The sequence below is a fragment of the Cohnella sp. genome (genome assembly GCF_041641335.1).
Classification (GTDB): Bacteria; Bacillota; Bacilli; order Paenibacillales; family Paenibacillaceae; genus Cohnella.
Window position 1 is genome coordinate 1 of sequence record NZ_JBEPYQ010000035.1, and the last position, 57,671, is coordinate 57,671.

At 56.5% G+C, this 57,671-nt stretch carries 51 protein-coding genes and 1 pseudogene (1 of these 52 running past the window's edge); 9 read left to right on the forward strand and 43 right to left on the reverse strand.

Annotation, left to right across the window (positions count from 1 at the left end; translation table 11 throughout):
* Positions 1 to 1,946: DNA polymerase III subunit alpha (gene dnaE, locus ACESLM_RS13450; RefSeq protein WP_372632079.1), on the reverse strand; the 1,946-nt coding region annotated here is incomplete at its 3' end.
* 160 nt (positions 1,947 to 2,106) lie between these two features.
* Here dnaE and ACESLM_RS13455 point away from each other — a divergent pair.
* The 3 genes from ACESLM_RS13455 (at position 2,107) to ACESLM_RS13465 (ending at position 3,410) form a co-directional block, all read left to right on the forward strand.
* Positions 2,107 to 2,433 (forward strand): YtrH family sporulation protein, encoded by a 327-nt coding sequence (locus tag ACESLM_RS13455; RefSeq protein WP_094050316.1) that lies wholly within the window; start codon positions 2,107 to 2,109, stop codon positions 2,431 to 2,433.
* Between the two features lie 9 nt (positions 2,434 to 2,442).
* Positions 2,443 to 2,943, forward strand: coding sequence for a sporulation membrane protein YtrI (locus ACESLM_RS13460; RefSeq protein WP_372632080.1), 501 nt, complete (start codon positions 2,443 to 2,445; stop codon positions 2,941 to 2,943).
* Positions 2,944 to 3,110: 167 nt separating this feature from the next.
* Complete coding sequence (locus tag ACESLM_RS13465; protein ID WP_372632081.1) at positions 3,111 to 3,410, forward strand: YtpI family protein; 300 nt, start codon at positions 3,111 to 3,113, stop codon at positions 3,408 to 3,410.
* 9 nt (positions 3,411 to 3,419) lie between these two features.
* Here the strand turns inward: ACESLM_RS13465 and ACESLM_RS13470 are convergent, their stop codons facing one another.
* On the reverse strand, positions 3,420 to 4,763 hold the full coding sequence (locus tag ACESLM_RS13470; protein ID WP_372632082.1) for a DRTGG domain-containing protein: 1,344 nt from the start codon (positions 4,761 to 4,763) through the stop codon (positions 3,420 to 3,422).
* 161 nt (positions 4,764 to 4,924) lie between these two features.
* Here ACESLM_RS13470 and ACESLM_RS13475 point away from each other — a divergent pair, with 161 nt between their 5' ends.
* Together ACESLM_RS13475 and ACESLM_RS13480 are read left to right on the forward strand one after the other, a co-directional pair.
* Positions 4,925 to 5,101, forward strand: a complete 177-nt coding sequence (locus tag ACESLM_RS13475) for a hypothetical protein (protein ID WP_372632083.1) — start codon at positions 4,925 to 4,927, stop codon at positions 5,099 to 5,101.
* Positions 5,102 to 5,163: 62 nt separating this feature from the next.
* Positions 5,164 to 6,249: a sensor histidine kinase gene (locus ACESLM_RS13480; protein ID WP_372632084.1), complete on the forward strand. Its 1,086-nt coding sequence runs from the start codon at positions 5,164 to 5,166 to the stop codon at positions 6,247 to 6,249.
* Between the two features lie 61 nt (positions 6,250 to 6,310).
* Here ACESLM_RS13480 and ACESLM_RS13485 read toward each other — a convergent pair whose 3' ends face one another.
* The 14 genes and pseudogenes from ACESLM_RS13485 to ACESLM_RS13550 form a co-directional block, all read right to left on the reverse strand.
* Positions 6,311 to 7,018, reverse strand: a complete 708-nt coding sequence (locus tag ACESLM_RS13485; RefSeq protein WP_372632085.1) for a hypothetical protein — start codon at positions 7,016 to 7,018, stop codon at positions 6,311 to 6,313.
* Positions 7,019 to 7,095: 77 nt separating this feature from the next.
* The gene (locus tag ACESLM_RS13490; protein ID WP_372632086.1) at positions 7,096 to 7,671 is read right to left on the reverse strand and encodes a hypothetical protein; all 576 of its coding nucleotides are present in this window, start codon (positions 7,669 to 7,671) and stop codon (positions 7,096 to 7,098) included.
* Between the two features lie 150 nt (positions 7,672 to 7,821).
* A complete protein-coding gene (locus ACESLM_RS13495; RefSeq protein ID WP_372632087.1) occupies positions 7,822 to 9,474 on the reverse strand; it encodes a b(o/a)3-type cytochrome-c oxidase subunit 1 in 1,653 nt (550 codons plus the stop codon).
* Between the two features lie 13 nt (positions 9,475 to 9,487).
* Entirely contained in the window at positions 9,488 to 9,958 is a 471-nt protein-coding gene (locus ACESLM_RS13500; protein WP_372632088.1) for a cytochrome c oxidase subunit II, read from the reverse strand.
* Between the two features lie 18 nt (positions 9,959 to 9,976).
* Positions 9,977 to 10,138, reverse strand: a complete 162-nt coding sequence (locus tag ACESLM_RS13505; RefSeq protein ID WP_106359418.1) for a cytochrome c oxidase subunit 2A — start codon at positions 10,136 to 10,138, stop codon at positions 9,977 to 9,979.
* Between the two features lie 191 nt (positions 10,139 to 10,329).
* The gene (locus tag ACESLM_RS13510; RefSeq protein WP_372632089.1) at positions 10,330 to 10,722 is read right to left on the reverse strand and encodes a cupredoxin domain-containing protein; all 393 of its coding nucleotides are present in this window, start codon (positions 10,720 to 10,722) and stop codon (positions 10,330 to 10,332) included.
* A 143-nt stretch (positions 10,723 to 10,865) separates the two neighbouring features.
* Positions 10,866 to 10,952 (reverse strand): annotated as a pseudogene (locus ACESLM_RS13515) (LuxR C-terminal-related transcriptional regulator); the annotation flags it as partial.
* 8 nt (positions 10,953 to 10,960) lie between these two features.
* Positions 10,961 to 12,688: a glycoside hydrolase family 2 protein gene (locus tag ACESLM_RS13520; RefSeq protein WP_372632090.1), complete on the reverse strand. Its 1,728-nt coding sequence runs from the start codon at positions 12,686 to 12,688 to the stop codon at positions 10,961 to 10,963.
* A gap of 26 nt (positions 12,689 to 12,714) precedes the next feature.
* Complete coding sequence (locus tag ACESLM_RS13525) at positions 12,715 to 15,057, reverse strand: helix-turn-helix domain-containing protein (protein ID WP_372632091.1); 2,343 nt, start codon at positions 15,055 to 15,057, stop codon at positions 12,715 to 12,717.
* Between the two features lie 89 nt (positions 15,058 to 15,146).
* On the reverse strand, positions 15,147 to 16,712 hold the full coding sequence (locus tag ACESLM_RS13530; RefSeq protein ID WP_372632092.1) for an extracellular solute-binding protein: 1,566 nt from the start codon (positions 16,710 to 16,712) through the stop codon (positions 15,147 to 15,149).
* Positions 16,713 to 16,751: 39 nt separating this feature from the next.
* The gene (locus ACESLM_RS13535) at positions 16,752 to 17,633 is read right to left on the reverse strand and encodes a carbohydrate ABC transporter permease (RefSeq protein ID WP_372632093.1); all 882 of its coding nucleotides are present in this window, start codon (positions 17,631 to 17,633) and stop codon (positions 16,752 to 16,754) included.
* Positions 17,633 to 18,535, reverse strand: a complete 903-nt coding sequence (locus ACESLM_RS13540; protein WP_372632094.1) for an ABC transporter permease — start codon at positions 18,533 to 18,535, stop codon at positions 17,633 to 17,635. Before ACESLM_RS13540 ends, ACESLM_RS13535 begins: the two co-directional genes overlap by 1 nt.
* A 274-nt stretch (positions 18,536 to 18,809) precedes the next feature.
* Positions 18,810 to 19,034, reverse strand: coding sequence for a helix-turn-helix domain-containing protein (locus ACESLM_RS13545; protein WP_019422432.1), 225 nt, complete (start codon positions 19,032 to 19,034; stop codon positions 18,810 to 18,812).
* A 205-nt stretch (positions 19,035 to 19,239) separates the two neighbouring features.
* A complete protein-coding gene (locus tag ACESLM_RS13550) occupies positions 19,240 to 19,866 on the reverse strand; it encodes a YhcN/YlaJ family sporulation lipoprotein (RefSeq protein ID WP_372632095.1) in 627 nt (208 codons plus the stop codon).
* Positions 19,867 to 20,056: 190 nt separating this feature from the next.
* Between ACESLM_RS13550 and ACESLM_RS13555 the strand changes: the two genes are divergently transcribed.
* Positions 20,057 to 21,025, forward strand: a complete 969-nt coding sequence (locus ACESLM_RS13555; protein WP_372632096.1) for a ketoacyl-ACP synthase III — start codon at positions 20,057 to 20,059, stop codon at positions 21,023 to 21,025.
* Positions 21,026 to 21,057: 32 nt separating this feature from the next.
* Here the strand turns inward: ACESLM_RS13555 and ACESLM_RS13560 are convergent, their stop codons facing one another.
* Positions 21,058 to 21,963, reverse strand: a complete 906-nt coding sequence (locus ACESLM_RS13560; RefSeq protein ID WP_372632097.1) for an NAD-dependent epimerase/dehydratase family protein — start codon at positions 21,961 to 21,963, stop codon at positions 21,058 to 21,060.
* Between the two features lie 184 nt (positions 21,964 to 22,147).
* Between ACESLM_RS13560 and ACESLM_RS13565 the strand changes: the two genes are divergently transcribed.
* Genes ACESLM_RS13565 through ACESLM_RS13575 form a run of 3 tightly spaced genes read left to right on the forward strand, consistent with a single transcriptional unit; the run spans position 22,148 to position 25,383 of the window.
* Positions 22,148 to 22,870, forward strand: coding sequence for a glycosyltransferase family 2 protein (locus ACESLM_RS13565; protein WP_372632098.1), 723 nt, complete (start codon positions 22,148 to 22,150; stop codon positions 22,868 to 22,870).
* A 39-nt stretch (positions 22,871 to 22,909) separates the two neighbouring features.
* Positions 22,910 to 24,004: a glycosyltransferase family 4 protein gene (locus tag ACESLM_RS13570; protein WP_372632099.1), complete on the forward strand. Its 1,095-nt coding sequence runs from the start codon at positions 22,910 to 22,912 to the stop codon at positions 24,002 to 24,004.
* On the forward strand, positions 23,998 to 25,383 hold the full coding sequence (locus ACESLM_RS13575) for a glycosyltransferase family 2 protein (protein ID WP_372632100.1): 1,386 nt from the start codon (positions 23,998 to 24,000) through the stop codon (positions 25,381 to 25,383). The genes ACESLM_RS13570 and ACESLM_RS13575 overlap by 7 nt, the downstream gene beginning before the upstream one ends.
* Before the next feature lie 103 nt (positions 25,384 to 25,486).
* Here the strand turns inward: ACESLM_RS13575 and ACESLM_RS13580 are convergent, their stop codons facing one another.
* The 26 genes from ACESLM_RS13580 to ACESLM_RS13705 all read right to left on the reverse strand — a co-directional run.
* On the reverse strand, positions 25,487 to 25,951 hold the full coding sequence (locus tag ACESLM_RS13580; protein WP_372632101.1) for a DUF421 domain-containing protein: 465 nt from the start codon (positions 25,949 to 25,951) through the stop codon (positions 25,487 to 25,489).
* A 13-nt stretch (positions 25,952 to 25,964) separates the two neighbouring features.
* A complete protein-coding gene (locus tag ACESLM_RS13585; RefSeq protein WP_372632102.1) occupies positions 25,965 to 26,144 on the reverse strand; it encodes an H-type small acid-soluble spore protein in 180 nt (59 codons plus the stop codon).
* Between the two features lie 66 nt (positions 26,145 to 26,210).
* Positions 26,211 to 26,951 carry a glycosyltransferase family 2 protein gene (locus tag ACESLM_RS13590; protein WP_372632133.1) on the reverse strand — a complete coding sequence of 247 codons (741 nt, stop codon included), beginning with the start codon at positions 26,949 to 26,951 and terminating at the stop codon, positions 26,211 to 26,213.
* Positions 26,936 to 27,898 (reverse strand): NAD-dependent epimerase/dehydratase family protein, encoded by a 963-nt coding sequence (locus tag ACESLM_RS13595; RefSeq protein ID WP_372632103.1) that lies wholly within the window; start codon positions 27,896 to 27,898, stop codon positions 26,936 to 26,938. The genes ACESLM_RS13590 and ACESLM_RS13595 overlap by 16 nt, the downstream gene beginning before the upstream one ends.
* Complete coding sequence (locus ACESLM_RS13600; RefSeq protein ID WP_372632104.1) at positions 27,880 to 28,740, reverse strand: dTDP-4-dehydrorhamnose reductase family protein; 861 nt, start codon at positions 28,738 to 28,740, stop codon at positions 27,880 to 27,882. The genes ACESLM_RS13595 and ACESLM_RS13600 overlap by 19 nt, the downstream gene beginning before the upstream one ends.
* On the reverse strand, positions 28,737 to 29,720 hold the full coding sequence (locus tag ACESLM_RS13605; RefSeq protein ID WP_372632105.1) for a polysaccharide biosynthesis protein: 984 nt from the start codon (positions 29,718 to 29,720) through the stop codon (positions 28,737 to 28,739). Before ACESLM_RS13605 ends, ACESLM_RS13600 begins: the two co-directional genes overlap by 4 nt.
* Positions 29,713 to 30,804 (reverse strand): non-hydrolyzing UDP-N-acetylglucosamine 2-epimerase, encoded by a 1,092-nt coding sequence (gene wecB / locus ACESLM_RS13610; RefSeq protein WP_372632106.1) that lies wholly within the window; start codon positions 30,802 to 30,804, stop codon positions 29,713 to 29,715. Before wecB ends, ACESLM_RS13605 begins: the two co-directional genes overlap by 8 nt.
* Before the next feature lie 4 nt (positions 30,805 to 30,808).
* Positions 30,809 to 32,314 (reverse strand): glycosyltransferase family 4 protein, encoded by a 1,506-nt coding sequence (locus ACESLM_RS13615; RefSeq protein ID WP_372632107.1) that lies wholly within the window; start codon positions 32,312 to 32,314, stop codon positions 30,809 to 30,811.
* Between the two features lie 111 nt (positions 32,315 to 32,425).
* Complete coding sequence (locus ACESLM_RS13620; protein WP_372632108.1) at positions 32,426 to 33,550, reverse strand: CgeB family protein; 1,125 nt, start codon at positions 33,548 to 33,550, stop codon at positions 32,426 to 32,428.
* Between the two features lie 46 nt (positions 33,551 to 33,596).
* Positions 33,597 to 34,679, reverse strand: coding sequence for a CgeB family protein (locus ACESLM_RS13625; RefSeq protein ID WP_372632109.1), 1,083 nt, complete (start codon positions 34,677 to 34,679; stop codon positions 33,597 to 33,599).
* A gap of 168 nt (positions 34,680 to 34,847) precedes the next feature.
* A complete protein-coding gene (locus ACESLM_RS13630; RefSeq protein WP_372632110.1) occupies positions 34,848 to 40,175 on the reverse strand; it encodes a hypothetical protein in 5,328 nt (1,775 codons plus the stop codon).
* A 1,041-nt stretch (positions 40,176 to 41,216) separates the two neighbouring features.
* Entirely contained in the window at positions 41,217 to 42,143 is a 927-nt protein-coding gene (locus ACESLM_RS13635; protein ID WP_372632111.1) for a copper amine oxidase N-terminal domain-containing protein, read from the reverse strand.
* Complete coding sequence (locus tag ACESLM_RS13640) at positions 42,140 to 42,856, reverse strand: S-layer homology domain-containing protein (protein WP_372632112.1); 717 nt, start codon at positions 42,854 to 42,856, stop codon at positions 42,140 to 42,142. The genes ACESLM_RS13635 and ACESLM_RS13640 overlap by 4 nt, the downstream gene beginning before the upstream one ends.
* 199 nt (positions 42,857 to 43,055) lie before the next feature.
* Positions 43,056 to 43,361, reverse strand: a complete 306-nt coding sequence (locus ACESLM_RS13645) for a hypothetical protein (RefSeq protein ID WP_372632114.1) — start codon at positions 43,359 to 43,361, stop codon at positions 43,056 to 43,058.
* A 29-nt stretch (positions 43,362 to 43,390) separates the two neighbouring features.
* Entirely contained in the window at positions 43,391 to 43,660 is a 270-nt protein-coding gene (locus tag ACESLM_RS13650) for a hypothetical protein (protein WP_094050286.1), read from the reverse strand.
* On the reverse strand, positions 43,657 to 43,992 hold the full coding sequence (locus ACESLM_RS13655; protein WP_372632115.1) for an alpha-helical endospore appendage domain-containing protein: 336 nt from the start codon (positions 43,990 to 43,992) through the stop codon (positions 43,657 to 43,659). Before ACESLM_RS13655 ends, ACESLM_RS13650 begins: the two co-directional genes overlap by 4 nt.
* A 30-nt stretch (positions 43,993 to 44,022) precedes the next feature.
* The gene (locus ACESLM_RS13660; protein ID WP_094050284.1) at positions 44,023 to 44,313 is read right to left on the reverse strand and encodes a nucleoside-diphosphate sugar epimerase; all 291 of its coding nucleotides are present in this window, start codon (positions 44,311 to 44,313) and stop codon (positions 44,023 to 44,025) included.
* Between the two features lie 234 nt (positions 44,314 to 44,547).
* Positions 44,548 to 45,930 carry a glycosyltransferase family 2 protein gene (locus ACESLM_RS13665; protein ID WP_372632117.1) on the reverse strand — a complete coding sequence of 461 codons (1,383 nt, stop codon included), beginning with the start codon at positions 45,928 to 45,930 and terminating at the stop codon, positions 44,548 to 44,550.
* A gap of 18 nt (positions 45,931 to 45,948) precedes the next feature.
* Positions 45,949 to 47,061, reverse strand: coding sequence for a GT-D fold domain-containing protein (locus ACESLM_RS13670; protein ID WP_372632119.1), 1,113 nt, complete (start codon positions 47,059 to 47,061; stop codon positions 45,949 to 45,951).
* Positions 47,058 to 47,783 (reverse strand): sugar phosphate nucleotidyltransferase, encoded by a 726-nt coding sequence (locus ACESLM_RS13675; protein ID WP_372632120.1) that lies wholly within the window; start codon positions 47,781 to 47,783, stop codon positions 47,058 to 47,060. The genes ACESLM_RS13670 and ACESLM_RS13675 overlap by 4 nt, the downstream gene beginning before the upstream one ends.
* A 42-nt stretch (positions 47,784 to 47,825) precedes the next feature.
* The gene (locus ACESLM_RS13680; protein WP_372632122.1) at positions 47,826 to 48,563 is read right to left on the reverse strand and encodes a glycosyltransferase family 2 protein; all 738 of its coding nucleotides are present in this window, start codon (positions 48,561 to 48,563) and stop codon (positions 47,826 to 47,828) included.
* Complete coding sequence (locus tag ACESLM_RS13685) at positions 48,560 to 49,657, reverse strand: hypothetical protein (protein ID WP_372632123.1); 1,098 nt, start codon at positions 49,655 to 49,657, stop codon at positions 48,560 to 48,562. The genes ACESLM_RS13680 and ACESLM_RS13685 overlap by 4 nt, the downstream gene beginning before the upstream one ends.
* A gap of 4 nt (positions 49,658 to 49,661) precedes the next feature.
* Positions 49,662 to 50,507, reverse strand: a complete 846-nt coding sequence (locus tag ACESLM_RS13690; protein WP_372632124.1) for a glycosyltransferase family 2 protein — start codon at positions 50,505 to 50,507, stop codon at positions 49,662 to 49,664.
* A 366-nt stretch (positions 50,508 to 50,873) separates the two neighbouring features.
* Entirely contained in the window at positions 50,874 to 52,550 is a 1,677-nt protein-coding gene (locus ACESLM_RS13695; RefSeq protein WP_372632126.1) for a M56 family metallopeptidase, read from the reverse strand.
* Between the two features lie 9 nt (positions 52,551 to 52,559).
* Positions 52,560 to 52,913 (reverse strand): BlaI/MecI/CopY family transcriptional regulator, encoded by a 354-nt coding sequence (locus ACESLM_RS13700; RefSeq protein WP_372632127.1) that lies wholly within the window; start codon positions 52,911 to 52,913, stop codon positions 52,560 to 52,562.
* Positions 52,914 to 53,166: 253 nt separating this feature from the next.
* Positions 53,167 to 57,671, reverse strand: the 3' portion of a protein-coding gene (locus ACESLM_RS13705; RefSeq protein WP_372632128.1) for a WIAG-tail domain. It continues 1,750 nt past the right edge of the window; the window shows 4,505 of its 6,255 coding nt (coding positions 1,751–6,255); its start codon lies off the right edge, out of view; the stop codon is at positions 53,167 to 53,169.

Here is a 57,671-nt window from a genome sequence, read left to right on the forward strand (position 1 = left end):
ATGAACTGCGGAATGAACTCCATCGGACCGGGCCGGTACAGCGCGACCGCGGAGACGATGTCCTCGAACGAGGACGGCTTCATCTCCTTGAGCACGCGGCGCATTCCCGTGGACTCGAGCTGGAAGATGCCCGTCGTCTCCCCGCGGCCCATCAGCTCGTAGGTCGCCGGATCGTCGTAAGGCACGTCCTGCCAGCGCAGCTCCCGTCCGGTCTGCTCGCGGATCGACGCGAGCGACCTCTCGATGATCGACAGCGTCCGCAGCCCGAGGAAGTCCATCTTCAGCAAGCCGACCGCTTCGAGGTGCTCCATCGAATACTGCGTCAGCGGCACGCCTCCCGTGCCCTCCTGCAGCGGCACGTAGTCCGTCAGCGGGTCGGAGGAGATGACGACGCCGGCCGCGTGCGTGGAAGCGTGACGGGGCATTCCCTCCACCCTGCGAGCCATCGCGATCAAGCGGCTCGCTTCGCCGGCTCCTTCCGCCAGCGCCTTGAACTCCGGGCTCTCGCGCATCGCCCGCTCGATCGACATTCCCGGCATGCCGGGAATAAGCTTCGCCGCCTTGTCGACGTCCCCATACGGCAAGTTCATGACGCGGCCGACGTCCCGGACCGCCGCCCGCGCCGCCAGCGTTCCGAACGTGATGATCTGCGCGACGTGCTCCGCCCCATACTTCTCGACGACGTAGCGGATGACCTCGTCTCTTCGCTCGTCGCTGAAGTCGATGTCGATGTCGGGCATCGTCACGCGCTCCGGGTTCAGAAACCGCTCGAACAGCAGCTTGTGCTTCAGCGGGTCGACGTCGGTAATGTTCAGGGCGTACGCGACGAGGCTGCCCGCCGCCGAACCGCGCCCCGGCCCGGTGACGATGCCGTTCTCGTGCGCGAACCGGATGAAGTCCCATACGACCAGGAAGTAATCGTCGAACCCCATCTCCCCGATAACGCGCAGCTCGTAGCCGAGCCTCTCCGCCGCCGCGGCGCGGAAAGCCGCGTCCGCCCATTCGGACGTCCCCTCGTAACGCGCCCGCAGGCCGCGATCGCACAGCTCGGCCAAATACCGCCCGGCCGTCCTGCCTTCCGGCAGCGGAGAGAACTCCGGCAAAATATGCCGCCCGAACTCCAGCTCCAGCGTGCAGCTCTCGGCGATTCTGACCGTATTCGCGACCGCTTCCGGCACGTGACGGAACAGCGCCGCCATCTCTTCGCCGCTTTTCATGTACAGCTGGCTCGTGCCGATCTGGAACCTGTCGGGATCGTCCATCGTCTTGCCTGTGCCGATGCACAGCAACACGTCCTGCAAGGAATGATCCTCTTCGCAAATATAGTGCGAGTCGTTGGTCGCGACGAGCGGAATGCCCAACTCCTCCGACAGCCGGATGACCCCCGCGGTAATCTTCTTCTGCTCGAGAATGCCGTGGTCCTGGATCTCCAGGTAATAGTTTTCCCCGAACAACGCGCGGTAGCGCAGCGCCAGCTCCTTCGCCGCGACGTAGTCGTCCGCCTCCAGCCGCTTGGACAGCTCGCTGCTCATGCAGCCGCTCAGGCAGATAATGCCCTCGGCATGGGTCGACAGCGCTTCGAAATCGATGCGCGGCCGATAATAAAATCCTTCCAGATGGCCGATCGTCGTCAGCTTCATCAGGTTGCGGTAGCCCGTCTCGTTCTTCGCCAGCAGCGTCAGATGATAGGTCGGCTGCTCCTTGCGCGATTGCTTGTCGTGCCTGGACCCGGCCGTGATGTAAGCCTCCATGCCGATGATCGGCTTGATGCCGCGCTCCAGGCACGCCTTATAGAAAGGAACGGCGCCGTACATTACGCCATGGTCCGTCAAAGCCAGCGAGGTCATGCCGAGCTCCGCCGCCTTGACCGCCATCTCCTTGATCCGGGCGGCGCCGTCCAGCAGGCTGTACTCGCTGTGAACGTGAAGGTGGACGAAATCGCACATGTTGATCCCCCTCTTTTATCCGAAGTCGGTTCTCTCCCAAACACACGTTCGAACCTTCACGATTATTATTGTATCATAAGCGGCCGGGCCAGTCCCATAGATATGATAGAGAAGAATCAACCGCGAATCGCCGCGGGCGGACGCGCATAGGGGGATGGACATGGACGAGTTTTTCACGAAAGCGGCTTTCAGCTTCTTCATCGCGTTCGGGGTCGTGCTCGGAGGGGCGCTGCTGGCGGGAATGGGGTCGGTATTCCTGTTCACTCCGCCCAAGGAAAAGATGCTGCAGGTAGCCAGCAATCTGAAAATATGGGCGCTCGTCGCCGCCGTGGGCGGCACGATCGATCCGATCCGGGTCATCGAGTCCCACGTGCTGGTCGGCTACCTCTCCCCCGCCATGCAGCAGATCGGGTACATCCTGTTCGCTTTCCTCGGCGCGCACATGGGCGTCGAGCTCATTCAATGGCTGCACAACAACGGGGGGTGACGAGCGACCATGAGGGTCCCCTCGTTCGACCGGTTCCAGAAGTTCATGCAGGTTACGGCGTTCTTCGTGTGCGGCATGATCGTGGGCAGCGCCGTCTACAGCGCCCTCAAGAGCAATATCGTCGACGAGATCATTCTGCAAAACTACGAGCTCAAAGACCAGGTGGACTCTTTGCGAAAAGATTTGGAGATGGCCCATCAGGTGCGAAAGGAAAACGTCATACGCAGCATCGTGACGATCTTCGTTCACGAGCCGGGCGATGCGGAAGCGATCGACATTTTGACGGAAAAGGAGCTTAAGAAGCGGCTGAAGGAGGATCTGGACATCTTCATCGGCCGGAGCATCTACATGATCAACACCGACTCCACCTTCGCCAGGAAGCTGCTCAACACGAAGGTGTACGACCAGATCGAAGGCCAGGATTACGACGTGACGATCCGCACGATGCTCGTCGTCGACGGCGTGCTCCAGGTGTGGGTCGAAGCGAAGAAACATTTGATCGGAAAATAGCCGCTCCCCGTCCGGTCGTATCGGAAGCTGCGCCTATTTTATGGTACAATACATGGATAAACGGCTTACGCTGTCCGCGGGGCCGGCGGGGTGACGTTTACGCGGGTGATTCCGACTCGCTTACTCATGCCCGCATCGCAACGTTCAAAAGGAGCTGCTTCTTCGACATGGTCAACGTGCTTCAATGGTTATTCGGAATACTGGTCGTCGTTACGGTCCTGTTCTCCGCGCTGTACAGCGTCCGTTCCCGCCGCACGCGCGACGGGCGCCTTCGCGGCCTGTACGCTTCGCGAATGAACATCAGCATGGGGCTGATGCTGATCTTCATCGCCATCATTCAGATGTTCATGTTCCCCGGCTCTTCCGTAAGAGTCGTGGTCGGCGCCGTCTTCCTCCTGCTCGGCCTGTTCAATCTGTTCGCGGGCCTGCGCAACCATTCCCACTTCTCCCGGCTGATGCGCCAGTAAACCTGCGGATCAAGAAGGATCGATCGTCTGGGCGGTCAGCATCGCTTTGGCGACGACCTCTCCGTCCAGCATCGCCTCTACCTCCACCTTCACGTACCTTCTGCTCGCCTCGATGATCCGGGGAACGATCGAGATGCTCGCGTCCACCGGCACGGTGCGCAGGAAGTACGTCGTCATATTATCCAACACGTGTTCCCTTCTTCTCAGCTCCTCGACGGCCCGGCTGGCCGCCTGCTGCATGAGCGACGTCAGCACGCCTTCGGAGATCGTGCCGATCGGCCCCGACATTTGCGGCGTGGCCAGTCCCGTATACTGGAGCCTGTTCTCCGCGTCCCGCTGCTCCGCGAAGCCTCCCCACATGAGCGCGTCGAACGTCTCGCCCAGATGGGCCGGGCGGTTCGCGAACTGCATCGCGCGCAGCACCTCGCCCCGATTAATCGCGCCGACCAGCTTCCTCTGCCGATCCACGACGGGCAGCAGTTCAATGCCTTCCGACACCATCCGATGGGCGGCGGACGCGACCGGCGTGTTCAGCGTAACCGTCATCGGCCGTCTCGTCATCAGCTTGTCTAGCGTCTGGTTCGTCGGAGAGCCGGAGACGTCTTTGAACGTAATCATGCCGACGACGCGGTTCCACTCGTCCGTGACGGGAAAACGGCTGCTTCCCGTCTGCTCGCTCAGCTTCACGAAGTCGGCGACGGTGGAAGACATCTTCAGCGCCCCGCTCCGGGCCGAGGGCTCCATCAAGTCGGCGATGATCATGATTTTGCGCTTGATAAGCTGGTCGTACATCGCCCGGTTGATCATCGAGGCGACGGTAAACGTGTCGTGCCGGCAAGTGAGAATCGGCAGCTTCCTCTCGTTGGCCAGCTTCCTCACTTCCTCGCTCGTCCCGAACCCCCCCGTCACGAGAACGCCCGCTCCCTGCTGGAGCGCGATCCGATGCGCGTTCTCCCGGTTGCCGACGATCAGCAGGCTGCCCGCGTCGATATAGCCGGCCATCTCCCCGATCTCCATCGCGCCGATGACGAACTTGTGCAGCGTCTTGTCCAAGCCCGCCTCTCCGCCGAGCAGACTGCCCTGCACGATCTCCAGCACTTCGGCGAACGTGAGCTGCTCGGGGTTCCCGCGCCTCTTCTTGTCCACTCGGACGGTGCCGATCCGCTCCTTCGTGCTGACGAGCCCGAGCTGCTCGGCTTCCTTCAGCGCCCGGTAGGCCGTTCCTTCGGATACTTCCTTGTCTCTGGCCATCTGGCGCACCGGTATTTTCGTTCCGATCGGCAGATCGCGAATGTATTGCAGAAGCAGCTCGTGCTTCGTCGGCTCGTTCGGATGATTGTCGTTTCTGGACATTCCCCCGGCTCCTTCCGATCCAATGTTAACCGCATATAAAATCTGAGCAGAGATCGCTTCCATCGCTTGCCAACGAACGGCAAAGTAGTACAATAGGCATATCGACATAGATCGACCAGAATCGACGTTATTCGACAGTCTTAAGGAGGATTTCTGCCGGTATGCTGCTCACCTACCTACAGCTCGTCATCGGCCTGTCCATCCCTCAGGCTCTCGTTCGCATTTGGCTCGTCTTCGCGGCGGCCGGCCTCGGGCCGAGCCGCCATGCCCGCAAGCTCGTCCTGTTCGCCGTCGCGAGCTCGATCCTCGGCGATCTCGACTACTGGTTCACGCCCTGACTTCGACCTGCGTCGCGCTTGCCGTTCTGTACGCCGTCTTCAGGAAGCTCGGCGCCAGAAGCGTGCTGCTGCTTTTCGTCACCTATACCGCCGTCAGCTTCCTGACGGACATCGTCGGAGGAGCGCTGGTCCAGGTTCTGCACGGGATGACCGACCGCAAGGACGTCATCGCCCGTTACCCGGCCGTTCTTCATTCGGTATACGTTCCGCTCGGAGTCGCTCTCGGTCTGTTCGCGTTCTACTTGGAGAAGCGCAGCTTCCCCTTCCTTCATCGATTATACCAGTATTTGCTGGATATCCAACAATCCCGAATGAAGGAAGTGCTGCTGCTGACGATCGTGCAGCTCTTCGTGCTCGGCCTGCTGTTCTCCATCGGCATGGAGAAGGGCAAACGCGGCTTCTCCGAAGCCCCGTACAACTGGACCGTCTATGCGCTCGTGCTGCTGACCTTCTGCTCGATCTTCTACATGCTGCGCCTGTTCGTCCGCATCCGGGAGGAAGCGATCGTGCAAACCCGCGACGTCTACGCGGAGGAGATCGGGCAGATGTTCACCGTCATTCGCGGCCATCGGCACGATTTCCTGAACCATATGCAGGTGATGTCGTCCATGCTGCAGATGAACAAAATCCGACAGCTCAAAAGCTACATGGACGAGTTGGCCAAAGAAGCCCACGCCGTCGCCCCGGTGTTCGATCATTCCTCCCCGGCGCTGGCCGCGTTCGTCATCGGCAAGACCGGGCAGGCGAAGGCGAGGGATATCCCGTTCGCTTGCGATATTCCGGCCCGTCTGGAGATCGAAGCTTTCGTCAAAATGATCGACCTCGTGAAAATTATGGGCAACCTCGTCGACAACGCGTTCGAGGAAAGCGAACGGCTTCCTTCGGGCAGCCGGGACGTTCGCCTGACGATCGGCAGCGAAGGCGACGCGCTCGCGCTGGAGGTCAGCAACCGGGGACGAGCTTTGACCGACGAGGAGCTGCGCATGATGACGATGCCCGGTTATACGACGAAGAAGAGCGGCCATTCCGGCCTTGGGCTGGCCATCGTGCAGGAACGGGTTCAATTCTACCAGGGCGCGTTAAGCATCCGCTACTGCCCGGAGAACGAAACGACGACCATTCGAGTCGGGCTGCCCCGAAAAAAATGAAGAAGCTGTCTCATCAAGCGAACACCCCCGCTTGTGAGACAGCCCCACCCTCTTAACCTCGTTACGCCAGAATAGAAAAGACGAGATACAGCAGCAGCAAGTAAGCGGCCAGCGAATAAACGATGTACAGGAATCTGCGCTCCCGTCCTACTTCGTGCGCATGCTCCGCTTGACCGACGAGCAGCACGAGATTGACTAGCAGCAAGAAGGCGCCGACCAACGTCGACAACTGCAGGGAAACGAACGCCAGCAGCCCGGAGACGAGCCAGCCCGCCCCGAACGCCAATTGCGTGCCGCCCAGATCGGCGACGGCTTCCCGCCAATCGCGCTTGCGGGCGCCCTGCCAGTTGCCGACCAGCGTAAGCGAACCGATCAACAGCGCGATGGAGAACAGCCCGAGCAGCAGAAATTTGCCGGGCGAGGCAATGCCGAGCACCCCGGTTATGAACAAGCTGCCAAACGCTTGGAAAAGGCCCAGCTTGGCTTTGACCGCTTCCAGGAACAGCCAGTTCCAGAGCACGAACCCGATGACGCCCGCAGCGGCGCCTATCGCCCCGTAGATCCATTCCGTCTGCGGCTTCAGCTTCTGCGCCGCGGACGGATTTCGGAGCAGCGCCAGCAGCTTCTGCCCATCCACCGCCGCAAGCGGGGACGCGGGACCGGCGGCAGCTGCAGGAGTCGGACTCGCCGCGGCGGCCGTCTGGCTCTCCGCCTCTTCGTTCGCTTCTTTCTTATGCAGATCGGGCTGATTCGAATGCGTGTCGGACATGTCGAATTTTCCTCCTCGGAACAACTTAGGAATATTTTACCTCCCCTTGTTGTTCGACGAAAACTCCGAAAATCCTCTTACTCCACGTCGATGCGGATTTTTTCCGTGCGAATCCCGTAATCCACTTCTTTCGTGCCGGGCGCGTCCGGCGCTCCTTCGTAAAGCTCGAACCCGGCGCTCGCGGCAATCTCGTAACGGCCTTCCGGGAACCCTTCCCCCGACAGAAACTGCTTCATGAAATCTTTGTCGGGGTCCTGATCTCCGTAACCGCCCGCCTTGGAATACGCTTCTTCGAACCACTCTCCCTGCTTAAGCGTCGTCCGGATCAAGGGCATCGGCATCGGGTAAGCGATTTCGATGCCGCGGGTCGTCTCCCGGATCGGGAAAGAAATCGGAGAAAAGGCATGGCCGATCGTCACTTCGGGCAGCGGACCGTCGTATTTCAATCGCGCCTTGAGCTTCACGGGCTCGCCCTTCCGGTAACGCGCCTTCTCCGTCTCCAACTGAAGCACGAAATCCCCTTCCCTCGCTTCCGCCAGCAGCGTCCCCTCCGCTAAGGGAGCTTCGGGCGGGGCGCTCTCTCCGCCTTCTCGCGAACCGCAGCCGCCGATCAGCAGCGCAACCGCCCCTACTATCGCGATGATTTTCTTCATTCCGGCAAATCCCCCTTCGAATTCCTGTTTTTCCTTCTAACGAGGCCGAGGGCGAATTTGTTTCAGCGAATGGTTGCATAGGGCAATAAGCCCGCCCCGAGCGCCTCTTAAGGCTCCCGGAGACGGGCCGCTTGCCGATCCGATGCCGAATTACCAGGTCACGTATCCCGGAGAGCCCGGAGTCGGATTGTTGATCTGATCGATAACCGGAATCGTATAGGCGATCACGATCAGGATGACGGTCAGCGCGATCCACAGCTTCCAGTTTTCCAGGAAGCGAGGAGTCGGCTCGGAAGCGTCGGACACTTCGCCGATCGGATACTCGGTCTCCCCTTTGGGGGCGCGCATCAAGGCGATAAGGTTGTATATGATGAGCAGCACGCCAGCGAACAGGATGATGCCTCCGATAGCCATCGCCACGTGGTAAGGGATCCACATGATGGCGTCCGGATGATCGTCGTACGTGCTGTACGCGGTACGTCTCGGCGAGCCGAGAAGCCCTACGGTGTGCATCGAACCCGACATGAAGAACATGCCGACGCACCAGATGATCGTCTGGATCATGCCCAGCTTGTTCAGGCGCGGCGTAAGCACGCGTCCCGTCACGACCGGGATGAGCCAGTAGACGATGCCGAAGAACGTAAGCGCGACGCTCGTCGCCACGGTCAGATGGAAGTGTCCGGTTACCCACAGCGTGTTATGGACGACGGCGTTCATCTGGTTGCTCGCGTTGATCAAACCGCCCGCTCCGGCCGGAATGAAGATCAGCATGCCCATGAACGGCGCGAAGAAGCGAACGTCTTTCCAAGGCAGCACCTTCACCCAGCCGAACAGCCCTTTCGTGCCTTTGGAGCGTCCGTTCAGCTCGAACGTGGCGAACAGCGAGAACGCGGTCATAAGCGACGGAATGACAACCATGAACGTCAGCACGACCTGGAGATATTTCCAGAAGTGGCTGATCCCCGGTTCCATGAGCTGATGGTGGAAGCCGACCGGAATCGAGAACAGCAGGAACAGCACGAACGACATCCGGGCCAGCGCGTCGCTGAATATTTTCCCGCCGATGATCTTCGGAATGATGACGTACCAGCACATGTAGGCCGGCAGCAGCCAGAAGTAGACGAGCGGATGGCCGAAGAACCAGAACAGCGTTCTGCTCAGCACGACGTTGACCGTCTCCACCCATCCGAACGACCACGGAATGAGCTGCACGACGACTTCGATCGCCACGCCGATCGTCGCAATCTGCCAGAGCAGCATCGTAATGACGGACATGAACGCGAACAGAGGAGACAGCTTGCCTTTGTTCGTTTTTCTCCATTGGACGTACTGGTAGAAAATTCCGAATCCGCTCAGCCAGCTGCCGATGACGACGAGCGCGAGCGCAACGTAGAACCACGGAGAAGCTTTCATCGGCGCATAGAACGTATACAGTACGCTCGCTTTGCCGAGCAGAATGACGACGACGCCGATCAGCGTGCCGATGGACATAAGCCAGTAGCCGATCCAGCCGAGCTTCTTCGTCAGCGGCAATAGCCGTCCGCCAAGCGTCTGCGAGACGCCGGAATATAGGAATCCTACGATAAAATAGGTCGTGAAAATAAGCGCCATCAGCACCCCGTGAGCCGTCAGCAGCTCGTAATAACCGATGTTGGCCGGCAAGGAGATCGTGCCGCCCTTCACCATCCCTTGCAGCATGCCCGCAATGCCGCCGAGCAGCAGCGCCGCGAACGCGAACAAGACGTGGGCGATGACCAACTGCCCGTCCTTGCGGTCGAATGTCGATAGTTTGGAATCAGTCATGGGACGCGTCCTCCTATTTCACCACGAGGGTGGTTTTCATCATTTCGTGGGCGATCCCGCAATACTCGTTGCAGAGAATCAAGTACTCGCCGGGCTTGTCGAACGTATGGGACACGTGGCTGACTTCTCCGGGCGTCACCATGACGTTGACGTTCGTTCCCGGAATCTCGAAGCCGTGGACGACGTCGGACGACGTAATTTCGAAGTGGACCGTCGCTCCGGTGGGAACCTCCATCGGAATCGGGTCATAGCCGAAGGCGTAGGCGACCATTACCGCCTTGTACACGTTGTCCCCGATCTTCGTGATCTGAGGCTTGTCGAACGGCGGCGTCTCGCTTACCTTCGTCGGATCAATGCGGTGAATATGCTCGTTGGGCGGGGCGATGCCCCTTCCGAACGTCATAATTCCCAGCACGAGCAGAAATACGACCAGCATGGACACGCCCGCGGTCAACCATATTTTCTCGAGTCGATGCATATGCATATTGATTTCTTCCCCCTTCTAGTCGCGTGCGACGAACAGAATGAATACCCCGATCCAGGTAATGGCCAAGAACGCCCCAAGGATCATGACGGAGGCGAAAGCTCCTTTGAGCGATTGCTCTTTCTTCTCCGGCTCCGAATGGCCTTCATGCGGCTTCGACACCGATCGATCATCGCGCATTCCGATTCCTCCTGATTTCAAGTTGTCTTCATTGTAAGGACTTCCGGCCTAGCGGACTGTGATAATTGTCACTGGAAAGCCGACTATTGTGGACGATTTGTTACACCGTTTTCACGCATTGAAAAAGGACCGGTCCGCAAGCGATCAGCGTCTATCCGACGGATTGCTTAGGATCGGTCCTTCGAAAGGCATTATTGCACGATCAGCTTGCTGATCATATCGTCATGGCCTTTGCCGCAGAAGATCGAACACACTATCTTGAATTCGCCCGTCTTGTCGGCGACGAATTTCACTGTGGCGTTGCCCTTGACTTCTTTGTCGTAACCTTCGATTTTCAAAGCGTGATTGCCTTGGCTGTTCTTCAGCGTGATGCTGACTTCGTCGCCTTGCTTCACGGTGATTTCGCCCGGATCGAACTTGAAGTTCGTGGCGTCGATCGTGATCGCCTTCGCCTCGCCGCCGGATGTTCCGGCTTGCGCAGCGGCCGGGGACGAACTCGATTCCTTCTTGTCTCCTCCGCCGCAGCCGGATGCGACCAACATCGCAGCCAACAGCAATGCGCTTAAAGATACCCATTTTTTCATTGTTTATTGCTCCCTTCGACGGTATCGTCTCGTTTACAAGCTCATCATAATACCAGAAGGGAGGGGGCGAATGTGATTTGTATCACAGCGTAACAATATTGACACAACCTGCCATTAGAGCCTTCTGTAACCTTGGGGCAGGTTTCCCCGAGCTTAATTAGCTCGACAACCGCTTGCGAACGACCTTTGACATTCAGCTTCTGCATAACATTCGTAGTGTGTTTTGAAACACACATGGTCAGCGAACCTCCCCGCTCGAGACCTTACTACCTCCATCATCTTTAAAATATCGCTTCACAACCTCATAAGCCAGCTTAGGGCGGCGATATTTGTCGACGATACCTTTGCTGTTCTGCGTTCCGGCGCGGTTGAGCAGCCATCCGGTTCCCTCCGTTACGCGGCAATCGGCGAACTGCCAGATGAGCATCCCCGACAAGTAGGGACGGGCGGTGTATGCAGCCAGATTCGCCTCAATGATATCGGCCTGCCGTTCTTCAGTTCCGCGAACCCGGTTCGGATCTCGCAAGCCGTAATACCCGTCGCCTCCGAACTCGCTCATCATCATCGGCTTCCCTGCTCCGCCCGCTGCATCGGCCCAGCCACGCGCCAGATCGCATAACTCCCCGGGATCTTCGTCGGTGTACCAGCCCGGATATAGATTAAAAGAGACGATATCCGCAAGATCGAAACAGATTTCGTTCGCGCGATGATGCGAAGCAAAAGTAAGCGGCCGGCTGTCGTCCAGTGCGCGGATTTGCCCAAGCTGCCGTACGTAGTGAACTCGCCCTTCCTCGCAATCGCTCGCGCACTCGTTCAAGATCCCCCAGACGATAATCGACGGATGATTGATATGCTGTTCCACCATCTCGCGGTTCACTTGCTCGCACTGCCAGACGAAGTTCGGGTTGCGCATCTGCTCAAGACTAAGTCCCCTAGCGTGGTTTTCCTCCCATACGAACAACCCCTTCTCGTCGCAAAGATCGAGAAACCGTTCGTCGTTTGGGTAGTGACTGGTACGTACCATATTCGCACCCATATCGAGCATCAGGTCGATGTCTTGCAGCATCAGCGCAGGGGTCAGCGCGGCTCCCGCCATCGGATGATCCTCATGCCGGTTAAAGCCCTGAAGCACGATGTCTTGCCCGTTCAGTTGAATCCGCTCGCCGTTCGTCGTAACGGAGCGGAATCCGATTCGCTCTATAAGATCGTCCGATGGCTCTTTAGCCCCGTCGACATACAGGTTAACCGCCAACTCGTATAGTCGGGGCTGCTCCGGCGACCATTCCAACGCTCCAGGAAACTCGTATTCTCCGCCGACGGTCAACGATTGTCCCGGCTCGATTCGAACCGTCTCCCATTCGATCTCGGGCCCGACAATCGAAGCCTTAAGCCTAACATCATGCGCCCTTTCAATCGAAGGATTCGTGACCTTTACCTCCAGCTTGCCTCGCCATGCTCCAATCCCCCCGTAAGGCTTAAAAGCAATCCGCTCGACGAACGGCCCGTTCAGTTCCTCGATGACGACCGGCCGGATCATCCCTCCGTAGGTGTAATAATCATTGGGCACATGCAGAGCAGACGATTCCCCGAACGAATTGTCCACCCTTACGACAAGCTCGTGCCCCCCTGCTTCCACGGAAGGCACGACGACGCTAAACGCCGTGTATGCATTGTAGTGGCGGGCGATTTCACGCCCATCCCAGTATACGCGACCGGTGTGGCTGACTCCCTTGAAAGTCAATCGCACCGCTCCCGACTGGGACGTGCGAACCCATCTGCGGTATACCCCCTCTCCCCTGTAGTTCGCCAACTTCGGATGCGACTCCCAACACCCGGGCACGATAAGCCGATAGTCATAGTCCAATCTCGATAGATCGCCGATCTCTCTGTCAGCGACCGCGAACTCCCATAGACCGTCGAGCACTTCGCTAACGCGGACGCGGTGCGTGCGAAACATTCTCTCCATCCCGTTGCCACCTTCCTATTTGCCGTCTATTTCTCCCCATATTGCTCCCTGTATTGCGTCGGCGTCATGCCGGTCTCACCTTTAAACAGCTTGTTGAAATACGAATGCTGGTAGCCTACGCTTTCCGCCACTTCGTTTATCCTAAGCGTCGTAGAAGTCAACAATTCTTTTGCCTTAGCCATTCGCAGGTTCAGAATGTGCTCCACATAGTTGACCCCGAGTACCTGCTTGAACGACCGGCTAAGCGTATACGGGCTCGTATGAAGCGCATCCGCGCAAGCTTCCAGCGGCAAATCTTCCTCGAACCGCTCGCCGATCCATTCCACCGCGCGTTCGACCAACCGACGAGCCCCGATGTTCTGCACCTTGCCGAACTCTTCGAGATACGGCTGAACGATACGCAGCCAAAGCCTGCTCCTGATCGCGCGCGAATCGGGCAATACGAACATTTCCTCGAATACGTTGCCTTCCAAGAATAGCGGGTGCTGCGTAAATCCGAGCTCGATCAGCATGCCTCTCACACTCCCGAGCAATTGCAAACAGGTTTGGCGGAAGACAGACTCCCTGTCGCTCATTCGTTCCGCTTCGTCCATGAACTCGCCGAATTTCTCTTTCGACTCGTCGGGCAACCCGAGCCGCATGACATGAAGCAGCTCCTTCTCCTGATCCGCAGGATATCCGGGAGACGCTAGCGAGGATACGCGTTCGAATTCTTCCAGGTCGATGACTTGATGAACTTCCTGCAAGTCCCGATAGCTAACCGCTTTGCGAGCTTGCTCCAGAAGCTCCGGAACGGATCCAATCCGGTCCGTCCAACTGCAGACGATGATCGTCACGTGGATATTCAGCATGTTACCAAGAACACCGATCAAGGCCCCGGAAAATTCAAGCAGCCTGTTTCTCGCCGCTTCCGGATCTATCGTTCGTTCCACCGAATGGAGCATCCCTACGGACAAGTTCTGGAAATTAATCGGATCCATGTGCAAGCCATGCTGCTCCGCCAGCTCGCCGGAAATATTGGCCGCAGCGAAGGATACGAGCTGCCGATCGTTCTCCCGGAATCTGGCCTGCGTCCCGGACAAGCCGGACAATTGGATGAGCAGCATGGAGAATCTGCTATCCCGCGCGTTCCAGCCAAGATGCTCCATGCGCTCTAGCAGATCTGCCTCGCTCAGCGCGTAGAGATGACCTTGTACAAGCTGAAGCAGGAATCCTTCCCGCAGCGAAGGCTCAGCTTGGTTCAGCCTATCTTTGAGCGTCCGGCTCTCTCGGCCCAGCCGCGACCATTGATGCTCGAGGTAATCGATCTCGTGCAGCGGACTCGCGATTCCTTCGCTTTCTCCTTCGTTTCCGTGCTCGCGGTCCCCAAACAGACTGACTAACCGTCCGATCGGACGATATAGTCGTTTCGTCGCCAGCCAGGATAGTACCAGCCCAGCCAGCAATCCGACGAGTCCGACCGCAGCAAGCAGGCGAGTGGTCATGAGCATCGGCTTCATCAGCTCGGAGACGGGACTCGCTGTCACGTATATCCATTCCGCTTGCGTCACTTTACTGAAAGAGACTTGATACTTCTCCCCCTTCCATTTATACGAGAAGAAGGGGGTACTCCCCTCCCGCTGCAACACGACTTGCCGAAGCTCTTCGGATAGTTCAGACGACCATTCGTCCGGCTTCGCTATCCATTCTCCGTTCTTCTGCATCAGGAACGAGGCCCTGCGATCGCCGGTTTGCACGTAACCGACAGCGTGCTCGATTTCGGGTCGGCTCAAGTTCAACACGAATGCCCCGAATGGCTTCTCAGCGTACCAAGGCAATTTGAACGTCATCGATACCGGCGAGGTCGCTCCTTTGTCGTTCAACGGCAGATCGTAGGACAAGAACAATCCTTCGTGCTGATCAAGCAGCCGCTCATAGGCTGCCAAACGGTCGCCTGACAACTTCTCAATCCCGCTTGCGGACACAAGCGATTGCTGACGCCCCAAGAACAAATGCGCCTCCTCGACGTACAGGTTAGACCCGCCGACGACTAGCAGCGCATTCATGAGCTCATGCGACTTATCGATATTATCGATAAACGAGAACTGATCAAGATAGATTCCGAACAGCGGGTTCGTCGACCAACGGTTCATGACCATAGCGATTTGGTCGAATTGCTTATTTAGCAGCTCCGATACTTGTTCCGTGCGAAGTTGATGGGATCTGAACGCTTCCTGCTCGGCATTGCGAACGCCGATCCAGTAGTTGCTGACCGCGATGAATAGCGAAGGAATGCTCGCGATCATCAATAGAAGAGCCAAGCTCTTGCGAAAATAACTCCCTTTTCCTTGACTGACTTGCTTCCGCCGATTCTCTAGCCATCTTCGCAACTATGCCACCCCCGGATCGCCGTTATTCATAACAAGGACGCTCGCGCCCCGGCTTGCCGGCCGTGCGGGAACGTCCCTGCTTTTGCTTATTATTTCGCGTTAGCGCGAGCTTGATAAGCTGCGTCGAATTCTTCCAGTATCTTCAAGTAGGTCTTGTCGGCCTTCAATTGCTCCACAAACTTATCCCAATCCTCAAGCTTTTTGTCGCCCATGATGACCTTCGTTTTCATATCTTGAATTTTCTTGCTATAATCGCTGCCCGAAGTCGTCGCCGTTTCCGATATGAGGCCGTTCGTCGGACTCGTCACGCTCACCTCGGCCGCCTCATCGATCAACTTCCGCTCCTTCGCTAGCTTATCGGCGGGCAATCCGGTACCGAGATTGGCGTATTTATCGAATTTCATAAAAATATTTTGCATGAATTGAAAGCTCGGATCGTTCTTGGCCTTCTCCGTAAGCTCGTAGCTGTTGTCCTTCAGATTGTGTTCTACGCCGGGACGGCCGTAGCTGGCTAATTCGTGCCCTTCGTCGGAAGCTCCGTAATCGAGGAATGCAAGCAGCTTCTTTACTTTATCTTCGGGTACGTTGCGCGGAATAACGAACATGCCGAAATGCCCGTTACCCTTGGAAGCGAATTTGCCGTTCGGGCCTTCCAAATAGGAAACCCATTCCAGATCAGCTTGCGCTTGCCCCGATTTCTTCAGCTCCTGCAGCATGCCCGGGATTTGGTTAGGCTTGTCCGGGAATATTCCCGCTTTGCCCGAGAAGATCAGGTCCTTCGCTTGATCATGCTTCAGCAATGCGAAATCCTGCGGGATCAGCTTGTCCGCGTAAGCATTGCGCAGCCATTCCAGCGCCTGCCGTTCGCTCGGTTCGAAGGTGACGTCTGCGAGCTTGCCGTCTACAACCTTGTATTTGCCGGCGGTTCCGTTAAACGCATCCTCGATGAACCCTAATTGACCCATGTTATCCTGGTTAACGTAGCCCGAAAGCCCGACCGTATTTTCCTTGCCATCGGGTGCATTGTCCTTGAACGCTTTCATAACCGCGTACAATTCGTCCATCGTTCGCGGCATTGAGAGTCCGAGCTTTTCCAGCCAATCGGTGCGAATGAGCGGCTGCGCATTGCCTTCCGTCGGACGCACGCGCGGCACTCCGTATAGTCTACCTTCGATTAAATTGTTTGTAAACGTAACGTCAGGAAACTTCATCAGGTTCGGATAGTCCTTAATCAGCTCTGTTAAGTCCCAGAACGCGCCTTGCTTGGCCATCGAGCGAAACGCCGCGTTCGCCGTGTCGGTTACGAGCGTGAGATCGGGCAGCTTGCCCGAAGCGAGCGTGACGTTGACTTTCTCGTTGAAGTTATTCGGAGTCACCCATGTAATGTTCAGCTTCGTATTCGTCCGCTTCTCAACTTCCTTCAAAATTTCGTTGCCCGCAGCCGGAGGTTCCTTCTGATAAAAAATCGAAAGAATGCTAATTTCCGTAGCCGGCTGCTCCGATTGAGCGGATGCCGAAGCTTGAGCGGTCGAGCTCGGTTCGGGCGTACCCGTCCCCTCGCTCGTCTTGTTCTCGTTCCCGCCGCATGCGCTGAGCAGTGCCGTTGACGCCAACATAGCCGCGAGCAGCCCCATTCCCTTTTTCTTCATGCTCATTTCTTTGCTGCCTCCCTTAACTATAATTATATATTGTCATCATTCCTTCACGGAGCCAACCATGGCACCTTTTGCAAAATGCTTTTGAAGGAACGGATAGACCAGTAGAATAGGTACCGTCGACACGATGATCGCGGCCATTTTTTTCGATTGCGAAGGTACGTCCTGGAGCGAGGAATCACTTACCGCGCCCATTGCGGTGGAAGAATCGATCAGCAAGTTTTGCAGCAAAATCTGCAGCGGCCACTTGTCCGGCGTATTGATATAAAGGACGGCCGTGAAGAACGTGTTCCAATAACCTACCGCGTAGAAAAGCCCGAAAGCGGCGAGGGACGGAAGCGATAGCGGCAGGATAATACGAAGCCAGACGCCGATCTCGTTGGAGCCGTCGATAAGTGCCGCTTCTTCCAAGCTTGCGGGAATCGAATCGAAGAATCCTTTCATCAACAGCACGTACCACCCGCTTGTGAGCACCGGAATGATGAGCGACCAGATGCTGTTGATCATGCCCAGGTCTCTAACGACGAGGTAACCGGGAATGATCCCGGGATTGAACAGTGTCGTCAGGAGAATCATCAGCATCATCGGACGGCGGCCCTTCAACCTCTTGCGAGAAAGCCCGTATGACAGCATCGAGGTAATGAGCAGACTGCAGAAGGTGCCGACGACGGCAAGAAAAGCACTGACCCCCGTTGCCTTAAGGAACGTATTCGTCGACAGAAGGTATCGGTACGCATCTAGAGTCCACGTCTTCGGAAACAAGAGCAAGCCTCCTTGCCGCACCTCTTCCGGCGATGCGAAGGAAACGACGAACACATAATAGAAGGGAAATAAGCAAATGAGCGCAACTACGATCAAGATCACAGCATTCGCCGCATAGAACCAGCGCTCGAAGGTACTCTCTGATAGGTTGGATTTCATTAATACATCCCCTCCTCTCCGAACTTCTTGGACAACCTGTTCGCCAGGATGACGAGGACGAGTCCGACGACCGATTTGAATAGCCCTACGGCCGTGCTGAAGCTAAACTGGCCTTGCAGGATACCCGTGCGGTACACGTACGTATCGAACACTTCAGCGACCTCAGACACTGCGCCGTTCATCATCAAATACACTTGCTCGAATCCGACATCCATAATATGGCCGATACGCAAGATCAGTAGAATGATAATAACGTTGCGAATGGCTGGGAGCGTTACGTGCCAGATCTGTCGCAGCTTGCCTGCCCCATCCAGCTTGGCTGCCTCGAACAATTGAACGTCCACGCCCGCGATCGCCGCCAGGAATATAACCGTCCCCCAGCCGACTTCCTTCCAGATCGATTGCAGTGTCAGCAGCCCCCAGAAATAATCAGGGTTCGTCAGAAAATCGATACGACCGTATCCGGCGGCGGCTAGCAGATGATTAATAATTCCTTCAGACTCCGACAGCATAATCAAACTGATCCCCGCGATCACGACCCAAGACAGGAAGTGCGGCAAATAAATAATGGACTGTACCGAGCCTTTGAACCACTTATTGCGCAGCTCGTTCATCATGAGAGACAGCACGATCGGCAGCGGAAAGAAGAACAAGAGGCTTAGCACGTTGATTGCCAGCGTGTTCCTAAGAATAATGATAAAGTCCGGGTTCGAAAAAAGCCGGTCGAAATGGGCAAATCCCACCCAATCGCTCTTCCAAAGTCCCAAGTACGGGGAGTAGTCCTTAAAAGAAATGACGATTCCCCACATTGGGATAATCTTGAACACCAGAAAAAAGAGGAGTCCCGGAAGGACGAGCAGGTATAAGAATAGATCTCGTTTCAGCGTTCTTAATGTTGTCATGATGATAGGCCTCTCCTTAGCCCCCGGCTTTCGGTTAATTGTCGCAATCTGCCGGGTCGCAACTCGAACTATAGGCCCGCTATCGTTTGCCTGCATTAAAAACATCTTGCGATCAGCCTTGAAACGGTTGCAACGATTTTGCCAAGCCTTGAAGGACGCGGGTTAAAGGCCACTAACGCAATCAAAAAAGCCTCCTCCCGCCTCCCATCTACTGGGCGGCGTTGAAGAAGGCTCGCGCTACATCGACGAGCGGCGGAAGACGTGCATATTGTCTTTAAATCTTTAGCTCCCCGAGCTTAATTAGCTCGACAACCGCTTGCGAACGACCTTTGACATTCAGCTTCTGCATAACATTCGAGATATGGTTTCTGACCGTTTTCTCGCTGATAAACAACTGCTGCGCAATGTCGCGGGTCGTCTTGTCCTGTACCAGCAGTTCGAAGACTTCGCGTTCCCGATTGGTGAGTAGGAATTTGCTTTTATGGTCGCTGCCCTTCAACGTTTGTCACCCCTCCTTGCCCGGGAATGTTGTGAATACAAGGTATAGGGATACAGTCAACTTTATCATATGAAAGGGGTTTTCCTGTGGTGCGGAGGTCGGGCAAAATGGGCTCTGGAAAATGATGCGGACGTTCTGACAAGCAAAAAACAGCCTGAAACTCCGGATACTGCGGAGCCTCAGGCTGCTGGCGTTTGCGGGCGGGTTAGCGAGTTCGAGCGCCGGACCGTTCCGGGAAAATCCGCTCGACGAGAGCGTTGAACTCGGTCAAGAAGCCTTGAATCGGATGGCCGGCCCTGACGTCGTTGGCATAGCCTTCCATGCGGCCGATGAAATCGGGGTTCGCGGAGACGTATACGTTCTCCACCGAAGGAGAGAGCGACATGACCTGATCCGCGATCTTGTCCTTCACGGCGTCGTTAAGCGCCGTATGCCCGGTGTTCGCCCGGTCGTCTTCCATCACGGCCACGTATGCATTGCGGTCGGTCAGCATCACGTAAGCCGACTCGATGCCGGGCATCGCCGCGATTTTGTTGGCGATCCGGTCGCTCGCCTCCATCCGCGTATTGCCGTGCATGCCGACGACGTTGTTGTTGATGCGCTGGTTGCCGTTGATGCGGTTCTGCTCGTTGGCCGCGTCGTCGGCGAAACGTCTCACCGGGGGACGCAAGCCGAATTCGTCGACGCCGTATCCTCTGGCGGCGTTGTTCTGGCGAACCGTGTTGTTGCGAATGTTTTTATTGCCCAGATCCCCCGTTTTGTTCATGCATCCCGACAGCGCGATTGCGGATGATAATAACACGGTCGTTGAAATCATAATGCCTTTGCGCACGACAGCATGGCCTCCTTCTTGATCGTATGCTTGGGAATGCCCTTCGTTGCTTTTCCGCCCGATCATAGGATGCTTCCGGACATGGACGTTTATTCGACCGTTTCCCTTGACAACGACGTCGAAGAAAAGTAAGATGGCAATATTAATACCTGGTGCTAATACTTAATACTAAAATGCGGAGGAATGTCTGATGCTCCCCACAGCGACGCAATCGTTTCAATCGAAAGCCCGTCTCGCCGCTATTGGAAGTTACTTGCCGGACGGAGTCATCACGAACGCGGATCTGGAACGAATGGTGGATACCGACAACGATTGGATCGTCAGAAGAACGGGGATCGAGCGGCGCCATCGGGCCTCGGAGGAGCAATCGACGAGCGATCTGGCCATCGCCGCCGCTGGCGATCTGCTCGCCCGTTATCCGTCGGTGGACGCCTCGCGAATCGACGGCATCATCGTAGCGACGACGACTCCCGATATGCCGTTCCCGTCGGTCGCTTCCAAAGTTCAGCAAGCGATCGGCGCCGCCCGCTGCATGGCCGTCGATATTAGTGCCGCCTGCGCCGGCTTCGTATCCGCACTGCAGATGGCGAACGGTCTGATCCTGAGCGGATCGTATCGTTCCGTGCTCGTCATCGGCGCCGAAACCTTGACGAAGATTACCGACTATGCGGATCGTTCCACCTGCATTCTGTTCGGAGACGGCGCGGGAGCCGTGTTGGTGGAAGCCGATGAATCGGGCGCTTTCCTTGCCTCCAACGCGGTGACGGACGGCAGCGGAGGCATGCAGGTGTACTGCTATCCGCATGAAAAAATCGTCCAGAACGGACGCGAAGTGTACAAATGGGCGCTGTCGACCGTCCCTGACGGAGTGCGCGATCTCCTCGACCAGGCCGGCCTGAAAGTTGGGGATATCGACTGGTTCGTGCCGCACAGCGCCAATCTGCGCATGATCGAAGCCATCTGCGAAAGGCTGGAAATTTCCTCCGATAAAGCGCTGCAAAGCGTCGTAAGCAACGGCAATACGTCGGCTGCAACTATTCCCCTCGCGCTCGACGCGGCAAGCAAAGAAGGCCGGCTGCGCCCCGGACAGCTCGTGGCGCTGTACGGCTTCGGCTCCGGCCTGACCCAATCGGGCCTGCTGCTCAGATGGACGATCTGATTCCGCGAAGGCGGGGGCGCAAGACCCCGCCTTCACTTTCTCCCGAATAGACGCGACAGTCCTTCCTCCAGCGATAGGGCAGGCTTCCATCCCAGGACGTCTGACGCCTTGCGCGACGACAGCCTGCTGCTTCTGGCGTCGCCGCTTCGTCCCGGTTCGTAAAGACGACCGTACGAGGCGGCGGCCAATCGCTCGCAGCGATCCGCCAGCCCGTTAATCGAAGTGGCGATTCCCGTCCCGATGTTGAACGTCTCCCCGTCGCCCTGGGCGATCGCGGCGATATTCGCCCTCACGACGTCGTCCACGTGAACGAAATCCCGGCTCTGCTCTCCGTCGCCATGAATGACCAGCGGCTGCCCGCTGGCGATTCTCTCCATGAAACACGCCACCACTCCGCCCTCGCCCCGGGCTGCTTGTCCCGGGCCGTATACGTTGGCGTACCGTAAAATCGTGTACGGAATTCCCCACCATTTTCCCGCGTACCCGATGTATTGCTCGGCCATCCACTTCGACAGCCCGTAAGGCGCGCTTGGTCTCTTCGGGCTCGTTTCCCTGAGCGGACGGCTTCCGACCGAATCCCCGTACACCCCCGACGTCGAAGAAAACACCAGCTTGCTGCCCGCTTTCCTGCACCCCTCCAGCACCCTCAGCGTGCCGATCATATTGCTCCTGCCGTCCTCGGCCGGACATTTGACCGAAATGCCCATCCCTACCTGCGCCGCTAGATGAAAGACAACCCGAGGACGGATTTCCGCAATCAGATTCGCCGTTGCCGCTTCTTCCGCATGAAGACAGAAGATGTCGACGCCCGCGGGCAGTCTTCTCGCGTTTCCCGTACTCAGATCGTCGATGACGATTGCTTCATCTCCCCGTTCCGCCAGCGCACGGACCAGACGACTCCCGATAAATCCCGCTCCCCCAGTCACGACGACACGCATTGGCTTTTCAGTCCTTTGCCTTTTTCCTCCATTTTATGGAGACAACCCGTCCCCCGCTTGGACAGACGGAGGAAAATAGGCGGCCGGACACGGTCCATGCGTCGTGGCGGCGGACGCCCTGTCCACATACGATAGAGCATCCGCTTTGCTTATCCCGACTGAAGGATGGAGGTTGCCCCGATTCATGACTTACGATCCTTTTCCGCTCGTGAGCGTCATTATCCCGTTTTACAATTGCCCCTACATCGATCAATCGGTCGCAAGCGTGCTGAACCAGACCTATCCCAACATCGAAATCATCGTCATCGACGACGGCTCGACGCTTCATCAGCATAAGCTCGACCCGTTCCGTTCCCGTATCCGTTACATCGGCAAAGCCAACGGAGGCACGGGAAGCGCGCTGAACTACGGCCTTCGCATCGCAAGCGGCAAATATTTCGCCTGGCTCAGCTCGGACGATCTCATGTACCCGCACAAGATCGCCCGCCAGGTTGCTTTCATGGAAGAGCATCAGGCTCCGATCAGCTGCACCGACTTCCATTTGATCGACGCCGGCAACGAAATTACGATGAGCGCGCTCGCCGTCAAATTTCCCAGTCTGAAGAAGCTGATCGAGGCGTTGTTCACGTTCTGTCCGATCAACGGTTCCACCGTCATGATGCACCGCTCCGTTCCCGAACGAATCGGATACTTCAACGAAGCTCTATCGTGCACGCAGGACTACGAATATTGGCTTAGAGTTCATCTGGCCAGAATCGATTTTTATTTTATTAACGAGGTGCTTACTTTGTATCGCTGGCATGACGGGATGGGCTCCGTGCAGAAAAAGGCGGCCGTCGACTTCGAATTCAACCTCGTGCGCGACCGGTACGCTCCCCAGCTGCATGCCCTGCTGAACGTGCTGTAGCGGCTTCCGCCGTCATCCAACTACGGGGAGGGAACGCGCTTGAAGGTTCTGTTCGTATTTATCGTGCCGAGCGGCGGGGTAAATACCTTGAATCGGCTAAGGCACCAGGCGCTGCTTCCCGCGGGAATCTACAGCCATTTTCTGTATTTCCGGGAGGGCAGCGGCTCCACTGATTTCGCTCCCGACACTCCGGTGTTTTACGCTTCGGAACCTCCCGCCGTCCGGCATATTTTGGACTACTACGCGTTCGATTGCATCGTCGTCACGTCTTTTTTCTTGCAGCTGGCGCTCTTCCGCCAGATCGGCTTCGACAAGCCCATCGTTTACGAAATCCAAGGCTTCGGAACTCAGGAGCACGCCCGGCGCAACTTGACGGAAGCGCGCCCTTTCGTGAACGAGTTCGCCAACGCGATCGTCTATCCGGGCACCAAGGTCATCGGTTCGTTGCTGGAGGAGCTCTACCCCTTTACGCCCAAATATTCGTTCCCGAATCCGTTCGATCCTCGTCCCTACGACAGAAGCTCGTTCGCTTATCCTCCGGCCGCTCCGCTGAATTATCCCCCGCTGGCTTGGATCGGAAGGCTGGAGGACAACAAGAACTGGCGCGACTTTCTGCTGATCGGAGCCGAAGCGATCCGGCGGATTCCGGACGTCCGGTTATGGATGTTCAGCGACCCGGACTTGGCCGAACCCGGCGAAGCCGATCACCTGGCGCTGTGGACGGCGGGACTCGGACTCGGCCATCATATCCTTCACCATCACAAAGTTCCGAACGCGCAGATGCCCTATTACTACGATCTGATCGCCTCCTCGGGAGGCGTCGTCTGCATGACGTCCAAATCCGAAGGAGCGCCCTACGTGGCGCTGGAGGCTCTAGGCTCCGGTTGCCCGGTCGTCACCTCCAATTCGGACGGCGTAAGTTCGGCGATTCTCGACGAAAAGACGGGACTTTATTATGCTCACGGAGACATTCTGGGAGCGGCGGATCGGGTCGTGCAGCTGATGACGGAGCGCAAGCTTAGAAAATCTCTCGTCGAAGCAGGAAAAAAACATGTTCGGAGTGAATTTTCGATGGAAAAATACGCGCAGCGGTTCTCCGGTATGCTCATGGGCGTTGGTGCAAGACCATGTTGACGAGCATCGTGATCCTTACGCTGAACAACCTCGACCAGACGATGCGCTGCCTGCACAGCATCCGGGTTTTTACGAACAGCCCTTACGAGCTGATCTTCGTCGATAACGGCTCGACCGACGGAACGACGGCCTGGCTGGCTCAGCAGCCCGACGTCAAGCTGATCGCCAACGGCGCCAACCGCGGTTTTGCCGCCGCTTGCAATCAGGGAGCGGCTGCGGCGGCCGGAGACCATATCTTGCTGCTGAACAACGATACGATCGTGTCCCACAACTGGTTAACCGTTCTGCTCCAGTGCCTGCATGCCGACGAACGGGTCGGCATCGTCGGCCCGAAATCGAACTTTGTCATCCCCCTGCAGAAAATTCCCGCGGACGTCGGGAACGAGGGTCAGTACCATCTGTTCGCGCAAAGTTTTAACCGGCACAATCCCGCATTGTGGCAAGATCTGGCCGCGCTCAGCGGCTTCTGCATGCTGCTGAGACGGAGCACGTGGGAGCGGCTCGGGGGCTTCGACGAGGCGTTCGGCGTCGGAGGCTACGAGGATATCGATCTCGGCTATCGGGCGCTTAAAGCGGGGCTGTTTCTGCGGCTGGCCGGCGACGCCTTCGTCTACCATGAAGGCAACCGAAGCTTTAACTCCAACGCCATCGACATGTACGGCGTGGCCGCGATCAATCGCCGCCTGTTCATTCGCAAGTGGGGATTTAATCCCGAGAGGCTCATTCTAGTCCACGATCCCGCTTTTTTGCCCGATCGCTACGCGTCGCCCCACCCCCATCACGCCCCGCAAGCGCCCGAACTGCCGAGCGGCTGGTACGGCATGGGCGAGGACGGCTGCGTCTATCGCATCGAACGCGGGCATAAGCGGCCGATTCACTCCTTCGATACGTTCTGTCGGCTCAACCTGAGCTACGACCGCGTCGGCCGCTGCGGCTCCGCTCTGCTAAACAGCTTGCCGACCGGGCATCCGATCGATGCCGGCAGCTTTCCCTACGGCTATCCCGACGTATTTATAGCGCGGGATCCGGGAGGCGGACTCTACAGCGTCTGCCAGGGCATCCGCTATCCGATCGAGAGCGAAGCGACGATGATTGCTATCGGCCTGCGGCCGGAAGACGCGATTCCGCTTGGCTACGAGCTGATCTGGAGCTTCGGGGACGGCTGGCCTATGCGGGGCAACGTCTGGGAGAACTTCGAGCTGCACGACTACGCCCTGTACCGGGGACCGAACGGAGGTCTGTACTACAGCGAGGGCCAGCGGCTCCGGCCGCTCGTCTGGGAGGAGACGCTGACCCGCTTCGGCTGGAACCAGGACCGGGCCGCGTTTATCCCTCCCGAACGGTTTCATCGGACCCCGGTCGGGTATCCGATTCATTAAAAAAGGGAGCTGTCCCGCAACGCAATCCTAGAGCAACGCTTGCAAGCTCTTGTCTGCACTGAACGGGACAGCTCCCTCTTGCCTCGCCATTAAGCGTCGTCTTCTAGCCGTTGCGGGCTTCGCTCTCGATTACGCTCAGCTTGCCGCTGGGTTCCATGTAGGCCGTCTCCACGTCTTTAGAATCGGTTAATCCTTTTACGCGGAGCTCCTGTATCAGATTGTTGCGCGTTATGCGTGCCTTGCGCAGCCCGTTAGCCAGAATTCGACCCTTGTCTATCAGCTTGATCGGACTACCCATGACGAGCTTTTCGACGAACGGGCTTTTCATGGCCAATAGGCTTGCGGAAATCTGCAGCGCGACGAGACCGGCTATCGCGGCGGAGAGAAGCCAGAAATTAAGTTCCGGATCGGCCAAGCCGTCTCCGATAATCGCTCCGATCGCAATGACGACCACGAGATCGAAGTCCGTCAATCTGCCCACCGATTGGCTTCCCATCATGCGAAAAGCAGACAAGCCGATCAGGAAGAGCCCCAAAGTCCTGGTCAACGTCGTAAGAACTTCCATCATCCGTGTTCCTGCACTAGTATTCCGTCAATGCGTCGACCGAAACTTCCATTTCATCTTCCTTGTTCAGAAGCGAATAGATTCTCGCCGTCTCGCGCTCAGGGTCGACATGCTGGATATAGACCTGAATTCCCTGATACGTTACATTCGCCATGACCGGCGATTCCGAAATTTCCTGCGCTCTTTGCTTGTTCATTTTTAAACCTCCGCCTTTGAAGAAAAGTTGGGAATCACGACCTATTTTGCATAAATTGATCCCAACCTATACTTCCCCCTCCAAGGTCGCTATCAGCCTCTGCAAACGCGGAATATAAGTTTTGTGGACGCTGTGGAGTTCTTTCTGGATCTCCTCTCGGTGCATGGCCGTTCCCATGGCGGAATGCACGCGGTAATCTGTCAAGGGCTCGCGCAGGTAGCCGATCGGATAGCCCGATAACACGATTCTGAGCCATAGCTCATAGTCATGCGTGTAAGGAAGCTTCTCGCTGAAGCCCCCCATCCGGTTGAACAGCGTCCGTTCCATCATGACCGTGCAGCCGTTTACCGTATTGCTGAGCAGCATCGACCGGTAGAACTGCAGCATACTCCCCTCCGGTAGCAGAACGGGATCGCTTTCCGCGATTCCCTCCCCGTTCATCAGCCGGAAGGCCGTATGGCTGATCGCCCAGCCGCCTCCTTGCATGAAGCGGACCTGTCTTTCGATTTTGTCGGGACGAAACCGGTCGTCCGAGCTAAGCCATGCGGCGTAGTGTCCCGCGGCCAGGCGAAAGCCGGCGTTCAGCGCGCTCGCCGTCCCCCGGTTCGGCTGGTGGACGACCTTGATTCTTCCCGCCCCTTCCAGCCGGTACAATATATCCGTCTCCCGTTCCGAACCGTCGTTCACGACGATAATTTCAAGAGGCTTATAGGTTTGCGCAAGCGCGCTCTCCAAAGCCTCTCGGACGTACGGGTCGTTATAAAATGGAATGACGATCGATACGAGCGGATTTATGGACTGTCGAATGGGGCGTCTCCCCTTTCCCTGCTCCTTCTCTCCCTCTCGTCCTGCAGCGCGTCGAAGATCGATTGGCGAAACGTCAGCTCCGGCTTCCACCCAAGCTCCCTGATTGGCGAACAATCCCTCGGCTGCGGAATCGGGGCCAGAGCCGCCGTCCCCTCCCCGATCTCCCAGGGAAGCTCCAACCGCGCCAAATCGTCGAATGCGCTTTTGACCTCGGCGAGCGTACGGAACCGACCCGACTCGATCGCGTAGCTCCGGCCCGACTCGCCTTCGTTCAGCACCAGCTCGTAAGCCGCCACCGCATCCCGGACGTCCATGAAGTCCCGCGATTCGTGAAGAGAGCTGAGCCGAAACGGAGGCGTCTTCCCTTCGGACTCTTCCGCGGAGACGGCCCAACGGACGATTTTCCCGCATAATCCGCCGCTGCTGCCGGGCCCTATCAAGTTGGATGGCTCGGCGATCATGACCGGCAGCCCGTACCAGCGGTGCCAGGCTTTCGCGGCCGCGGTCTGAAGCGTCTTGCTAAAGCCGTACGGATGCGGAGCTTCCGACAGAGCCGATTCATTCGCCCGAAGCATTGATCCGGCCACCAGCACCCTGCATCCCCCGATCGCGCGCGCGCCTTCCAGCAGGTACGCGGTCGACATCAAGTTCGCGGCCAGCGTTGACGCCGGCGACGTCCAGGAGACGTCGACGGCGTTGCGTCCGGCCAAGTGCAGCACCGCGTCCGGCTCCAGCCTCTTCATCATCTCCGCTACGGCTTCCGCGTCCGTCAGCTCGCAGCGTTCCATAAGCTCGGCGTCCCGGTCGGCGGCATTCGCGCCGCGGGGAGACACCGCGGCGACAACCTCCCATCCCGACGCGGCGAATTTGCGGCAGGCGTGAAGACCGGTAAACCCCGCCGCTCCCGTAATAAGTATTCTGCGGGCCGTCATGGCGACGATGTCCACCCGCAAAGCTCCCCCAGCATCTGCTCATAACGGGGCGGACGGTAACCGAAATCGATTCTGGTCGCAACTAAAGTCCGATCGATTACCGGTTCGTCGGCGGGAACGACCGCGACGTTACTTTTGTCGAACTGTTCCTGCATCTGAAGCAGCAGCTCGTGCTTGGACACGATCTCCGGCGCCGTCAGATGCACGAGCCCCCCTACCTCGGGGTGCCGGATCAGCCATTCGACCGCCTTGGCCAGCTCCAGCGTCGTGACGCCGTTCCACAGCACGTTGCGATACCCTTGGACTTCTCCTTCGCGCGAAAGGAACCACTTCATTAGCCCGATTCCCGTCGGTTTATCGTCCGGCCCGATGATGGACGTGCGAATCGTGACGTGCTTCCCGTCGCGGACTTCCCCGAGCGCCTTGCTTCTCGCGTAGACGGTCTTCCCGTCCGGTTCGTCCGTCTCCGCATACCGTCCCCGTTCTCCCGAAAATACGCAATCCGAGCTAATATGAACGAGCCTGGCGCCAAGACGATCCCCCAGATGACGCAGCCAGTGGGGAAGCAGCCCATTGACCCTGTACGCCTCCAGCGGGCTGTCCTCCGCATGGTGATTCAGTATGCCGACGGCGTTGACGATTACGTCGGGAGAGATTTCATAGACGAGCTCCTGTACCGCTTCGAAGGATCGGACATCGAGCTCACGAACCTGAAGGCCGTCCAGCGCCTTCAAGGTTCGATGCGAGACCGCCCGAGACCGGACCGTAACGACCAATTCAGCTTCCGGTCTGGTCCTCAGGTAGGATGCGACCATATGACCCGCCATTCCGTATCCGCCCAGAAGCAGGATTTTCACGAGAGAAAACCTCCCCGTTGCAGCATGGCTCGAATTTCCTGCTTATCCATGAGGGATTGGCTGGAAGAGAAGCTGTCGAAATCGACGGGATCGTAGGCTTCGTAATGCTCCTTAAGCCTTGGAATGTCCAGCGTCGGCAAAATGACGAGATACTGATCGTCGTAGACGATCGTGTTCAGGCTTTCGTATTCGGTCAGCAAAATTTCGTGGATTTTCTCGCCGGGCCGAATGCCGCTCTCCACCATCTCTACCCGCTTGCCGAGCGCGTCCATCAGCACTTCCGCCAGGTCGACGATCCGGCAGGTCGGCATCGTCATGACGAAGATTTCCCCGCCGATGCTCTGAGCCGTCGCTTTGAACAACAGCCGAATAGCGTCCTCCAGCGTCATGAAAAACCGCGTCATCTTGCGGTCCGTCAAGCTGATCTGCTCCTTGTACTTGATCTGGTTCATGAATAGATGAACGACGCTGCCGTTCGTCCCGAGCACGTTGCCCCCGCGGACGCAGACGAATTTCGTATCGCTGTGCAGCAGGTTCGCGTAGACGATCAGCTTCTCTCCGATCGCCTTCGTCATGCCGTAGAAGTTCGACGGATTGGCCGCCTTGTCGGTAGAAATGTTGATGACCCGCTCCACTTTGTTCTCAATAGCCGCTTCGATCACGTTCTGCGTGCCGATCACGTTCGTTTTCAGCGCTTCGTAGGGTTGGTCTTCGCATACCGGCACATGCTTGAGCGCCGCCAAATGGAACAGAATATCTACGCCTTTGCAAGCTTTGGATAACGCCTCCCTGTCCCGAACGTCGCCGATGCGGAACGTCAGCCGCGGATCCTCGAACGCCCGGCTCATCGCCACTTGGCTCGATTCGTTGCGGGAGAACACGATCACCTCCGCCGGATTCATCGGCAGCAATTGTCTTATTAATTCGTACCCCCAGGAACCGGTTCCCCCGGTGACCAGGATACGTCGATCTTTAAACATCCCTTTTCCCTCCAAGCACAAATTTCGCCACTTTGTCCGAGACGTTCGTATCCAGGTAACCTTCGGGGCACTGCCAGGAATCGCGCAGATGGACCATGACCCGGGCCGCATTCCGGATCGCTTCCGGCCGCAAGCCCGCAACGACGTTGCTTCCGCAGTCCACCGTCTCCGGCCTTTCGGTCGTCTGGCGGACCGTCACCGTCGGCACTCCGAAGATGCAGCACTCTTCCTGAACGGTACCGCTGTCCGTAAGGGCGAGAAGCGCGTTTTTCTCCAAATGGACGAAATCGAAAAAGCCGAACGGCTCGTGAAAAGTCACCAGCGGATGCACGGAAGCGCGAAGCTCCTCGGACAGTCTGGATCTCGTCCGGGGATGAAGGCTGCACACAAGGGGAAGTCCGTGCTCTTCCGCCGTAAGGCTCAGTCCTTGCATGATTCCGCGCAGCGTCGCCGGGGAATCGACGTTTTCCGCCCGGTGGATCGTCGCGAGCAGGTATTGTCCCGCGGTCAACCCGAGCCTGCCCAAGATGGAACTGGCGTCGATCTGCTCCTCGTAATGGCGCAGCACCTCGTAAATCGGATTGCCCGAACGGAAAATCCGGTTGACGGGAAAACCTTCCCTCAGCAAATTGTGCTTGCTGTTCTCCGTATAAGGCAGGTTGTAGGTGGAGACCGCGTCGATGACCCGCCGGTTTTTCTCTTCCGGCACGTTCAGATCGAAGCAGCGGTTGCCCGCTTCCATGTGAACGACCGGAATGCCCATCCTCTCCGCGACGAGCGCGCACAAGGCGCTGTTCGTATCGCCGAGCACGAGCACCCGGTCGGGCCGCTCCTTCCTAAGCAGCTGCTCCACGGCGCCGAACATCGACGCGAGCTGCCCGCCGACTGTTTCTTTGCGGTCGTCGAGCAGCAGGTCGGGCGCGCGCAGCCCCATCTGTTCGAAGAAAACCCCGCTTAAGCTGGACGTGAAATTTTGTCCCGTATGAACGAGGACGTGGCGCTCCGCCAAGCGGTCCAGCTTGCCGATCAGCACGCTTAAGCGAATAATTTCCGGACGGGTTCCCAATATGGTCACGATTCGCATCGGTTCACCTTCTTCCGCGGCGGACTCTGCGGCCCGCTCGCTTCCTTCCGCTCGCGCGGGAGCGCCGTCTGCCCGAAATACGCTTTCTTCGTCTTACGCCCCGTCCTTTGCCTCTGCGCGCCCGCTTGGCTCGCCGCTTCTGCTCGAATAGCGTCGATCCCGTTGGAAGTCTCTGCAAGTCCTCGTCAGGCACTTCCGTCACGTCTTCGAAGCGGAAACCTCTTTGCAGGAAAGCCGCCTCGGAGGCGAACGGACGCTTCACGCCGTTCTCGACGAGAAACACCGTGTGCGCGCTGCCGCGCCAGAGCGAGCCGCGGGCGAGCACGGGCGTCTGCGGCAGCTGGACGATCAGATCCGCCAGCCGTTGCCGGAAAGCTTCGACGCCGAACACCTGCTGCGACGTTTGCATATTTCGTTCTCCGACGGCGCGAAGCAGTGCCGCGTTGCCGAACAGCGTGTTCACCCGCTCCGTCAGCTTGCCGACGTCGCCGGGCGGTACGAGGTAATCCTGGTTGCCCGTCGCGTTCAGAATCTCCGTCAGCCCCCCGGAGGCGGAGGCGACGACGCCCTTGCCGAACATCAGTCCTTCCAGCGCGGTCATACCGAAGCCTTCGGCGATCAGGCTGGGCACGACGACGACGTCCATGACCGGATAAGCATGCTGAATCTGGTCCGCGAACGGCAGGAACAGAAACCGGTCCGCGAACCCGGAGTCCCACACGAGCTTCTGACAGTGACGGTAGTACGCGTCGTCGGCCGATTTGCCCAGAACGAGGAATCTCGCCCAGCCGTCGGATGCCGCGATCGGCAGCATTGCGTTCACGAACTGCTCCAGCCCTTTGTTCGCGTAGATCGTCGCGGCCATGAAACCCGCCACGCGATGATGCTCGCCCCAGCCGTACTGCTGCCGAAGCCTCATCCGATGGTACGGCCAGCTTCCGGGAAGCAATTCATCCCGGATGAGATAAGGAGGCAGCATGAACGTTCGCGCGCCCGGAGCGAGCTCGTGAATCGGCTGAAGCGTCGAATGGGAGATGCCTACGACGATATCGCAGTTCGAAGCGATGAGTCCGACGGACAACGGCTTGGACGGCCGGTCCATGACCGTCTCCATCAGTACCCAGACCGTAGGAATTCCCATCGCTTTGGCCGCCAGCGCGGGCAACGGATGGACGCTTGTGTTCACAAGCACGCAATCCGGCCTTTCTTCCGCCAGCAAGGCGTGGATTCGTCCCCACGAAGGGCTACGCTGCATGGCGGCGATCTCTTGCGGAATCGTTGGAGCCGAAGTATATAAGGAAATGCATAGAGGAATATCCTGAACGACGACTTTAACGCCTAACTCTCTGGCCTTCTCCGCGATCGCCCCGATCTGCGGAACGACCATGACGCATTGAAAACGACGGACCATCTCGCGGGTGAACAGCAAGAGCAGCTTCTCCGCTCCCGTGACGAAAACCGGGCTGCAAATATGCGAGAAGATCATCAGCTTCGGTTTCGCGCCGTTCACGATTTTGCATACCTGTTCGTGCTCACGGGTATGTCCGTCACCTCCTTTTAAAGGTAGTTCATTTGGTGAGTTGTACAATGTATGGGGCGGACAGCGTTCCCGGCGCGGCGATTAACCATTCATCGTCAAATCTATCAATTGATTCAGCCTGGAGACGTACGTATGGTCTCTAAGCGTCCGGTAAAGGCTTCTTAGCGCGATGTTCCTGCGCTCTTCCTCGTGCTCCAGGTAGTACTCGGCTTTAGCCGCCAGATCTTCAGGGGAATCGTAGGTTACGATCTCTTCGCCGCTCACGTAGTGCTGGGCAATGTCGTCGCGGCAGTCGGTGAGCTGCAGCGTCGCCGACGCCGAAATCTCGAACGTTCGCGGATTCGGCGATACCGCCGTAATCATTGCGCTGTTCTGGTTAAACGTATCGTCGTCGTGGGCTCTGTGCGAGTTGATGACAATTTTATGGGCGTTGTACCTCTCCGAAGTGGGCAGCGGCTCCATCCATTTGCCCAAGTCGATGAAAGGCTTCCAGCGGCCGAATTCGGCCAGCCGGTCCCACCACATCCCCGATACGTACAAACGCCTGTGAGCGATGAGCGGTAAAAGCCGGTTGAACAAATCGACCCTATTCCAATACGCCGTGCCGATAAAGCAAATTTCTCCCCGAATCGAACGGTCCGAATTGCGAGGCCGATAGGCTCCGTGGAAGACGCCGAGCGGCAAGTAGGATACGCGCGCGCAGCCTCTCTCCGCATAAAACGGAACGCAGTTGCGTTCAAGCGTAAAGACGTGATAGTAATGAGGGGCGATGCCGCTCGTAATGTCCGTATAATACGGATCGTCGGTAAACCAGATCGCCGTCCGTATGCCCAGCGCGTTAACCGCATGGACTTTATCCAGCGCCAGATGCATGCCGTCGAGCGCGAGCAGCAGATCCGGCCTTTCTCTGGCCGCGATAACCGCGATGTCGTCGCTAGGAACGGCGACGGTCACTCTCTCCGCGATCTCTTTCAGTGTCGCGATAATGCCGTCGTCCAGAGGGGAATAGGGAAACCCTTTGCCGGTAGTGACGTACAGCATATGAATGGGGCGCTTCACCGGGACGGGCGCCGCTTTGCGTACGATGTATTCGCACAGCCCCTGCCAATGTCCGTCGGCTTTCCCCAGCGCCAAGCCTTCCGCCCTGCCTCTGCGGTACGCCGCGTCGCGGGATCGGACCGCGGGACGTCTTTTCGCCTTTGCCAAAGCCTCATCCCTCCTGATCCTAGTTTCGTATGCGGGTCGGACCGGTCTACGCCAGTCCGACCGTGCCGATCAGCCTCCGGATCCGATCGCGGAACGTATGATCCTTCTTTACTCGTTTATATCCTCTGGCAGCCACCCATTGCCGCTCTTCTTCATGGGTCAAGTAATGCTCCAACTGCTGAACGAGATGATTCGCGTCGTTGAACACTCCGATTTCCGATCCGATCGCGAAATGCTCGGGAAGCTCCTGCCGAATGTCCGTCAGCTGCATCGCCCCGCAGGAAGCCATTTCGAACGTGCGGGGATTGATCGACTCGGCCGGCCAGTTGATTCCGTTCAAATTGTCTTTGCCCGCTTCCGTCGTGCGGTGGAGATTGATGACGATTTTGGCGCCGTTGTAATACTTGACCGTTTCCGGAACTTCGATCCAGCCGTCCTTGACGAACTTGGACAATCGGGAGAAGCTGTTCATGCGCTCCCACAGCTTTCCTCCGATCAGCACTCTCTTGTCCTGAAGGTAGGGAGCGATCGCGTCGAACAGCGCGACGCGATTCCAGAAAGCCATGCCGATAAAGCAAATATCCGTCCGGTACTCCGGAGGAACAGCCATCGGCTTAAACCATTCGGAATACGCGGCGAGAGGAAGATGATGCACCTGCCCGCAGCCCTGCGCTCGGTACAGGCCGAGGCAAGACCTTTCGTGAGTAAACACGTAATCGTAATGCGGAGCGACCTTCACCGTCGTGTCGGTCACGTAAGGGTCGTCGACGAACCAGATCACCGTGCGGATCCCCATGGCGCGAATGGCGTCGATCTGCTCCAGATGATCCGGCGGGAATACATGGAGGCCGTTCATGACGAGCACCGCGTCCGGACGATAACGTTCGGCCTGCAAGCGCATCTCCGTCGCGGAGACGACCTTAACTTCCGCGACTTCGGTTCGCAGCGCGGCAACGACGCCTTGATCGATCGCTTCGAAGCCTTGCGGAACATAGAGGATACGAGCCTGGCTGGGCGGGAGCTCTTCATGCCGCACGCCTTCGTCGATGCCTCTGCAGGCGCCCAGCCTCCAGCCGTCCAGCTTTCCTTTCTCATAGCCGTCCATGCGGCCGCGAGCGTAATTTCTCATTCGAGATGAACTCCGCATCCTCATCACCCGCAATCAATATATGCGTCCCGGTTGGGTAGATCTTGGATACTTACCCGTCCATGGGACGAAATTAGGCGGGCAAAAAAAGCCCGTTCTCTCGCGATGAACGAGAAAACGGGCTTTTGACCTCTTGTATTTCGGATAAAGCTATTGCAAGCGATGGACTTGGACGAATTGGTCCACGATACCGCGGATCTCGATCGGAACGACGGACGTTTTGACGACGTCGTTGCTGTACACGGCCGTGAAGACGAACGAGTAGCTGCCGTCGGGAATATCCACGAACCGAATCGACGTATCCGCTTGGCGAAGGAGCCCTGCCCAGGCGGCGGAGCCGGGCGGCGATTCCGTCAGGCTCTTGGCCAGCTCGGGCGTCGCTTGGGCCGTGACGGAGACCGCCTTCGTGGCGGAACTGCCGGTGTCCGTCACCGTCGCCGACAGGACGAATGCTTCGCCGGCCCAGAATACGTGACTTTCCCTGAATTTCGCCGGATACTTCGCGTTCCAGGTCAAGCGATTCTGCTCCCATTCGGGCGTATGCGCCACCTGTCCCGCGACCGTCAGCGGCAGAATCGGAATCTGCTTCGTAACGGCGTCGCCGGCTCCATGTCTGTCGGTGACGCTTAAGGTTACCGTGAACGCTCCCGTTCTGTTTTCCGTCAAATTCCCGGGAATCGTCATCTCCTTCGTGAATCCGGTCAGAGCGAAGCCGTCCGGAGCTTTTATCGTCCATACGAAGGAGAGCGGATCGCCGTCGGGGTCGGAAGACCGGTTAAGCAGCATAATCGAATCGCCCTCGTAAGCCGGTTTCGGCAGCCAATCGAAGTCCGCAACCGGCTTGCGGTTAATGACCGCCACTCGCTGCACGGCCTGCGCGGACTGGCCCTTCGAGTCGGTGACGACTTGGCGGATCTCGATGACGCCGAGCGAGTTGAACTGCGTCGTCCACGTGCCCCGATTGGTAGAACGGATCGCTTCCATGCCGTTCTCCGTCATGTTGCGTACGTAGTAGGCATGCTTCAAATTCGCGGCCGGACCGTCCTCCTTGTCCCAAGCCGTCGACGTAATCGTAAACGGCTCGTTCGCATAATTCGAGGAAGGCGTAACCGTAAAGCCCGGAATCGGCGGTTCGTCCGGCAGCACCGGCGTGTCGATGTCGATCGTCTGCTCCGCCCAGTAGCTCCATGCGCTGTATTCGTCCTTCACCTGCATGCCGACGCGGTAACGACCTTTCATCTGAGGCGTAACAAGCTTCTGATTGACGATATCCCCGTCCGGGGTGATGTAATAATAACGCCATTCCAGTACGCCCCGGGTCGTCCGGTAATCGATTCCCGTGTTCTCCGTGCTGTAGTTGGTCGGGCCGAGCCAGCGATCGGGATCGTAGCTCGCGTCGTTCCAGACGACCGTGTTGTCCGTCGGATGAACCGATACGGTGAATTGCGCGACCGGCCTCCGGTGAACGGTAATGATCTGCCAGAACTCGTTCGACCACTTCCGGTAGCCCCCGAACATCATATCCGGGAACGGATAATCCGGATGCGGATCGTCCTGCGCCTTCAGCGTTACGCGATAGTTGCCGACTTTATCGAACTCCAGCGCCGGGCTCGTCAGCGTCTGACCGTCAAGCTCGGACAATCCTTGGTTGTTCAAGAACTTGGGCGTGTGGGAGATCGACCATAGATTGTTCTGCGCCGCCGGGTCGTCTTCAGGGTCCGAATACGTCATGTTGCTGTAGCGTACGTTCGCCGTTGCCTTCCCTTCGTCCCAAATGGCATAGCTGGCCGTCCACTCTACGTCCGGATTCGTGAGATCCTTCTGTTCAATTCCGGCGAACGAAACATAGGATTTGTCCGAGAACGGGCCGAACTTGCCGGACTGATAGGTCTCGTCCGTAATTTCGAAATACGGAACACCGTCTAAGAATACTTCGATTTTCTTATTCTGAGTCGCGATTTTGAAGTTGTATGACGTACTGGCTTGAAACGGATAAGCCACGCTTTTCAGCACCGTGCGCGTACCGTTGACGTACCTCGACAAAAATAACTTTAAGCCATCCGTCTCTACGGCATAACGATATTTCGGGTTGGTCATTCGGAACGAAAATCCGGCTAAAGATTGGTCCTCTTTGGGAGAATCCATTTCCATCGTAAAGGTGTATTCCGCGTCTTCATACGAAAGCGGAGACACGAACTGCCCTAACCGGAATCCCTTGTACGCGGACGAGGCAGTTGGCGTTCCCACGTCAAGGAACATGTGCGCGGAAGCTGACGGCCCACCGCCGGCCATACTCATCGCGAAGGCAGTATCGTACATCGACAAGTAGATCCCGTCCCCCATGTACTCCCCATATCTTAAATAAGTGGTCGTCTCGGTAGACACGATCGGGTTATAGGCACGCTTGTAGTATTCAAAGGATGCAAAGTTATTCAGCTTCGTTTCGAGACCATCGACGGTCGAAGATAGCCACCCCGACTTAAATTGTCCTGCATAATTGATATAGAAAGGAGGATTAAAGTTTTGCCGGGAGGAAGCCGGTCTACCCATCGTCCAAGGACTCACTTCACCTGTCGTTAAATCGACAAGCTGGCTGTAATAATAATTGCCCATCGAACCCTGTACCGCAGCTGCAGTCCTCGTTATTGCTTGCTTGGTGACATTGTTTATCGCTAGAACCGCGCTAGTCTCCAAGTTGAGATCATAAGGCCCCGGCCATCCGTTAGCGTAATAGGTTCCCTGAAGCCTTGCTTTGATGCCAAACGTAAAATCCGGTTTCAGTTGCACGAGATAATACCCCGCTGACGATTCTGGATTAAGCGCCGGATCGATGGACACTGTAGAGCCGTTTACCGTTCGACCGCAAGAATTCATGACATACGCATACTTATTGCCTTCCGCATCCTTGAACTGGTAGTTGGCATAGCCCCAGGAGCATGCGAAGTCTGCAGCCGGTTCGGTATAGATTGCGCCGTTCCATGATCGAACCTTTCTTTCGATTCGCTCGACTGTCGTCGGTAAAGCAACGGTTTTATCCATCATATTGCGACCTTGCCGATTATATCGCAGCATACGGCCCGTATTGGAAGTAAGGATCAAATCGTCACCGAGAACATCCGAAGCAGTGAGACTGGTATAACTTGATCTGGAGGATATCCTTTCGCCCTTTTCGTAGGAGCTGCTTATAAACTCTCCGGTGTAACCATCATAGACATGTACGTCCAGATGTCCGTTACTGCCGAAATCCGTTCTTGATCCATCATCGTTCCGATAGTAGTATGCATACGTCGATCGGATATAGACGACATAAATTCTGCTCCCGGCAATTTCATAAAAAATTGGCGTTTCCGCATTTGTCGCCGTGCCTGACGCGCCCGAAAAATCCCCGTTTTGCGCCTTGGTCCCCCAACTGCTATCCCTTTCTTTATCCTCTTCTGAAAAATAAGGGACCTTGTATCGATTAGCCGGCAGGTTTTCTAAATTCAGAATAAAATCATAAGGATTGGGGCCTGTCCAAAAATGCTTCAAGTTCTGCTCATAGTTGTAGCCATTGCACTGGGACATGTCCGTCGAACCGCCACAGGTCAGGATATAATCTTTGTAGTAGCCAGGTATTTTCGTCTTGTTAAGCGCGAACAGATGCCCATTCTGATCAAAATATATATAGGTTTTGTTTGACCTTACTTTAGATGCGAATCTAGTCACTTGAAGAAGCGAATAATCTTCTCCCGTGGTGTAGTTTGTGGTTGAGGACCAGCTGTTTTTAACTGGGACTAACAAAGGCTGCGACCGGGAATCTCGGGATGCGATCGCACGATAAGCGGATAGCCCGTTCGGACCTAACCCGTTGTCGCTGTGCGACGCAAATCCAGTCTGAGCGTCCCAGCCTCCGCCAAAACCAACCGACGCGGACGTTCTGGTCTGCGTCTCCATTCCCCTTCCCAAGCCGGCCAGCAGCGACCTTCCGTCTTTTTGCCACATATAAGGACTATTGACGATTTTACTGGTCGTATTCGTATCATAGAGATCCCATTCCAAAATTTGCGCAACGGGAATTCCGTCCTCTGTCGGAGGCTTCGGAATCTCGTTCTCGCCCTCGATCAGGAAAGACACGCTCGGAGCAAGGTTTACCACGTCGATAATACGCGAGCTTTCGGGCTGCGTATCGGACGCCCAGGCGCATTTCCCCCAGTCTTCGCACACGCGCGCGTCCAGCAGGAACTTGCCTACTTTCTGCGGCCTTAGAACAACTTTCGTCAAATCCCCCCCAAGCATCTCTGTCCATGGTTCGTCGAACACGCCGTTGTTATTCGCATCGTATTTGTAGCGATATTGGATGCTGACTATCTTGTCGCCGTCAGGGCTGTACGACTTGTTGAAAATATTGAAGTCGCTTGGCCGAATGCCTAAAGGCGGCACTTCCAGCACCCCGATCGGAGGCTCGTCGGGAAGCACGGTCAGTTGATGCGATGCGGCGTATTCCGATCTCAATCCCGCGCTATCCACAACCTCTAGACGAATCGTCTCCGTTCCCGGAGTCGTATAGACCTCCTTCTTGTTCTCCCAGATGTACTCGGCAATCGCTCGTCCAATCGGGCTGTAACTTCTCTCACCGCTAAACGGTGACGGCAGCGGACGTCCCTCTTTCACCTTCGTCGGCCCTGTAATGACCGGAATCGGGTTCTCGGGAATGACGTTGATCGAAGCGGTTCTCCTCGATTCCGCACCGAACGTATCCCTTGCGATTACCGTGATGGAATGCGAGCCAAGCTCTGTTGCCTTCAGCATATAATGCGCTTCACTATGTTCCCACAGCCCGTATTCCTCCGGTAAGCTTCGAATCCAGGAGCTGGAGCTGCCGCTGAATAAGAACGTGTACGTAATCGGATCTCCATCCGGATCGTAAGGCTCCGGCGGATTGCTCATATTGTTGTAGATAATTCTCAAATTTACGGGACGATTGATCACGACTTGATGATCCGGTATCGTTCCCGTGCGGTTGGACTCCTTAAAAAATCCGACTGAAAAAATGGGCGGGCGATTATCGGAAGGACTTGTTATCTCCAACGGCTTCTGGTTGACCCATCCTGAATTTCCGCAGTCTGCCGTTACGCGAATGGAGATAAAGTTAGTTCCCACGCCCAAGATGCCTGGATAAGAAGAGTAGGAAAAAGCCGTCGTTTCCGTCTGACTGGTTATTCTTTTACTGACCCAGGTCGCGCCGTCTTTCTCGAAATAGTACTCGTGATACAGGTACTTACATGCCGGAGGAATGACGAAGTCTTTCGGCTTCAGCGAGAAGCCGTCCCTCCATTTAATCGTCTGCGACGGCAAAATATCGAAGTTTCCGGTTACCGCGTTCTCGTAAAAGAAGGAGACATAAGCCGTTTTCTGCGTAATCGTAAGGCTTACAGCCGCATTCTTCGCCGAATTGATCGTATCCGAGTATGCGGCTCCGTACGAAACGCTGCTTCCCACAACCGTCCCGTAAGAAGATTTGGGACTTACGGTGCGATTGGCGGGCAATGGACTGACCGTTTGCGACTCTCGCCCCTTCTCGCTATAAGCTCCGGTTCCGGATTTCACCATGTGCCGTATGTTGATTGTGCCATCGTCGGTCTGCGGTTCATAGTACAAATTTAAGTAGTATGTATCGTATTTCCCATCATACGTAAAGGTTTCCGGGGGACCGTTCGTCATCGCCCCGCCGCTGGGCTGACTGACCGTACTTTTCTTGTACCCGACATATCGATAATTCGGAGTCGCAGCCGGGACGATGGTGTAGCGTTGCCCAGCCACTATACTTTGCGATGGATTCGTAAAAAGGGCGTCGATATTCTGCCCGCTCGTTGTAAAGTGAGTGACCTTAAGATTGGCTTCCAGTTCAAATTCAAGGACAACAGGCACGAACACTCGGACGACTTTCATGGGGTCCTGAACAAATGGGTATGGGTTGTCGAATTGTTCAGTAACAACATATTCTCTTTCAGATTCTAAATCGGCATAAGCCGTAATCTTAAAACTAATATCACTTGTGCCTCGTCCCGTTTTGTTGGATACTTCAATCTTTCGTATATTTTTACTTATGTGACGCTGATAAAGTGAAAAACTTTCTCCAGTTGGACGAGAGTTATTGAAGTATTCCTCATCCAACCCACTTTCACCGAATTCCCTAACCTTGATATCTTTTACCTTTCTTCCTGGAAAATTAAAGGTGTAGGGATGAATCATTTCTACATTGGTTTCACCGTAATAATTGTTATATACCTTCTTCTCATAATCCCATGTACCGTCGTTTTTGCTCCAAATTTCCGTGTACATGAACGCCACGGCGTAACGTTTCGTGTCGGCCGGATTTTCCGGTGGATACCCTTTCGGCTGAATCCAGCTATTGCCCCCGAGAATCGCAGCCTCCGCTTCTTGGGGCACAATCGGTACAAGAGGAGCCAAAAAAGAGATTATGAGCAAAAGGCTTAGTATTCTTTTACGCATTCTCTTGTGCATCCCTCAACCTCCTACTCACTTCAAGGGATTTTCGATTAAAATGTAGCCTGGATAATCTGCTGTAATAGAGATATAATCCGCTTGTTGGATCGTGTAATCTCGCCTTTTAACATCCGTTGGACGGGAAACATAGTAATAAATAAATCGAAAGTCCCCCTGATTCTCTTCTGCGAGAAAACTTCCATTTGCAAGCATAGCCTCCCGCTTTGGATTTAAGTAAACTAATCCATTTGGCATAACACCTTTATCCGTTGTCGTCGCACGAATCCATACTCCGCGATCATTGGAAGACATATCAAATCGATAATAAGCTTCCCCCCTCACCATAAAAGGCAGATCATCCGCAGTAACGACATAGGCCAGAGTGGCAGGTTTGCAACCTTTGTAACAGATGACAAGAAGGTCTTCATCCCCACCTTCGAAATACTTCTTAAACGGATCAATACTCACAGGCTCTATCAGATCGCTCAGCTCCGGAATATCCTTGCTGCCAATCCAAACAAAGCGAGTCGCCTTGTCCCACTCCACCTTCTCTCCCAACGCTTCGGAGATAAAGCGAAGCGGCACATAGGTCCGTCCGTTCACTTCCTTGGCCGCGACGCCCAGCGCCAGTTCCTTGCCGTTCACCGTCGCCGTCTTCGCGCCGATGACCAGCTTTACCGTCCGGTCCCCTTTGACGATCGTAATTTCCTTGCCCTTCAGATCAAGCTTGCCCCCCAGCTTGTCCGAGACGAAACGAATCGGTACAAGCACCTGGTTGTTCTCCATCTTGGGCTTCTGGTCGGGAAATTTCACTTTACGGGCGTTCACAAGAACTTCAATTGCTTGAGGCGCGACTTTAGGAATGGAAGATTTCTGATCTGCGGCAATAACGGCAGCGGGAATAACAGCCACGGCCAGCAGCATTACGATCAAGATCCATAGCGACATTCGTTTCATCATTTTACTTCCTCCAGTATGGGATCGATTTTAGTCCATTTGTTTAATTCGTCGGATTTGAACTGCCGCAGCCGATCTCTCGATAGCGGATCAGCGGCTCTGACTTCCAGGAAGCTTTCCATCATGACAACCGTCTCAGCCCGGGTAGAGGTGCGATTAATTTGCAGCGTCCGATCCGGGAAGCCGTTTACGATGCCTGCTCCATAGGCTAAAGCGATAAACGGTACATCCCGATTCTGAAACTCCTGTCGATCTTCAAACGGCATATCCCCCTTCTTGAGGACCTGAAAGCTCTCTAAATATTCGCCGTAGGAAGCCTCCGTCGCCAACGCCCGGGCGATAATGCGCATGATTTCGACTCGTTTGATCGGACGATTGTAGTCTGTCGAGTCCGTCTCGTCCAGAATGCCGAATTCAAACGCCGCGAACACATACCCCTGATACCAAGGCAATCCGCCTTGAGAATGAGGAAGCCGAAGCGCATCGGCCATCATCTTGACGAATTCCGCGCGGGTGACGGAAGCCGCGGCGTTAAACGTTCCGTCCGGATAGCCATTCACATATCCCTGCGATACGGCTCTCTCGATCTGACTCTTCGCCCAGTGCCGCTTCGGGATATCCTTGAACGAAGTCCCCGGGGCTGCGGCGCCGACCGCTCCCGACACTGCCCATGCAACCAAGCTCAGCCCGACGAGCGTGGCGCTTCTTTTCCTCATTAACGATCCCCCCTCACGTAAAAATTCAACAAATACCGATAAAAAAACACCAGCAAACAAAGGGATGTCTCCCCAGTCGGCGTGGTGCTTCCTCGCGTAAAATTATCCTGTTTTCAGTTAATTTATTACATTAACGACAATTCTGTCAAGCACACTTTGACAAATCGTTACAAATCGTGCTTTTATCCGACTCTCTCATTCAAAGCTGCTGCTCGTAAGCAAGCTGATGACCGTCCTCGAAGCCTTTGGCAAAGCCGATGTTGTACCCTTCGTTATACGCTTGGTTAAAACCCGCCTGGTACGAGGAGCCGCCCCCTCCGACGCTTCCGGCCCGCCCCTTGCCCGCCCGCCTTCTCCGAAGATTACGCTTGCCGGCGATTTTGCGGGAACGAAGCTTGCCTTTGCCTGCTCGGATCTTGCCTCTGCGTCCGGGCTTCTTGCCGCTTCTGCCGGAGATGGATTTCTTCCTTCCGCCGGTGCGGGCGGAACGCGATTTGCCTTTCAATTCGGGACACCTCCGGTCGCTTAGCTTAATTACTTGCGTCTCACCGCCTCGGATAACCATGGCTCGGCCGGCGTTCCGATGACGGGAGGCCGCCAGCTGTGCCCGGTTACCGTTCTCAGCAGCGCCCCTTGCATCCCGTTGAGCACCCGCACGTGCTCATGCAAAGTCGCGGGGGAGACGCCGACATGATCCGTCACGTCCGCTACGTTTTCCAGTATTTTCGCTAACGCTTCTTGGCTTCTGGAGATCGCGCCCATCAGTTGCAGCTTGATTTCCCATTCCCGATCCGGCCGGTTCATCTTTCGCGGTCTCCCATGTCGTATCCTCCGAACATGGACCCCATGCCGTCGGACTCTTCGTTATCCGGATTGAGGATCACTTTCATGTTGCGGCTTAGCCCGTTGCACAGCTTCGTCAATCCGTCCAGAACCTCGACGTTCTGCTCGTTCCACTGCATGCAGGTCGTAAGCTGGTCGTTATGCGCTTCGTACGTATCGTTCGTAATATGGGTGCAGAGCCAATTGCGGACTTTTTCGGCCTCCGCGGCCTTCGCTTCCAGAATCATGGCTACGTTCCACTGCATCTTCGCAATGGCGTCGAGCGTGAGATGATAAGCTTCCTCCCGGTTCATCTCATCTCCCCTCCTTTCTCCTCGCCGCTGCTACTCCTCGTCGCCGGAATCCCCGATCGCCTTTACGACGTTGGTTAAGCTGTCGGCGACGGCTTCCTGCAAATCCGCAAGGCTGTTCAAATAAGAAATGACGTTCTTCGTTACGTTAGACGAACTATCCAGCAACCCGTTTAAGCCGTTCAACTGAGGATGCTCATCCGGCAGCGCCTGGACGAGATGAGCCATCCGTACGGCCACATGCCGCTTGGCATCCAGTATTCTGGCCATCTGTTGATGGGATCTGGAGAGGTGGACGACGATTTCGGTCAACAGCTCCTGCATGCCAGCCATACCCTCCCTTAAGCCAAAGTGCATTCTCACGCAACCAGCACCAAACGTCTAGTTCCCTACAGCATATGCCGCCAATCAGCGCTTGCCACAGGAGCAATCGCCTACATTAGCGCGCCTTTTCGCGCGGCGAAACGCCAATAAGGCCTATCGTCCGCCACATGAAGACAGCCGACAATAAGCCTGACCGACTCTTCTCGCGAAGGCGCCGTTCATTCGCTCCTTCCCCTACAGCACTTGCTTCAGTGCAGGGGGAGCGATAATCGGCAGACCTTCCTCCGCTTCCGCCAACTGCTCCACGGAGATCGTCCGCGCCGGTTTAAGATGCAGCTGCCAGGACCTCATCACCGATGCGCTGACGATTCTCCGCGCTTTGCCGTTCTCCGCGTAGAACAGCGTCCCGTCCTCCAGCTGCGCGACGCCGGATTCCCATCCGGATGCGCCGTCCAGCCCCCGCCATCGCGCTTCCACTTCCTGAACGGAGATCGGATCGCCAAGAGGCCAGCGCTTCAGGTCGATCTGCGACAGCCTGACGGCAGGAAACGTAATCGAGCCTTCCACCAATCGTCTCTGTCCCTGCTCGACCCAGTAGTAATTCGCACCGATCCCCTGCACGACAATTCTCTCGGGGAAGAAGGAAGCCGCGTGAAGCGGAATCCCTTGCGTTAAAGCGAGTTGACTGCGAACCTGCTGAATCCATTCGTACGGGTTGCGCCATTTGTCCATGAAGTACTGCTGGTTGCGATCGTTGACCTCCTGGAACCGGTCCCCCAGCGCTTTCATGCTGACGCTCCCGAAATGATGAATAAACGTATCCTGCGCCATAACCAGGCTTTTTTCCATTAACCGTACCCGAATATTGTAGTCGTCATCCTCGAAGTTGCCGATTTCGAATCCTTCGTCGAAGTAGCCGATCGCTTCGAACAGCTCGCGCCTGAACAACAGGCAGAACCCGGTCAGACGATCCACTCTGCGCCACTTTGAAGGATTCGACTGGTTGTATTCCTTGGCAAAAGCGGGCATATCGGCAATATCCGTATAAGGGACGTCGATCTTCTGCTCGCCGCTGATATAGTTCGTCATCGGTCCGACCATGCCGATCGTTTCGTCGCTGTTCAAGCACGCCAGCAGGTTGTCGAGCCAGTTCTCCGTCACCAGCGTATCGTTGTTCAGCAGCACGATCGTGCTTCCCTTGGACATCATCATTCCGACGTTGATTGCACCTGCGAACCCGAGGTTTTTTTCCAGAACCCGGAACCGGACCTGTCCGCCCAGATCCTGCAAGTAGGCAGCCGTCCCGTCGGTCGAAGCATTATCCACGACAATGATCTCGTAGGGCAGATCCGTATGGTCGAAAATGCTCTCGATGCACGGTTTCACCAGGTTTAATTGATTATAAGTCGGGATGACGATGCTCGTTCCTTCGAATAGAATCGGATAGCTTTGCAGTCCGGACTGCACGCCTTCCCGGTATCCGTCCCCGAATCCTTCGCGGTGGCGGATTTGCCGGGCTTCGCGTTGCCGGCGGGACCTTCCGCCGGCAGCTTTCGATCCGGTACGAGAAGGCCTGCGCCGCCCTGTCCGTTTGACCTTGTTTCTCGTCGCGGCCATTCCTCTCACCTCCTGCTCCTATTGCCTTTCGGGTTGGGCAAGCCCGGCCATTCGATCGGCCAGATGCCCGAAATCGAACGTCACCTTGCCCCCCATTCCCGCCAGATGGACCGCTATCGGAATCGCGGGAATGCCGGCAGCTACGAGAGCGATATCGTAATCGTATTGCATCGCCTGGGCCACGACCCGAGGAACGTCGGCGTAGCCGTTAACCGGGGTTACCGCTCCGACCACTTCCAGCCCTTTGTCGACAAGCGCCTGCCGAAGCTGCAGCGCCACGTCCCCGATGATCAGAATTTTGCGTCCCTGGAACAGCCGGAGCAGCAAGCCCTGCTCCTCCATCGTGTAGTTCATCGTGGACGTCGTATAGCGAAGCTTGCGATAATCGATGCCATGGGCGCGCAGAACGGCGAACAGCAACGGTTGAAAATGAGGATGACGCGACATCGGGACTCCGATCAGCGTAGCCACCTTGATGCACTCCGCCAGCTCGTCGCGCGCCTGCAGATTCGGAATCGTCACGCCCGCATAAGGGAGAAAGCCTCCCGCTCGCCGGACTTCCTCCAGAGACAGAACCATTTCCTGCGCCAACGTCAGCAACTCCCCGTCTCCGAGACGAATGAAAGCGTAAGACCGCTTCTCTCTAAGCGCCGCTTCCAGCTCCTCGTAGACCGCCGAGCTATCCAACAGAGGGATGCCCCGCTTCCTGAGCGATTCGATTCCGGCATTGATCGCCTCCCTGGCCGTAATGTCCGGGATAATCATATCCGAAGGCAGATGCTCCTGCAGCATGCGCTCGCCGCCTTCGATCATCCCTTCCTGAAATCCTTGCATGTAGCTGCGCTTCAATTCTTGGGCCCCTTCGCCCGACTGTTCTAGCTGGGGATTGGGAGCGAGAGGCGTTCTGCGTTTTCTGCCGAGACGCCTTCGGCGAGATAAAGCTTTCCCCTTCCCTCCCGCAAGCTTTCGGACGTTTTTTTTGGAAGATCTCTTACCCGGCTTGGCCGTCGCAATCGACTTGACGGCTTTCGGCTTCAACGCCGGCTTGGCCGGGGGACGCGGTTTCTCCGTTTTGGGCGCGGGAGGGACGGCCGCCGGCTTAACCGGCTTGCGCAAGCTTGGCTGAATCATGAAATCGCCCCCTTTAATCTCCTTCCCGCTTCTTCCAAAGACTCGAACGTGCCCGCATCCGTCCACCAGCCGGTCAGTTCCCGATAGGTCAGCTTGCCGGTCGCGGCATAAGCGTTGTTCACGTCGGTAATTTCCAATTCCCCTCTGCGGGAAGGCTTGACTCCGTCAATCAGCTCGAATACTTCCGTATCGTAGAAGTAGAGCCCGGTTACGCAGAAATCCGACTTCGGCTGTTCGGGCTTCTCTTCGATCGTCACGATCCGTCCGCTTTCCTCATCCAGCAACGGTACCCCGTACCTGCGCGGGTCGTCGACCTTTTTCAACAGCACCATTGCTCCTTCGGACTGCCTGGCATACTGGTCGCAATATGGCTGAAGGCTTTCTTCGAACAGATTGTCTCCGAGCAGCACGACGAATTTATCCTTGCCGTTCATGACCGGCCGAGCCAATTCCAAAGCCTGAGCGATTCCTCCGGCTTCTTCCTGGACCCGATACACGATCGATACGCCCCAATCTCTTCCGCTGCCCAAAACCTCCGCAAAACTGCCGAGCGCGGACCGGTTCGTCACGATGACGATATCCCGGATGCCGGCTTCTCTCAGCTTCGTAATTCCGTGGCAAATCATAGGATACGTGCCTATAGGAAGCAAGTGTTTGTTCGTCCAGTAGGTGAGCGGCTTCAGTCGAGTTCCCGTGCCGCCCGCCAAGATGACAGCCTTCAAAAGCGATACCTCCTCATAGTAAGGGGCATAGACAGCCCTTTTTTAGACAAACGCCCGAGGATCAAGCTGCCATTTATCCATAAACCTCTTATAATTTCGTTCGACGAGCAGAGATTGCTGCAATGAGCCTTCCCTCTTAAAGCTGGCGCTTCCCTCGTGATAGATCAAAGCGTCGTGACAGACGATCAAGCCGAATCCGTGAAGCCTCGCCCGCAAGCAATAATCGTCGTCCTCGTAATGACCGGGCGAGAATCTTTCGTCCAGCAAACCGATTTTCTCCATCAGTTCCCTTCGAAAAACGAAGCACAGTCCGACAATCCGTTCGACCCGCTTCCTCTTCGCCGGATCCGGCACGTTCACGGCTTCCGCGATTCTCAGAAACTCTTCCAGATCCTCGAACGGATAATGCACCTGCTGCGAGCCGCTGGCATAGTTCGTAACGGGACCGACGATGCCGATGTCCGCGGAGCTATGCAAAGCCGACGACAGATTGGCGAGCCAATTGCGCGTCACGACCGTATCGTTGTTCAGCAGAACGATCGTGTCTCCGGAAGAGAGGCGCAGCCCTTTGTTGCAGGCAATGGGAAATCCTTCGTTGCGCGGAAGAGACACGAGCGTCAGCCTCTCCCGCAAACACCAGGCCGCCGTGTCATCCCGGGACCCGTTATCCACGACGATGATTTCATGCGGAAGATCGGTATAGCGGCGAATCGATTGCACGCATCTCTGCAGCAAGTCAAGACCGTTGTACGTCGGAATGATAATAGAAGCTTTGGTCATGTCACCCACTCTCCCAATAGGCCTCGATTGCGCGTCGAATCCGCGAAATGCATCCGATTCCCTCTGACGCCAAGCGCCTCTCTCCAGGCTTCGGCATGATCGCCGGCAACTTTCTTCCATCTCGAATCGGCATAATCCGGCAACGCCCCCCCTCGTACGAAGCCTCCCGTTCCGATTCGAAGTCCCTTCAGTATCGCTAACGCGTGCGCCTTAACCGGCACGGACAGCGCGCCTGCGCCAAGCGAGTCGAGCGCCTGCCGGGATAATGCGAACGGAAGCACGGACAGGGAATTGATCTTCAAATCCTCTCTCTTCAAGCTCGCGTTCAGAAACTCGTGCAGCCGCTCGATTGCTTTGCGGCGGCGGAACGTCCCCATTCTCGAGCCGAGATCATTCAGGACGACGTCCAGCTTGCCGTCGCACTCCCATAAGAAACGCGCAAGCTGATCGGACCCGACGGGTTGCTCCCCGTCGACGAACAGTACCGTGTCGGCTCCGGTTAGTTTAGCGCCCAGAGCCCGTCCGATATCGGGGTCCACCCGGTCCGGCAAAACGACGACGACCGCGTTGCCAAACCCTCTTGCCAGCGCGAAGAGACTTTCGGTCGGCTGTCCGGCGACGATCACGATCTCGTGCAGCGGTAAAACCTCCAGCTGGGACAGCGTCTGAAACAGCGCGGTCTCGTTCTCTCCCGCGTACACGACGGCAGACGCCTTCATCTGCAGAGGGACCGGACAGATCGCGGCGCGCACTCCCGACCCTTGCATAAACCCGGCCGCATAATGCTTGCCGCGCTGCAGCGTCAGCCGCCAATCCGCTTTTCTTCTCCCTGCGGTGTCCCGAAATCTTCGCTTCCAACTCTCGAGAACGGCTTCGCGAAGCATTTCCGGCGTGCCGGGCTGACTTCCTCGCCAAGCCGCTCCGTCGTTTGCTCCCGCGGCATAATCGGCGTACGTTCCCGTGCGCGCGGCCGGTTTCCTCCTTTTGGTGGCGCCGGTTTTCGGTCGAAGCTTCCTGCTCCGAGAGGGACGAACCGTTCGCCTGCGTGCGGAAGGACGGACGGCTCGCTTAGTAGAGCGGCGCTTTTTCTTCATCTCGCTATCTCACCATCCCTCTTTGGCGGAAGCCGTCCTCGTATCCGCCCCTGAAGTCCGTATGCTTGAGCCACCAATGGATGGCTTCCAGATGATCGCCTACGATGAGCGGCTCCAGGGAGTTCGTGCGTTCCCTTTTTAACCGCACAGGATTGAGCTTGCCGACATTGACCGGGACGACTCGTTCCACTTTAAGTCCGTGCCGGATCGCCATCGTATGCGCAAGGGGCGGAACGGACAGCGCCGAGCAGCCGAAAGCCGACAAAGCGCGGCGGCTGATCGCATGAGGAATGGCCGTCATCGAAGCCCCGGCCAGATCAGGCCGCCCAAGCAGCGTGTTAAGGGCATGTTTGGCCAGGACGACTCCGTGCACGACGGGAAGGTCGACCGGGCCGGAATAATCGTTAAGCGCTACGTCCATCCCTCTCGCCACCGCGTCGACGAACACTCTCAGCTTCGCCGCCGGAATGACCATATCCGCGTCGATGAACAGCAGAATATCTCCCATTGCTTCTCTGGCGCCGATCGATCTGCCGACATCGTGTCCTAGCGGACGGTCGTAGACGAGCACCTTGGCTCCGCTTCTTCTCGCGATGTCCAGGGAACCGTCCGTCGAACCGTTGATGACGACGATCACTTCCGTATGCGGATGCACGCGAAAAGCTTCCCTTATCACCCTCCGCAGCGTCCTCCGTTCGTTCATGACCGGCACGATGACCGAAACCTTCGGCGCCTGCCACGGGTCTCCCGTCAGATGGATCGGTTCTTGAGCGTCGAGATTCTCTTGTTCGGAAGCCGCTTGCCGGATCGGCCGTTTGCGTCCTTTACCCGCGAATTTCGGTTTGCGCATGCGGGAACTGCGTCTCCCGCCATGAATCGCCAATCCATTCACCCCCTCAGGTTCGGGCAAGGGTATACAAGACATAGTATGTGTGACAAGTTCATGTGCCTCATCAATTGGCCTACTCGTGCATACTTATGGTATTTGCCCCCTTAATTCGGCGTTGCAAAATGTAAGGAGCCAAGCGTTCGTTAACTGCCCGCGCTTGCTTGACACCGACTAAAAAAATCCCCTCACTCAACAGTGTTGAATTCACGGTAACATGAACTCTTTTTTCACTGTCTATCGTAAGGGGATAGTACCGCATGAAGCCGCCGCGACCTAGCCTAAATTAAGTCCATTCTTCTTGGCATGCTCCCCGGGTGTAACTCGCCTTTATTTCGTCACGATAAAGTTAGGGAGATTTTTTTCAAGATAATTCATTCTTTCCGAATAATCTTGTTCTGCATGAGTTTCCGAAAGGATATGGTTCGACACTAACAAGTCATAAAACGATTTCAGCATCTGGGCTGATATAGCGGAAGTAATCATCATTCTTTGACCGTCGATCAGAACGGAAGATATTTTTTCAGGCTGTACAAGTTCAATCTGTACACCGTTCCTATCGATTATGAGATACATCTCCTTTACATTTTCAAACACTAAATGTTTTACTTCTGCCCCGTTTGCCAAGCGACTCTGAACTTCTTCTATTGAATAGCCCGGATTTCCATCATTTATCAGCAGCCATTTTGCAAATTCTTTTGCATCGATTTCATCTGTATCATATTTTTTCCAAACCGCGCCATTATCTTTGCTTATCTGTATGGTGTTATCCGTCATGACACGAAGAGATATTTCTTTGTCCATATAAACTGCGCGATACTTCGAATCCATAAGGCTGTCTATCAACTTCGGTACATCATATTTCTTGTTGAATGTTAAATCGTGCGGCATTAAATCAGTAGCAGTGCCACCTTGCGATAATGCGGGCACTATTTCGGTAGTGATAGCACCTTGATATAATGCGGGTACTGCTTCGGCTGAAGGTTCGGCTATTGGATTGTCGACACCCGTAGAAGCTTCCGTTTTGTCCAATGCAGAAGTCGCAAAGATGACAACGACACTGGCTACAAGCCCAATAGCGAGCAGCCTCGTGGCGATCGTGATTTTCTTGGTTTTCATGATCGATATAATCCTTTCTTCGGTTGAGCTTTTGGAAAAGCTGCTAATCATCGGCGACAAGCCGATTTTCTTTTCTTCCAAACGTACAAGTGCTCTAGCATAAGTAGGTTTCGTGTTTTCCCCCCATTTTCGTATGACTGTTTCATCGCAGAATAGCTCGATATCGCGGTTGGCAAGGATATACATGACCCATACGAAAGGGTTGAACCAATGGACGCATACGCTAGTGGCAAGAATCCATTTGTTGAGCGTATCGAATCGCTTGATATGCGTAAATTCGTGGGTCAGGATAAGCGCAAGCTGTTTCTCATCGTCATAGTCCAAATTTTTCGGCAAGAGTACAACAGGCCGAAAAATACCGTATGTAAGCGGAGTTGAGATATGATCCAGTTGCCTGATTTGAACATCTCGCCATAACAAATTTGAATGCTGCCATTTTCTTATAAAATCGTTTCTAATAGGCACAGCCATTTTGTAGATTGTGCGATACCTTAAATGCGGAATGATAAAAAATAAAGCGCACAACGTGCAACCAACTAACCACCCCCATACAAATGGCGATATTTGTGAAGCCGTCTTCAATGGCATAATCGGCGCGGTCACAGGATCTGCAATTGGCGGCATGATTACCGTAGTTCCATTAATAGATGTTGAACTTCCTGGCGTGGAAATCAATTTCGGCGATGTAAACATTCTGCTTAAATGTTCCGCTGCCGTAAAAATACTAAATTGCGATTGAACTGAGACAGGTACAAGCAATTGAATGAGCGCAACGCCCCAAAGAAACCTAAAGGTCATTTTGGGCAGCTTGTGAATAAGCAAGGAACGTAAGAAAATAACTGCAAAAATAAAGACGGATGATGATATACTCATTTGAAGTAACGACATTCCCTCACCTCATTCCAAACTATCGATTAGACGTTTTAAACGGTTTATTTCTTCCGTCGATAACCGTTTCTGTCCCAACAATGAAGCAATCAGTCTGTCGGGGGCGCCATCATACATTTTATTTATTAATTCTGTTGTTTCGTGTTCCTGCGCTTGCTCTCGTGTAACAAGCGCATGACAGACGAAATTGGGCTCCCGTCGCTCGATTGCCCCTTTATCAAGGCATCTCTTGATGATGGTATACGTTGTTGTTTTACTCCAGCCTACTTTTTCTTTTGTAATTTCTGCAATTCTCTTTGCTGGGGTATCGCCATCTCTCCACAAGATTTCCATAATATTAAGTTCGCTATCGAATAGCTTCATAACCAAATGAATGCACCCCGTTCTCAATATTCTACTTCAGTAGAATCATATTTCTATATTCTACTACTGTAGAATCGACTTGTCCATATAGTCCTGTAATTTTCTTACACCAACTCTCTCTTCGCCATGCTGCCTATCGGCGTTGTCGTCCGTCCATACGATAAGGGCGTCGCCGTGGCGGAGGAATAAGTAAAACGGTCATTTCCCCCACAACGATAAAGTGGGAAAAATGACCGTACGGCATGACTCGAAACTATGCATTTGCTTTTTGGCCTAGCGCAATCCACTGAATGGCTCCCTGAGGTTCAGGGCCCAATCTCGTTCTGAACACAATCAGTTCCGCTTCATGAGGACGTTTGGCGGCAAGAATGCAGCTGCAAGCCGGATGATCCGACATCGCAACTAACGTGTAGGAATCATCGGAAAAAGCGATCGGAAACGGTACAATCAAACGCAGCGATTCATTTCCGCCTTGGAAGGCATAAGATCGGTTACCGAACAGCACGCCCACTCCTGGCCAGGGACCCGCCACAGGAGAAAAAGCAAGTTTCTCTTCGCTTACGCTGCCGTCCGCCAGATGTTCGCCCGTTACGCTGCCAGCTTCCAGCTTCGCCCCGCTCACGCTTCCGTCCGCCAGATGCTCGCCCGTTACGCTGCCCGCTTCCAGCTTCGCCCCGCTCACGCTGCCATCCGCCAGATGCTCGCCAGTTACGCTGCCCGCTTCCAGCTTAGCTCCGTTCACACTGCCATCCGCCAGATGCTCGCCAGTTACACTGCCCGCTTCCAGCTTAGCTCCGTTCACACTGCCATCAGCCAGATGCTCGCCAGTTACACTGCCCGCTTCCAGCTTCGCCCCGCTCACGCTTCCGTCCGCCAGGTGCTCGCTCGCCACGCTGCCTGCTTCCAACTGGCGAGGAGTATTGTCGAATGAAGCTTCCTTCGCCGTGAATTGCGTCTGCTGCAGTTGGAAGAGCCTATCCCGCACCTCGGGTGCGAGCTTCGATTCGCTGACGCTTCCGTCCGCCAAATGAGCATCCGTAACGGATTGGGGCTTGAGGTGGCTGGAGGTGATCGTCTGCTCCCCGAGATGATAACCCAGAATCGAGCGCGGAATGATGTGCGACGAGCTTACGCTCCTGGCGGCGATTTTCTCCCCGTTCACCGCTCCCGGCGCCAACTGCTCCGGTCCGATGCTGCCTTCCTGAAGCTTCCCGCTCGCGATGGATCCGTCCGCTAGCTGCTCCGTCCCTACCGAGCCGATCGCCAGCTTCTCCGCCGTTACCGCGCCAGAAGCGATCCGTTCCTCCGTAATGTCCGCCCCCGCGAATTGCAGGTATTCGAACAACGGCGGAGACAGGTTTTCCAACACAACCGCTCCCAGGCCGAGCTTAGCCGTCGTAACCGCTCCATCCGCAAGCCGTTCCGGACCGACGCTGCCGTAAGCCAGCTTCTCCGCCGTTACCGCGCCGTCCGCCAGCTTCACGGTCCCGATCGCGCCGTCCGCCAGCGATTCCGCCTGAACCGCGCCGATCGCCAGTTGCCCCGTTCCGACGCTGCCACAAGCCAGCTTCGCCGTTGTTACCTCGCCGTCCGCGAGCTTATCGCTCGTCACCGCGCCTCTGAATAGTTTCTCGGAAGTTATCGCGCCGTCCATCAATTGGCTTGTGCCCACGCTGCCTCCGGCCAGCTTATCCGTCGTCACGACCCCGTCCACCAGCTTTGCCGTCGTGACGCTGTCGTTAGCCAACCGGTTTTCCGTTACCGCTCCAACGGCCAAATGTCCGGCCTTCACGCTGCCGTATGCCAATTTCTCCGCCGTTACCGCGCCGTCCGCCAGCTTTTCGGTTCCTACCGAATCGTTCGCCAGCTTACCCGCCTGTACCGCACCGTCCGCCAGTTGTTCCGAACCGACGCTGCCGCAAGCCAACTTCTCCGTCGTCACCGCGCCGTCCGCCAACTTTCCGGTTCCTACCGAATCGTCCGCCAGCTTCCTCGTCTGCACCACACCATCCATCAGCTGTTCCGGACCGACGCTGCCGTATGCCAATTTCTCCGCCGTCACCGCGCCGTCCGCCAGCTTTCCGGTTTCTACCGCACCGTCGGCCAATGATTCCGCCTGTACCGCGCCCGCTGCCAATTGATCCGTTCCAACGCTGCCACGCGCCAGCTTCGCCGTCGTCACCGCGCCGTCTCTCAGCTTGACGGCCGTTACGCTGCCGGGACTCAAAATATCTTCCGTAACCGAATTGAGCACCAGCTGACTCGTGCCCACGCTGCTTCCCGCCAGCTTATCGGCTGTGACGATTCCATCGAGAAGCTTCGCGCCGGTTATGCTTCCATCCGCTACCGCCTCCGTGAGGACCGCGCCCTTGGCCAAATGCTGCGCGCCTATGCTGCGAAAAGCCAGCTTCTCCGACGTAATCGCGCCGTCCGCAAGCTTTTCCCCGGTGACCGCGCCGTCGGCCAAGATCTCCGAGACGACCGCGGCGTCCGCCAACTTATTCGTTCCGACGCTGCCGTAAGCCAATTTCTCCGCCGTCACCGAACCGTCGGCCAACTTCCGATCCGTCACGCTTCCTTCGGCAAGAAGTTCCGACGTAATCGCGCCGACCGCCAATTGTCCGGAGCCTACGCTCCCGTAAGCCAGCTTATCCGTCGTTACCGAGCCGGCGTGAAGCTTCTCGGCCGTTACGCTGCCGTTGGCCAGAGTGTCGGACGTTACCGCCCCCCTCGACAAATGCGACGTTCCGACGCTGTCGGAAGCCAACTTCTCGGCTGTCACCGCGCCTCCGGCCAATTTATCCGCCGTTACGCTTTCGTTCGCCAATACGTCTTCCGTGACCGCTCCGGCCGCTAATTGCTCCGTTCCGACGCTGCCGGTCGCCAGCTTATCGGTCGTCACCGCGCCTCGAAGCAGCTTCTCTTTCGTGACGCTGCCGTCTGCCAGAATCGCCGCCGTCGCCGCTCCGAGCGCGAGCTGTTTCGTCCCGACCGCGCTGTCCGCCAGCTTATCCGCCGTAATAGCTCCGTCTCTCACTTTGTCTTCCGTTACGCTGCCGGCCGCAAGCGCCAGCTCGCCGACCGCTCCTTCCGCGATCTGCCTCGACCCCACCGCGCCGTCCGCCAGCTTATCCTCCTGTACCGAGCGCAAAGCAAGCTGCTTCGCGCCGATTGCGCCGTCCGCCAGCTTCTCTCCGGTAATCGAAGCGTTGGACAATTGGTCAGCCCCTACGCTTCCGTTAGCCATTTTGTCCGCGGTTACCGCACCGTCGACCAGTTTGCCGGTTCCTACCGCGCCGTCCGCCAGCACAGCCTCCGTCACCGAGCTTTCCGCCAGCTGTTCGGTGCCCACGCTGCCGCAAGCGAGCTTCTCGGCCGTCACAGCGCCGTCGCTCAGCTTATCCGACGTGATCGCGGAATCGGCCAGCTTGTAGGTCGTGACGCTGCTTGCGGACAGTTTATCGGCCGTCACGCCTCCGTCCGCGAGCTTTAGGCTGGTGACGGAACCGTCGGCCAGCTTCTCATCCGTAATCGTCCGGTCTTTGAGGTGAACGGCGCTGACGGCATTCGGTTCCAGTCTCTCCGCATCGATGCGCCGCTCGCCGTTTTTGGCCAATTCGAGCAAATCGGGAGCCAAATGGGAGATGGACACCGTGCCCTTGCGAAGATGGAAGCCGTGTACCGCCTCGGACTTCAGATGCTTACCGCTGACGCTTTCGATTTGAAGATGCTCCGTGCCAACGCTAAGCTGAGCCAGCTTTTTGGCTGTCACACTGCCGTCCGCCAGCTTATCCGCGGTAACGGCGGCATTTTTGAGCGCTGCTTCCTTCACGCTGCCGGCGGCCAAATGCCGCTCGCCGATCGCCCCTGCGCCGATATGCGCCGACTCGACCGCATCCCGCTTCAAGTGCGCCGACATAATCGCCTGCTCCTGGATGTGGTGCTCCTTCACCGAGCCCGGCGCGATTTTCCCTCCATCCACGCTGTTCGACGCGAGCTTGCCCGGGCCGACGATGCCGTCGTTCAAATGAAATTCGCGGATGCTTCTTTCGGCCAAATGAACGCCGAGTACGGCTTGCTCCGCCAGATGGCGGCTTTCCACCGAACCCGTGGCCAGGTGCGGCGACTTGACCGAACCGTGCGAGATTTTATCCGACGTGACGGCTCCGTCTTCCAGGCTCGCGGACGAGACCGCTCCTTCGCCTAAGTGAGCTTGCTTGACGGATTTCGGCTTCAGATGCTTCGAAGCGACGGCGCCTTCGGCCAGGGCGCGCCCCGTTACGGCCCCGTCCTGCAAGGCTTTGTCGAAGACCGCGTTCTCTGACAGCTTGTCGGAGCTGACGCTGTCGTCCGCCAGTTTGGCCGACGTCACCGCCAAATCCGCGAGCTTATCCGTGGACACGCATTCCGGAGAGAGCTTCAGCGAAGTAATCAGGTGATCGGTCAGATGGTGGGAAAATATGGACCGAATTCCGAGCTGCCGCTCTCCGACGGCTCCAGGAGCGATGTTCTTTTCCGTCACGGCCTCGATTTGCAGTGAGGTCGTGCCCACCGAACCGTTCGCCAGATGCACGGCCTCCACCGCTCCGGTGCGAATATGCCTGCCGTCGACCGAATCCGTGGCCAACGCACCCCCAACTACCGACTCGTGGCCGAAATGACGCGGCTTCAGCGCTCCTGCCGCTAAGTGTTCCGACGTGACGCTTTCGCCGGCCAAATGCTCCGTTCTAACGGAGGCGGCCGACAGATGCCCGCTGC

What these genes read in the sequence shown, in the direction of transcription:
- ACESLM_RS13455 (WP_094050316.1), top strand. Translation starts at nt 2,107, where the DNA reads ATGGACGAGTTTTTCACGAAAGCGGCTTTCAGCTTCTTCATCGCGTTC.
- ACESLM_RS13460 (WP_372632080.1), top strand. Translation starts at nt 2,443, where the DNA reads ATGAGGGTCCCCTCGTTCGACCGGTTCCAGAAGTTCATGCAGGTTACG.
- ACESLM_RS13465 (WP_372632081.1), top strand. Translation starts at nt 3,111, where the DNA reads ATGGTCAACGTGCTTCAATGGTTATTCGGAATACTGGTCGTCGTTACG.
- ACESLM_RS13470 (WP_372632082.1), bottom strand. Translation starts at nt 4,763, where the DNA reads ATGTCCAGAAACGACAATCATCCGAACGAGCCGACGAAGCACGAGCTG.
- ACESLM_RS13475 (WP_372632083.1), top strand. Translation starts at nt 4,925, where the DNA reads ATGCTGCTCACCTACCTACAGCTCGTCATCGGCCTGTCCATCCCTCAG.
- ACESLM_RS13485 (WP_372632085.1), bottom strand. Translation starts at nt 7,018, where the DNA reads ATGTCCGACACGCATTCGAATCAGCCCGATCTGCATAAGAAAGAAGCG.
- ACESLM_RS13490 (WP_372632086.1), bottom strand. Translation starts at nt 7,671, where the DNA reads ATGAAGAAAATCATCGCGATAGTAGGGGCGGTTGCGCTGCTGATCGGC.
- ACESLM_RS13495 (WP_372632087.1), bottom strand. Translation starts at nt 9,474, where the DNA reads ATGACTGATTCCAAACTATCGACATTCGACCGCAAGGACGGGCAGTTG.
- ACESLM_RS13500 (WP_372632088.1), bottom strand. Translation starts at nt 9,958, where the DNA reads ATGCATATGCATCGACTCGAGAAAATATGGTTGACCGCGGGCGTGTCC.
- ACESLM_RS13505 (WP_106359418.1), bottom strand. Translation starts at nt 10,138, where the DNA reads ATGCGCGATGATCGATCGGTGTCGAAGCCGCATGAAGGCCATTCGGAG.
- ACESLM_RS13510 (WP_372632089.1), bottom strand. Translation starts at nt 10,722, where the DNA reads ATGAAAAAATGGGTATCTTTAAGCGCATTGCTGTTGGCTGCGATGTTG.
- ACESLM_RS13520 (WP_372632090.1), bottom strand. Translation starts at nt 12,688, where the DNA reads ATGGAGAGAATGTTTCGCACGCACCGCGTCCGCGTTAGCGAAGTGCTC.
- ACESLM_RS13530 (WP_372632092.1), bottom strand. Translation starts at nt 16,712, where the DNA reads ATGAGCATGAAGAAAAAGGGAATGGGGCTGCTCGCGGCTATGTTGGCG.
- ACESLM_RS13535 (WP_372632093.1), bottom strand. Translation starts at nt 17,633, where the DNA reads ATGAAATCCAACCTATCAGAGAGTACCTTCGAGCGCTGGTTCTATGCG.
- ACESLM_RS13540 (WP_372632094.1), bottom strand. Translation starts at nt 18,535, where the DNA reads ATGACAACATTAAGAACGCTGAAACGAGATCTATTCTTATACCTGCTC.
- ACESLM_RS13555 (WP_372632096.1), top strand. Translation starts at nt 20,057, where the DNA reads ATGCTCCCCACAGCGACGCAATCGTTTCAATCGAAAGCCCGTCTCGCC.
- ACESLM_RS13560 (WP_372632097.1), bottom strand. Translation starts at nt 21,963, where the DNA reads ATGCGTGTCGTCGTGACTGGGGGAGCGGGATTTATCGGGAGTCGTCTG.
- ACESLM_RS13565 (WP_372632098.1), top strand. Translation starts at nt 22,148, where the DNA reads ATGACTTACGATCCTTTTCCGCTCGTGAGCGTCATTATCCCGTTTTAC.
- ACESLM_RS13575 (WP_372632100.1), top strand. Translation starts at nt 23,998, where the DNA reads ATGTTGACGAGCATCGTGATCCTTACGCTGAACAACCTCGACCAGACG.
- ACESLM_RS13580 (WP_372632101.1), bottom strand. Translation starts at nt 25,951, where the DNA reads ATGATGGAAGTTCTTACGACGTTGACCAGGACTTTGGGGCTCTTCCTG.
- ACESLM_RS13585 (WP_372632102.1), bottom strand. Translation starts at nt 26,144, where the DNA reads ATGAACAAGCAAAGAGCGCAGGAAATTTCGGAATCGCCGGTCATGGCG.
- ACESLM_RS13605 (WP_372632105.1), bottom strand. Translation starts at nt 29,720, where the DNA reads ATGTTTAAAGATCGACGTATCCTGGTCACCGGGGGAACCGGTTCCTGG.
- wecB (WP_372632106.1), bottom strand. Translation starts at nt 30,804, where the DNA reads ATGCGAATCGTGACCATATTGGGAACCCGTCCGGAAATTATTCGCTTA.
- ACESLM_RS13625 (WP_372632109.1), bottom strand. Translation starts at nt 34,679, where the DNA reads ATGAGAAATTACGCTCGCGGCCGCATGGACGGCTATGAGAAAGGAAAG.
- ACESLM_RS13635 (WP_372632111.1), bottom strand. Translation starts at nt 42,143, where the DNA reads ATGATGAAACGAATGTCGCTATGGATCTTGATCGTAATGCTGCTGGCC.
- ACESLM_RS13640 (WP_372632112.1), bottom strand. Translation starts at nt 42,856, where the DNA reads ATGAGGAAAAGAAGCGCCACGCTCGTCGGGCTGAGCTTGGTTGCATGG.
- ACESLM_RS13650 (WP_094050286.1), bottom strand. Translation starts at nt 43,660, where the DNA reads ATGAACCGGCCGGATCGGGAATGGGAAATCAAGCTGCAACTGATGGGC.
- ACESLM_RS13655 (WP_372632115.1), bottom strand. Translation starts at nt 43,992, where the DNA reads ATGAACCGGGAGGAAGCTTATCATCTCACGCTCGACGCCATTGCGAAG.
- ACESLM_RS13660 (WP_094050284.1), bottom strand. Translation starts at nt 44,313, where the DNA reads ATGCAGGAGCTGTTGACCGAAATCGTCGTCCACCTCTCCAGATCCCAT.
- ACESLM_RS13665 (WP_372632117.1), bottom strand. Translation starts at nt 45,930, where the DNA reads ATGGCCGCGACGAGAAACAAGGTCAAACGGACAGGGCGGCGCAGGCCT.
- ACESLM_RS13670 (WP_372632119.1), bottom strand. Translation starts at nt 47,061, where the DNA reads ATGATTCAGCCAAGCTTGCGCAAGCCGGTTAAGCCGGCGGCCGTCCCT.
- ACESLM_RS13680 (WP_372632122.1), bottom strand. Translation starts at nt 48,563, where the DNA reads ATGACCAAAGCTTCTATTATCATTCCGACGTACAACGGTCTTGACTTG.
- ACESLM_RS13685 (WP_372632123.1), bottom strand. Translation starts at nt 49,657, where the DNA reads ATGAAGAAAAAGCGCCGCTCTACTAAGCGAGCCGTCCGTCCTTCCGCA.
- ACESLM_RS13690 (WP_372632124.1), bottom strand. Translation starts at nt 50,507, where the DNA reads ATGCGCAAACCGAAATTCGCGGGTAAAGGACGCAAACGGCCGATCCGG.
- ACESLM_RS13695 (WP_372632126.1), bottom strand. Translation starts at nt 52,550, where the DNA reads ATGTCGTTACTTCAAATGAGTATATCATCATCCGTCTTTATTTTTGCA.
- ACESLM_RS13700 (WP_372632127.1), bottom strand. Translation starts at nt 52,913, where the DNA reads ATGAAGCTATTCGATAGCGAACTTAATATTATGGAAATCTTGTGGAGA.